Below are 56,988 nucleotides of genomic sequence, written 5' to 3'. Positions count from 1 at the left end.
ATCGTCGATCGATGCCCCCCAGAGCGCCAGCTCCAGCGCGAGACCCGCAAGGTCGGCCGAGGCGATTTCGGGTGGGGGAAAGGCGGCAAGCGCGCCTTCCTCTCCCTTGCTCCAGAGGCGATAGCAGACCCCTTCGCTGACGCGCCCGGCACGGCCCTGCCGCTGGGTGGCCTCGGCGCGGGTGACGCGGTCTGTCACCAGCCGCGACATGCCGGAGCCGGGATCGAAGCGAGCACGGCGCGATTGGCCCATGTCCACCACCACGCGCACGCCTTCAATGGTCAGCGAGGTTTCCGCGATGGAGGTAGCCAGAACCACCTTGCGCCCCGATGCGGCGGGCTGGATGGCAGCACGCTGCTGGGCAAAGGGCAGGGCGCCGAACAAGGGGTGGACCGAACAGTCACTGGGCAGGCGGCTGTCCAGCGCGGCGGCAGCGCGGCGAATTTCGCCCTCACCCGGCAGGAAGACGAGGATGCCGCCGCCCTGCTTGCGCGTTTCCGCCTCGGCCTGAACCACCAGATCGACCAGCGCATTAATGCGCCGTGCATTCGCGGGCAGGGGGCGCTCCAGCCAGCGGGTTTCCACCGGGTAGCTGCGCCCCTCGGAAGTGACGAGCGGTGCAGCAATCAGGGTGCTGACCGGTTCTGCGTCCAGCGTTGCCGACATCGCCAGCAGGAGCAGATCGTCGCGCAGCGCGCCTGCGACCTCGAGGCACAGCGCAAGGCCAAGGTCGGCATTCAATGATCGTTCGTGGAATTCGTCGAAGATCACCGCGCCCACGCCGGGCAGGTCCGGGTCCGATTGCAGCATTCGCGTCAGGATGCCTTCGGTCACCACCTCGATCCGGGTTGCCTTGCCGACCTTGGCCTCACCGCGAATGCGGTAGCCGACCGTCTCACCGACCCGTTCGCCCAGGGTCTCGGCCATGCGCTCAGCGGCGGCGCGCGCGGCAAGGCGGCGCGGCTCCAGCATGATGATGCGGCCTTCGCACAGCTCGGCCTTCAGAATCGCAAGCGGCACCTTGGTGGTCTTGCCTGCACCCGGCGGCGCCTGCAGCACGGCGCGGCGATGCCCCCGCAGGGCGGTGATCAGCTCGGGCAGGGCGTCATCAATGGGCAGGCGTGTCATGGCAGCCTTATCGCCAATGCCATGGGGCGGGTCCAGAGGGCGCAGGTCCCGAGGCAACAAAACTGCGGCGGCCTGGGCACTGGACAATCCGGCCCTGCCTGCGTCATTTAGGCGGGATCTGAAAAAAGCCGGGGCAGAACAGGGGGCAAGCCATGGATATCGCTGAGATGGAGGAGAGGATCCTGAAAGGCGACCGGCGCGCGCTGGCGCGGGCGATTACCCTTGTCGAGAGCGGTCGCGCTGACCACCGCGAGCAGGCGCTTGCACTGCTTGAGCGACTGGCGAAATCCGGCCGGCAATCCCTGCGCGTCGGCCTGTCAGGCACGCCGGGGGTGGGCAAATCCACCTTTATCGAGAGCTTTGGCATGATGCTGGTGGAGCGGGGCCTGCGCGTTGCGGTGCTCGCTGTGGATCCCAGCTCGGCGCGCTCGGGCGGGTCCATTCTGGGCGACAAGACGCGGATGGAGCATCTCAGCCGCCAGAAGAGTGCCTTTATCCGCCCCTCCCCGAGTCAGACGACGCTGGGCGGCGTGGCGCGGCGTACACGCGAGGCGGTTTCCTTGTGCGAGGCGGCGGGTTTCGACGTGGTCTTGATCGAAACCGTCGGGGTGGGTCAGTCCGAAACCGTGGTGGCGCAGATGTCGGATCTGTTCCTGCTGCTGCTGGCGCCTGCCGGGGGGGATGAATTGCAGGGGGTCAAGCGGGGCATCATGGAAATGGCCGATATGATTCTTGTGAACAAGGCCGATGGCGATCTGAAACCGGCGGCGACGCGCACCTGCGCAGACTATGCCGGTGCGCTGCGCCTGCTTCGCAAGCGCCCGCAGGATCCCGATGGGTTCCCCAAGGCGATGATGGTTTCGGCCCTGGCGCGCGAGGGGCTTGAGACCGCTTGGAAAGATATCGAGGAGTTGGCATCCTGGCGGCGCGAGAGCGGCAACTGGGAGCGCACCCGGGCCGAGCAGGCCCGCTACTGGTTCGCCGAAGACGTGCGCCAGGCTCTGCTGGCGCGCCTTGAAACACCATGGGCGAAGGGGCGCATGGCAGAGCTGTCCGAGGAGGTTGCCGCGGGGGCGCAGACACCTGCAGCGGCGGCGCGTGATATGCTGAAGGGGCTTGGGCTGGAGTAGGGAGGCACTTTCCTGAGAAGGGTGGAGATAAAACCCTGCCATATGTCTTGACCCTGCCCGTGATTCCTCCTAAACGCATCCAACCAGTTTTCGGGCGCAGCCAATGGCAGCGCCCCTTGTGATTTGGCGGCAGATTCGGGTGGTTTCCCGTTGTGTCGCCCCAGATACGAAGGAAGAACCCATGTCGCGCCGTTGCGAACTGACCGGAAAAGGCCCGATGACTGGCAACAATGTCAGCCACGCCAACAACAAAACCAAGCGTCGTTTTCTGCCGAACCTGAACGACGTCACCCTGCAGTCCGAGACTCTGGGCCGTGGCATCAAGCTGCGCATCTCCGCAGCTGCTCTGCGCTCGGTCGATCACCGCGGTGGTCTGGACGCCTTCCTTGCCAAAGCCAAGGACGAAGATCTGTCCACTGCTGCGCTGAAAGTGAAGAAAGAGATTGCCAAGGCGCAGGCTGCCGAGGCCTGATCCGCTGCACTGATCCAATTCTTGAAGCGCCGCGCTGGACCTCCCAGCGCGGCGTTTTGCCGTTGTGGCCGCGTGTGATCTGGGTTGAAGTTGCTGCCGGGCGTGGGCATATCTGCAACTGATGATGCAAAGACTTCGCATATTCGTCGGGATTTTCCTGTCCCTGGCCGTGCTGCTGACCGCCCATAGTGCGGCGGCTGCGCGCGGGACGCAGGATGCCACGGGGCAGATGGTGATCTGCACGGGCACAGGGCCGGTGACGATCTATGTCGACAGCGAGGGGCAGCCGACCCGGCCGCCGCACTATTGTCCGGACTGCATCATGCATCTTTTGGATGCGTCTGCCCCTGTTGCCCTTGGTCTGCCAACGTTTGCGGATGTCGCAAGCAGCGCGCTCCGTCCCATGTTCGCGGCAGAGTGGCATGCGTCCTTTGTGTCCGGCGCCTTTGCGCGTGGGCCTCCTGTGTCTGTCTGACCCTACTTCACGACACCTTCCGGTCCGACGGGCCGGGCACTTAGACAGACTATGTTAACAGGAGACCTCAGATGTCTTTCAAATCTTTCGTTTTCGCCGCATCCAGCGTAGCCGCACTGACCCTGGCCGGGGCCGCAATGGCCGGTGGCATGATGGTGCATGACGCCTATGCGCGCGTGTCCACCAAGATGTCCGCAAGCGGCGCTGCCTTCATGCAGATCATGAACCATACCGGCGCGGATGACCGGCTGATCAATGCGCGTTCGGACGTGGCAGAACGCGTTGAGCTGCACACGCACCTGAGCGACGCCAACGGCGTGATGAAGATGGTGCATGTGGAGGAGGGCTTTGCCATCCCGGCAGGCGAGACCCACATGCTGATGCGTGGCGGCGATCACGTGATGTTCCTCGGCCTCAAGGAAACTCTGCATCACGGTGACATGGTGCCACTGACCCTTGTGTTCGAGAAGGCAGGCGAAGTCAGCGTCGATGTGCCCGTCGATCTGGAGCGCAAGCCGGGTCATGGCGGCATGATGCACGGCAAGCATTCGAACTAAGTCCCCGGACAATACAGCGGCGCGGTCTGCCGCGCTGCCGATCTGGCCAGCCCCTTGGGGCTGGCCATTTGCGTCTAATGAGCCGCGCCAAGGGGTTGATCAGAGCTGCGCCAGCAACTCATCCGTCCAGGCCGGGATAATTTCCGTGGCGGGGCCCAGGCGGCTCTCGGCAAAACTGGAGGCTCCGGCGGAGGGTTCAAGGTTCAGCTCAATCGTATGAGCGCCTGCCCTCCGGGCTTCCTGAACAAAAGCGGCGGCGGGGTAGACCTGGCCGGAGGTGCCGATCGATGCAAAGATATCCGCATTTCCGAGGTGATCGTAGATCTCCTCCATGTCGTAGGGCATCTCTCCGAACCAGACGATGTCGGGGCGGGTGCTGGGGGCGCGGCAGGCCGGGCATGTGTCAGATGGGAACATTTCCGCCGGAGCAGGCCATCGGTGATCGCAGTCGGCACAGAGCGCGCCGTCCAGAACGCCATGCATGTGCAGAACCTTCGAAGCGCCCCCTTTTTCGTGCAGCCCGTCCACGTTCTGTGTGATGATGATCACCTCACCGGGCCATTTGCGTTGGAGGTTGGCAAGGGCGATATGAGCCGCGTTCGGGGTCGCGGTGGCCGCCTGCGCCCGGCGGGCATTGTAGAACCGGTGCACCAGGTCTGGATCGCGGGCAAAGCCTTCGGGCGTGGCGACATCCTCGATCCGGTGCTGTGCCCATAGGCCGTTCTCGTCCCGGAAAGTGCCCAGGCCGCTTTCGGCGGATATCCCGGCTCCGGTCAGGATGATGATCTTGCCATCACTCATTCCCATTGCAGCAAAACCTCTCTCTTTTGGCCTCTCGAACAGGAGCATTAAGGATTCGTAAACGGATTCTGTGCGTCTGCCTAGGCTCAGGACACACAAGCCCCAAGCAACGATTGCAGCCTGAGCGATTGCCTTCAAAATGACCTTCGGGCATGTGTCACATCTGGTTGCAACGTGCCGCCAGTCTTTGATCCCGACAAACATGATATCGATCACGGCCCGGCGGCCCGGCGGCCCGATGCGCTGCACTGTCACGAGAGGGGCGGCTGAGGCCCTTTGTCGCCTGAAACCGCAACGGCATTTCCCGGCGGCGGAAGGATCAGCCAAAGTCCAGCAAGAAACACTGTCTGGACGTGCTGGCGCAGTTCAAGAATTGAGAGATGCATGGGGCCACCATTGCCTTTGGGAAGGTGCCGATCAAGCGCCGAATAGGGGCGTTTGGCGTTGTCGAAGGTCATCCAGCTCTTGATGACGCTTCGGTCCTTTAAACCATCGTGATTTCTTCGAGATAACCCGCTTCCTGCTTCAGTCATCGCCAGAGACGCTCGTTGAAGATGTTGTTCAGACAACGTCTGCGCCCGTCCATCGAGATGCGCCTGCCCGTCTCGGTCAACGTGGTGATCCAGGTCGAACGGGAGGCTGTCTGCCTTGATCCGTATTCGTGATTTTTTTGGGGGGGCGTGTCGTGCGATTGCCTCGTTCAGGGCCTGGGCGCAGACGTCGTCGCAAGGTATTCGGTAGCCGCCATTGCATCAATGGTCTGCCGCTTTCATATGCTCACATGGTTCGAGTGAAGCTGATCCTTCGCCCCAATCTCCTGCACGGGCTGTCACCGCGCAGCGCTTATAACGGGACCTTTGCCTTAAACCGATCTGCAAAGGCTCTGCGCTTCGCCATTCTCGTAGCCCTTCAAAGGTTAGGGACACGCCTTGGCTGGCTATTCAGTTTTCTGGGTGCACTTCTCCTGAAGGCCCTTCGGGTTTGTGGTGCAGACCGTGCCTGCGTCCGCGATCGGATTCTCCCGCACCTTATCTATTGCGGCGTGCCTTGCGGTGACGGCGTTGCTCGGACACAAGGGCGCCAAGGATACCGAGAGGACGTCGCCACCCCTGGCGACACAGCGCCCCGGCGCCACCGGTAACATAGGTATGCCGGAGTTCTCTATCCACAAGGCGCCGTTCTATGGTTCGCATAATCGGATCATCTGCCCGTAACCCGAAGAGGCGGCCGTCATCGCGCCTTTGACGGAGGACCGAGATCTCGCGCTGGATATCGCGTGCACGCTTTGCCTGGTAGGCCTCGGGCGTCGTGTATCGGGACGCAGAACTGGTCAGACCGGCTCCAAGCCGATAGCTGACCAGATCTTCATCTATGAAGGCGATGCGTTTCTCCAGCGCAGCGCGGAAACCGAAGATAAGATCTTCATAGCAGTTGTCATAGGCAATCGGACCGTATTTCCTGAACAGATCCTTGTGCCAGGCGCATGTTGCGCCGAGGTAGAGCTGCATCGACACCGCAGCGGACAGGGCATCCTGGCGCGAGTAGAGCGTCGCCTTTTGATAGTTGCGCGGCATTTCCTGGCCGTCGAAGGTTTCAACACGCGCTTGTGAAAAGGCCAATAGTGGCGCTTGGGTTTCGAAGACCTCAATCGTACGCGCCGCGCGATTGGGGTAGCAGATGTCATCGCCAGAGGTCGCGATGATCACCTCACCCGTGCTGAGATCGTAGCATTTCTTGATGTGACGGTTTACGCCGAGGTTCTTTGGATTCCTGTTCAAGACAATACGGTGCGGTCCTTCATAGCCTCGCACCGCGTCCTGCACGATGTCGAAGGTGTCATCGGTCGAGCAGTCATCAGAGATCAGGATCTCGAGCGGTGCACAGTCCTGTGCCAAAAGGGCGTGCACGGCATCGGCGACGTAGTCCGCCTGATTGTAGGTCATCAATACGATGGAATAGCTGCACTTGAGATCGGTCGTGCCGCTCATAGCATCCACCTGTATTGCTGGTAGACGGTTGTCCGTGCCCCGAACATCTCCTTCTGGCGGGCGAGCCCCTCGTTCAGGGCCATGCCCTGGTCCGTCGTGGAGATCCCGAAATCGAACCAGCGGCGGTCGGCGTAGATTTCGTCGATCAGGGTTTTCACGATCAGATCGACCCCGCCGTGGGTGCGGCCATAATCGGATGAGGCAATGTACTGCACATGCACAGTCGGGCCGCAGTCGAATATCACCAGTGCCGAGCGCATAGCTTCATCGTCAAACGCGCCGAACAGTCGGATGTTATCCGGGAACCGTCCGGCCAGAAGGCGGATTTCATCCAGGCTGTGCACAGGGCGTGCATCGTGCCGATCCGCAAGAACCCGGGTCAGCAAATCCCAGCAGGCCTCCCAATCCTGGCTCTCCCGCACGACAAGGCCGGCCTTTCGGGCCTTGCGCACACCATCCTTCTTGCCGCTGCCAAAAGCCAGTTTCCGCGGCAGGGCGATGGTCGCCGAGGCATCGACCCGGACAAGCTCTGCGCCGTTGCGAAAGAGGGCATAGAGATCCTCTTCGGCGGGTTGGTCATGGTAGATCTGCGGGATTGCCTTGTAGTGAACGGTTCGCACGCCCTCGGCAACAAGGTGGGCTTTCACGGCGTCGAACACGGCCAGCATCCGGGCCGCGCTCATCTTTGCGCCCGAGATCACGCCCCCATAAGTCAGTCCGCCGTGCGAGGCCAGCTCTTCCCCGCTCCGGCTGGCGGGCAGCAGGGCCAGCAGCTTGCCGGTTTCGTAGATCATCAGGGAATGATCCTCGAAACGGTCGGCATGGTAGTCCATGAAACCGCGTTGAAAGAGGAAGGTGCCATTCTTTGAGGACCGCACGAAGCTGTCCCATTCGGCGGCATCTGCGGGCCGATAGCGGCGCAGGTCCAGTGTGCTCATGTCTCGCCGTCCAGAATGGCGACGCCGACACCGGTTTCACCCATGTTGTTGCCGTTGTAGAAGAGGTAGCTTTGCCCCTGGACCGTATCCAGACGCGCGGGGTAGCAGGTCATCTGATCGTCCCACTCTCCCGGCTTGCCGCGGGGCAGTTCCACATCATCGGTGCGATGCCAGGTGATACCGTCGGGAGAGGTCGCCCGATAGCAGGCGTATTGCTTGGCCAGGGTGTCAGAGGTCACCCGCATCTCATAGCTGCCACCCGGCAGGCGATTGGCGCGTGGGCGCCCGATCCGGTACTCGTCCTGTTGCACATCCAGGGTTGGAGTTGCGGTTTCCATGTCGAAATGCAGCCCGTCTTTGCTGAAGAGGGTCCAGCAATTGTACTGGGGGAAGATCCTGTCTTCGATCATCTGCCAGCGCTGCCCACAGGAAATCCAGGCCCTGAAACCGCCCTCGACCGGCGCGATCGAGTGCAATGCATTGATGAACGGCGCTTGCGGCGCGCGATCCAGCACCGGCGTTGGCTGCAACCGCTCAAAGCGCATCCCGTCGTCGGTACTGACCGCGGCACCGGTATAGGCGAGAAACTTGGCCTTCTGCACCAGTTGAAAGCCCACGTAGTACATGCGCAGGGTCCCGTCCTGCATCGCGATGACGTCCCCAAGAATGACGCCGTTGTCATCGAACATGCCGGGCGCGCCGAGATCGAGAGCCGGGGCCTTGCAAACGTCAAGAACCTTGGTGGGGTCGGTGCTGCTCACATCGATCCACCCGATGCGGCTGATCCCCGCGTCATCGCGCATACCGCCCCAGATCCTGATGACATCGCGGCTGATCTGCAGCGGAACCGGTGTCATGAAGCTGTGCCTGGCCCAATCGGAGGTGCCATCAGGGCAGAAGACCTGCCCGAGTTTCTGCCACGCCATGACTTATGCCTTGATCTTGAAATAGCGATAGGCCGACACGCGCGAGGGTTCGGCATGATGTCCCGACAGGATCAGCCCCGGATCCGGGAAATTCTTGTTCACGACGGCGGCCAGCGCCACGAAACAGTCTTCTCCGAGTGTGATGTTGTCGGCGAGGCTGGCGTTCACGCCAATGAAACTGCGCCGCCCGATTGTGCAGTAGCCCGATACCACCACATGTGAGGACAGGAAGCAGAAATCTCCTATCGTGCTTTGGTGACCGATGTGATTGCCACTCCACAGGACAACCCCGTCGCCGAGCCTGACACCGTGCTGGACAACGTTGTTTTCGAAGATAAAGACGTTCTCGCCCAAGGATGCCGTTCGCCAGACAAAGGCCCGGGAGCTGATGTAATTGGCAAGTCGGTAGCCCTTGTTGCGGGCCATGCCCACCAGCCGCTCGCGCACCTGGTTGAGCTTTGTTGAGGTCACGGCGACATGCGCCTCGACCTCATCCGGTGCGAATTGGTTTTCTGCTTCTTCCAATGCGACAACTGGCAAGCCGAATTTCTCGGTTTCCGTCAAAAAGGCGGCTTCCACCGCGAAACCGACCACCTCATAGTCGGAATCATGGGTGAAATACTCAAAGGCGATATCGGCAAATTCACCAGCCCCGATCAGCAATAGCTTCTTGTTCTTGGCCATCTACGCCTTCCTGTCAGTGGTTGTTCGGACCTTGTTTCGCCCGGTCAATTCGATTGATCGGAACCTACAATATGGTAGACAGCTTCGCAAAGGGACAAAGCCCTTACCCTGCGGATCCCATGTCAGCCGCGCAGCGCTGACACCAAAGAAAAACACAGTCAATTCTCGGAGACCCAAACGTGCCCCTTAGCGACTGCAAGTTCATTGACCTGCCCAAAATCGAAGACGCGCGCGGGAATCTCACCTTTATCGAGGGCATGAATCACATCCCCTTCGATATCAAGCGGGTCTATTATCTTTATGATGTTCCCGGTGGCTCTGATCGTGGAGAGCATGCCCACAAGGGCCTGCATCAGTTCATGGTCGCGATGTCCGGCAGTTTTGACGTTGTTCTCGATGATGGGACAGAAAAGAAGCGCTTTCACCTGAACCGGTCATATTACGGCATCTATATCTGTCCGATGATGTGGCGGTATCTGGACAATTTTTCGTCCGGGGCTGTCTGTATGGTGCTTGCTTCGGCGCCCTATACGGAAACCGACTATATTCGCGATTACGATGAGTTTCTCACGGCTGCCAAGGCGCAACGGCCATGAGCATTCCCTTTCTGGATCTCAAGGCTGCCTATGACGAACTGTCCGAACGCGCGGAGCCAGCCATGCTGCGCAGCTTGCGGTCCGGCTGGTACATTCTGGGGCCCGAAGTCGAAGCCTTCGAAGCCGCTTTTGCCAGGTACTGCGGGGTCGAACACGCTATTGGGGTTGCGAACGGGTTGGATGCGCTGAGGCTCTCGCTGATGGCTCTGGAAATCGGACCCGGTGACAGGGTTCTCGTGCCTTCGAACACCTATGTGGCGACCTGGCTAGCGGTCAGCCAATGCGGCGCCACCCCGGTGCCGGTGGAGCCCGACCCCGATACGCACAACATCACTGCGGAAGGCATCCGCGCTGCCATGCAGCCGGGCGTAACGGCTGTGATCCCCGTTCACCTGTATGGTCAGCCCGCAAACATGGCCGAGATGATCGCAACAGCAAGGGAGCTGGGGCTTGCCGTGATCGAGGACGCGGCGCAGGCCCATGGGGCGACCTGGGATGGAACCCGGATCGGCGGCCATGGGGATCTGGTCTGCTGGAGCTTCTATCCCGGCAAGAACCTTGGCGCTGTCGGAGACGGCGGGGGGATTACGACCAATGATCCGGCCCTTGCCGACCGGTTGCGCATGTTGCGCAACTATGGCTCGCGTGAAAAATATCAAAACGAATATCCGGGTCTCAATAGTCGTCTGGATCCTGTTCAGGCGGCTTTCCTCAAGGTTAAACTCGAGGTTCTGGACGAATGGAATGCCCGTCGCGCCAAGGTGGCCGACGCCTACCTCGATGGGCTGCGGGGGCGAGATCTTGTCCTTCCGAAAATCGCCCATGGCGCCTGCTCGGCATGGCATCTGTTTGTCATTCGCCATCCTCGGCGTGATGCTCTGGCCCATGCGCTTGCCGACGCCGGTGTGCAGACTCTGATACACTACCCGATCCCGCCACATGCCCAAAAGGCATATGCGGATCTGGGGTTGACGGACCACCAGCTTCCCCTGGCCGCTCAGCTCGCAAGCGAAGTTCTGAGCCTTCCGATCGGCCCTCATTTGGAGGCCAGTCAGGTCGCGCAGGTGATCGATGTCGTGAACGACTGCGTTAAGGCGCTTTGACGGCATCCGATCTGCCTGTTCGTGCCAGATCTGAAGTCTGTGCCGCAGTGCCTGTCATTTCGCAGGCGATCAAGGGGGCAAGGGGCTGAGACCGCGCAACACCCGCAGCCGCGCGATAAGCCCTCTTTCGCCGTTTTCCAAGGTCACGTCGCCCGCGTGCAGTTCGGCAATCTCCTGGGCGATGGCCAAGCCAAGTCCGACACCGGCGCCGCGCGTGTGGCCGCGCGAGAACGGGCGCATCATGGCGGCGATGCGGTCTGGCGGAATGCCTGGGCCATCGTCTGCGATCACGACCTCCAGCGCATCCGAGCCACTGCTCCTGATTGAGACCGTGACCCGGCTGCCATGCGCCAACCCGTTGTCGATCAGGTTGCCAAGGGCGCGCCGCAGCTTGTCCGGCTGCCCGCGCATCATGCTTTGTCCCTCGGTTTCGACGCGGACGGGCGCGCTGAGACCGAATAGGGTCGGCACACCCGGCAGGCGCATGGGGCGCTGGCCCAGAAACGCAACGTTGCGCCCGGTGTCACGGTAGTCGTCCACCAGGCTTTCCACGAGACTTGCCAGGGCAAACAGGTGGCTCTGTTCGCTTTGATGGCGGATGCTGAGCAGATCCAGGGCGCCGTCGATGATGCGCGAGATTTCGTCAAGATCGGCGCTGAACTTGCCGTGCAGGTGAGGGTCGTCCAGAAATTCGCTGCGCAGCCTGAGACGGGTCACTGGCGTGCGCAGGTCGTGAGAGATCGCGGCCAATCCTTGCGCCTTCAGGTCCTGTTCCTCGGCAAAGCGTTCCTTCAGGTGGTCTATGCGGTCGCGCACCTGCACCGCCTCCAGCGAGGCCAGCGGAGGCAGCTGCGCTGTGCCGCGCCGCGCGAGCAGCCGGAACGGGGCTGCCAGGTTGATGGCCAACGGGATAATTGCGGCCATCCCCAGAAGGAAGGCCGCCAGCCCGATCAGCGCGACCTTGGTCTCTTCGAGCCGGTTGCGCCACAGTTCCGGGGCTGCGATCGACAGAACGGTTCCGTCTGGTTGGAACACCGACAACACCGCCTCGCTGTCCTGCCGGGCAATTGCGCGCGACAGATCGCCGAGTCGCCGGTCCGGGGATTGCGGTCTGTCCGAGGCGCGCAGGGCATCGGGTCGTTTGGGCGGAGCATCAAATACGGCTGCAGCGCGTACGCGTTGACCATCGAGGATCAGGATCAGGGGAACGGTATGGGCGGCCTCTGCCGTGAAACCGCTGGGAGCGATTTGCCAGTCATAAGGGGGCAAGCTGCCCGATGGAGACGCCTTGCTTGAGCGCGTACCTCTTATGATCTGCAACAGGGCGGGGCCCGAGGTCTCTGCGATCAAGAGCGCAGAGCGGCGGTCGAAGATACGGTGCAGGGTCCAGCCGGCGACCAGGCTACCGGCGAGAAAGGACAGAACCACCAGCAAAGGCAGGCGCTGCGCCAGCGATCCGGGCAGATGCCGAAGCACGCGGATCACAAGGGCATAGAGGCCCACGGTCTAGTCCCCGATAGGGGCGCAGAACTGATACCCCCGGTTGCGCACGGTCTTGATGAAATCGGCCTCTGCGTCGGCTGCGAACAACTTTTTGCGCAACCGGCTGACAAGGATGTCCACCCGGCGATCCTCGGGGCCTAGCTCCACGCCAAAAATCTCGCGGGCAATCACCTCCCGCGACAGTGGCTCCGGTAGGGCGCTGACAAGCGCGGTGATCAGGCGGTACTCGGTCGAGCTGAGCGGTACGAGCAGCCCTGCGGGGCTATGAAGCTTCTGGCGTGTGTAATCGAGGCCCCATCCGGAAAAGCGGATTTGTCCTGTCGGCGCCTTGCGCTCGGGTTGCCCCTTGGTGCGCCGCAACAGCGCATTCATACGCGCCAGCAGTTCGCGTGGGTTGAAGGGCTTTTCCAGGTAATCATCGGCGCCAAGTTCAAGGCCGATGATGCGCTCGGTATCACCCTTGACCGCAGACAGTATGATGATCTGCACTTGCGATCTCTCGCGCAGCCAGCGGCATAAGGACAATCCGTCCTCTCCGGGCAGCATGACATCTACAACGAAGACATCAAATTCCGAAGGCGCACGGGCCTTCGCGACCTCGCTAGAGGCGGAGACCCTGCAGTCGAACCCCCGGCCCGACAGGTAGGTGGACAGCAGATCCGAAATCTCGCTGTCGTCTTCGACGATATGCACCAAGGGCACGGAAACGCCTTATCCTTTGTCTGTGTATTGGCCTGCCATGATGGCAAGGAGGGGTAGGGTAGTGTAGCAATTTGTTTCGCTTGACGCCCGACCTTGGCGCAGAACGCAACAAATCGCAACAAATTGACTGGACCGCGCGGGTGCAATTCCCGGTAGAGTGACTCCTCAAGCGCCCGCAGATACGGGCGCAATCTGGGAGGATATCATGAACAAAGTTGCAAAGGCGCTGCTTGGCGCCGCTTCGATGCTGGCCGTGACCGTTGCGGCCCCTGCCTTGGCTGAGCCGAAGGCAGAAGTGCTGCACTACTGGACCTCGGGCGGAGAGGCCAAGGCGGTTCAAGCGCTGCAGGAGGCCTTCAAGGCCCGTGGCGGCATGTGGGTCGATGCACCGGTCGCGGGCGGTGGCGGCGATGCCCAGGCGGCGGTTCTGCGCGCGCGGGTGCTGGCAGGCGATCCGCCTGCCGCGGTGCAGATCAAGGGGCCGAACATTCAGGAGTGGGCCGAGGCAGGCGCGCTTGGCGATCTGAGCGAGGTGGCCGCCGCGCAGAACTGGGACAAGGTGCTGCCCGAAACCATTCAGAACATCGTCAAACATGACGGCCAGTACGTTGCCGTGCCGGTCAACGTGCACCGGGTCGACTGGATCTGGGCCAACCCCGCAGTGCTGGCCAAGGTCGGCGCCGATGTGCCCACCACCTGGGAGGAGTTTAACGCCACGGCAGAAAAGCTGAAGGCCGCGGGCATCATCCCGCTCGCGCATGGCGGTCAGCCCTGGCAGGACGCAACCGTGTTTGAAACCGTGGTGCTGGGTGTGGGCGGGATCGATTTCTACCAGAAGGCGCTGGTCGATCTCGACATGGACGCGCTGGGGTCCGACACGATGGTCGCGGTCTTTGACCAGATGCGCAAGATGCGCGGCTATGTGGATCCGGATTTCCCTGGCCGCGACTGGAACCTTGCCACCGCCATGGTGATGCGCGGCGAGGCGGCGATGCAGATCATGGGCGACTGGGCCAAGGGCGAATTTGCCGCTGCAGGCCTTGAGCCGGGCAAGGATTACATCTGCGCCGCGACGCCCTCGGACGGGGGCTATATCCTCAACTCCGACAGCTTTGCCATGTTCAACGTAAAAGGCGATGACAATGTGCAGGGGCAGGCGCTGCTGGCAGAGCTGATCCTCGGCACCGAGTTCCAGGAAACCTTCAACCTGTTCAAGGGCTCCATTCCGGCGCGCACCGATGTGCCGCGCGGCGATTTTGACGCCTGCGCGGTCAAATCCATGGACGATATGGTTTCGGCGGCCGAAGGGGGCACCTTGATGGGATCGATGGCCCATGAGATCGCCCAGGCCGGCGCGGTCCGCGGGGCCTTCATCGACGTGGTGACGGCGCATTTCAACTCGGACATGTCCTCTACAGAGGCAACCGAGAAGCTGGTCAAGGCTATCAAGCTGGCCATGTAAGCTCGTCCGGGACTTCATAGCGGCGCGGTCCCTGTTCGCGGGGACTGCGCACACCCATTCACCCCACCGAAAGCAGATCCGCCGTGACCCGCCCCCCTGTCACCCTGATGGACCGTCTGGCCCGCCTCTTGCCGCAGATCGTCGTGGCGCCGGGCTTTGCCGCGATCCTGTTCTTCGTCTACGGCTTCATCCTCTGGACCGGCTATATGTCGCTGACCAAGTCCAAGATGCTGCCGAATTACACCCTGACCGGATTTCGCCAGTACGAGCGCCTCTTTCAGATGGACCGCTGGTCGGTGGCGATCGACAACCTCTTTGTCTTCGGAGTGCTGTTCATCGCGGTTGCCATCGTGATCGGCTGCCTTCTGGCAGTACTCCTGGATCAGAAGATCCGCGCCGAAGGCTTCATCCGCACCATCTACCTCTATCCGATGGCGATTTCCTTCATCATCACCGGTACCGCCTGGAAATGGATCATGAACCCCTCGCTGGGCTTGGAAACCGTGGTGCGCAGCTGGGGCTGGGAGACATTCCGCTTTGGCTGGACAGTGGATGAGAATCTCGCCGTCTATGCGCTGGTGATGGCCGCCGTCTGGCAAAGCGCCGGGTTCGTGATGGCGCTGTTCCTGTCGGCCCTGCGCAGCGTCGATCAGGACATCATAAAGGCGGCGAGCCTTGATGGCGCCTCGCCCTGGCAGATCTACCTGCGGATCATCCTGCCTTCCATGCGCCCCGTTTTCATGAGTGCGGTGGTGATCCTTGCGCATCTAGCGATCAAGAGCTTCGATCTGGTGGTTTCCCTGACCGGCGGCGGGCCTGGATATGCCTCAACCCTGCCGGCCAATTTCATGTACGAGATGACCTTCCGCCGCAACGAGATCGGCGTCGGTGCGGCATCGGCGATGGTGATGCTGGCCACGGTGGCCGCGATCATGGTGCCCTATCTCTATTCCGAGCTGCGAGGCAAGAAACATGTCTGATAGCTTGCACATCTCGGGCGCGCGTCCCGGCAGCCAGATCCTCCTGCGCCTTCTGCTCTGGGCCGTGCTGATCGTCTTTGCGGTCTGGTTCCTGCTGCCGGCCTATGTGGTGGTGGGCACCTCCATGAAGGATCTGGAGGAGATCCGCGGCGGATCCCTGCTGGCCTTGCCGCACGAATTGAACTTTGCCGCCTGGCGCCACGCCTGGAGCGAGGCCTGTATCGGGGTCGAGTGCACGGGGCTTGAGCCATACTTCTGGAACTCGGTGCGCATGGCGCTGCCTGCAGTGGTGATCTCGACCATGCTGGGGGCGCTGACCGGCTTTGCCCTGACGAAGTTCCGCTTTCGCGGGGCGAACCTTGTGTTTGCGCTGATCCTTTTTGGCTGTTTTGTGCCGTTTCAGGTGGTGATCCTGCCGATGGCGCAGACGCTGGGAAAGCTTGGCATCACCAATACGGTTTACGGGCTGATCCTGGTGCATTCGGTTTATGGGCTGGCCTTCACCACGCTGTTCTTCCGCAATTACTACGTCACCATCCCGGATGAGCTGGTGCGCGCCGCCACCATCGATGGCGCGGGGTTCTTCACCATTTTCTGGCGGATCATCCTGCCGCTGTCGCCGCCGATCATCGTTGTCTCGGTGATCTGGCAGTTCACCCAGATCTGGAATGACTTCCTGTTCGGCGCCAGCTTTACCACCGGCGGGGCGCAGCCCGTGACCGTGGCGCTGAACAACCTGGTGAACACCACCACCGGGGTCAAACACTACAATGTGGACATGGCGGCGGCGCTGATCACTGCGGCCCCCACGCTTTTCGTTTACATCGTCGCGGGCCGCTACTTCGTGCGCGGGCTTACCGCTGGCTCGGTCAAGGGATGAGGACAGGCAGATGGCATCTTTGACAATCAACAACGCAGTAAAACGCTACGGGCAGGTCGAGGTCCTGAAAGGCGTCTCTATCGACCTTCGCGATGGCGAGTTCCTGGTACTGCTGGGTGCCTCCGGCTGCGGGAAATCCACGCTGCTGAATATGATCGCGGGTCTGGAAAGCGTGACCGAGGGCGAAATCAGCATCGGAGGGCGCGTGGTCAATGACGTGCATCCGAAGGACCGCGACATCGCCATGGTGTTTCAATCCTATGCGCTTTACCCGACCATGACGGTGGCGCAGAACATTGCCTTTGGTCTTGAGATGCGCGGCATGCCCAAGGCCGAACGGCAGAAGCGGGTGCTTGAGGTCGCCAAGATGCTGCAGATGGATCACCTTCTCGATCGCAAGCCCAGCCAGCTGTCGGGCGGCCAGCGCCAGCGGGTCGCCATGGGGCGCGCGCTGGTGCGCGATCCCGAGGTCTTCCTGTTTGACGAGCCGCTCAGTAACCTGGATGCCAAGCTGCGCCTTGAGATGCGCACTGAGATCAAGCGCCTTCACAAGCGGCTCAATGCCACCATGGTCTATGTCACCCATGACCAGATCGAGGCGCTGACCCTGGCGGACCGGATTGCCATCCTCAAGGACGGGGAGGTGCAGCAATTGGCCAGCCCGGCCGAAATCTACGAGCAGCCCGCCAATATGTTCGTTGCGGGCCTTGTTGGATCGCCGCCGATGAACTTCGTCCACATTGTGCCACAGCCGTCCGACCGGGGGCCCGTAGCTGAAATCACCGTCCGTGCCGATGGTGCGGAACGGCCGCTGCTCCTTGACCTTGCCGCCCATGCCGCAAGGCTCGAGGGGCGGATGGGGGAGAAACTGGTTCTTGGCCTTCGCCCCGAGATGATCAGCCAGGGCGTCAGCGGGACAGGGCAGGTGGTCGCCGCCGAGATTGACGTGACCGAGGCGACCGGGGCCGATACGCTGTGTGTGCTGACCTGGAACGGCAAGGAAGTCCTCGCGCGGGGGACATCGGGTTACGCCAAGCTGCTGGAAGGCACCATGGAGTTCAGCATCAATACGGATCGGGCGGTGCTGTTTGACGGAAAAACAGGCGTACGTCTGGGCTAGGGCGCACCAAGCCTCCATCCGGCTTGCCCCGCTTGGCATGGTGTTAACAGACTAAGGCAGATAAGTGCCGTGGCATCGCGACTGCGGGGACGTCATGCACGGTTTCCCGGGCCAAGATTCGCCACATTCCCCCAAAAGCTGCCGCGATTGGCCCGAATATTGATGAAAGGTTTCAGCCAGAGCGCTTTTTTTCGGGTTTCTGAGCGGCAAATTCCCTAATGTTTTTCAGGCATTTGTGAAAAAGTTAACGAAAACTGGCAGGCTTTGTTAGGCTTTCCCTAAGGATTGGGCCATTCTGGGGCGGGAATAACCGGGGGGTTAGAAGATTGTTAACTACGTCACATTCTGTCCATCAATTCGTCCATTCGCAGCAACATTGAGCCCCATTCCAGCCGCAGCCCTCACCGAGGGTGGTGATGTGGAAAGTGGAGTGGATGACGATGAAACTACGAGCTGCAATTGTGGCAGTATGCCTGTCATTGGGCCTGCCTGTTGGTGCCTCGGCGGAAGATAACCGCCATAGTGTCAACTCGATGCCCGGATGGGAGGCTGTTGGCCGCCTGAATATCGCTGGGCGCAATATGTGCACCGGTTCGTTGATTGCACAGAACCTGGTTCTGACGGCAGCCCATTGTCTGTTCGATCCCGCAACCGGGCGCAGGGTCGATCCCGCGCGGATCAAGTTCGAAGCCGGTCTGTACGGAGGCTCCGCCAAAGCGTCGCGCACGGTGAGCAAGGCCGTCCTGCACCCGGGCTATCGGTTCGGCAATGGTGGTATTTCCCAGATCGGCACGGATATTGCGGTTCTTCGTTTGTCCACGCCAATCGACAGCAACCAAATTCGCCCCCTGAGCCTGTCATGGCAGGCGGCACGCGGCGACTTTGTGGATGTCGTGTCCTACTCCCACGACCGGGCCACAACCCCAAGCCTGCAGCGCGGCTGCCAGGTTCTGGCCAAGCAGAACCATACGCTGGTGACCTCCTGCCAGGTGGATTACGGCGCGTCCGGCTCTCCGGTGATTGAAGCGACAGCGGGTCATGCCCCCCGCCTTGTATCGGTCATTTCCTCGAAAGCCGCAATTGGGGCGCGGCGTGTGTCACTGGGCAGTGTTCTGGATGGAACCCTGAGGGCCCTGATGCAAAGCGCGGGATAACGCGCGCTTTGCCAATCGCCCTGAAACAGCTTTTTCGCACGCCGTCTGACGGACCCGTCAGTGGCGTGCGGTTCTTGTGGTACTTTGGCGATCAGATCTTGAGTGCCTGTCCGAACCACGCCAATTCTGACCACACAGCCCATCATTGAACTGCATGCCCGGCCCCTAGGGCTCGCGGAATGCTTCGCGCGACTTGTAAAGCGGCTTGAGTAGGTAGTTGAGGACGGTTTTCGACCCGGTCTTCAACTCTGCCGTAGCACGCATGCCGGGGCGGATTTCGATCGATTGCTGGCGCTCGGTGAAGCCCGAGCGGTCCACACGCACGGTCACGCGGTAAAATGGCTCAGCTCTCGGGTTGCGTTCGTCTTCAAAGGTATCTGCCGAAACGAAATCCACCGTGCCCTTGAGGGCGCCGTAAATGGTGTAGTCGTAGGCGGACAGCTTGATCGTGGCGTCCTGGCCGGGCTCCACGCTGGCAATGTCCTTGGGGTTGACGCGGGCCTCGACAAACAATTCTTCACCCAGTGGGATGATTTCGAAGATCTCCTCACCGGGGCGCACGACACCGCCGATGGTGGTGACGGCAAGGCTGTTGACGATCCCGCTCATGGGGGCGGTGATGATCGTGCGGTTGAGCTGATCCTGGGCGAGACGCAGCTCCTGTCGCAGTGAGGCCAGTTCGCGCAGGGCTTTCGAGTATTCCTCTGCCAGATCCAGTTCGTTCTGGGTGCCAAGAGCGGTGTATTTCGCGGCGGCATCGGTCGCGGCCTTTTGCGCCTTGTTTACCTCGGTCAGCGCCACGATGTTGGTCTTGTGGAGCTTTTGCAGGTTCTCCAGCTCGTCATTGAGCTGTGTCATGATGATACGGGCGCTGTCCCGGCGGCTGTGGAAATCGGTTTGCCGTGCTTTCAGCAGGGTGCGCTCGGAGGCCAGGATCTCGGCAGATCGCTGTGCCAGCAGGGCAGGGACCTCGAATTCGAAAGCGCCGCTCATTTCCGCCTCGAGCCGGTATTGCTTGATCTCGAGGGCGTCGATCTGTTCCTGCAGCTCATCCGAAGCCGCGCGGAACTTGGTGTCCTGCAGGCGGCCCAGAACCTGACCGGCCTGTACCGTGTCGCCCTGCCGGACGAACAGTTCTGCCAGGATGCCGCCTTCAAGGTTCTGTACGATCTGCGCGCGGGACGAGGAGACGACCTCGCCATCGCCGCGCACGATTTCGTCGACCGATGCAAAGGCGGCCCAGGTCAGAAAGATCACGACAGAGGCCGCGACCAGATAGATGATCCGCCCCGATCCGCGCGTCTCGTCCGTAAAGTCGAACTCCGTGATCGCGGTCATTTCTTCTCTCCCGCTGCAAGATGGGCCAGAACCTGATCGCGTGGCCCGTCAACAACCATGCGGCCCGCCTGCAGGATCAGGGTGCGGTTGGTGAGGGACAGAATCGGCATCCGGTGCGTGGCGATGACTGCCGTGCGCCCCTCAAGCCAGCTTTCAAGACGGCTGACCATGGTGCGCTCCAGCGTCTGATCAAGCGCCGCGGTGGGTTCGTCCAGCAGCACGATGGAGGGGTTTTGCAGCCAGAGCCGCGCCCAGCCGATGGACTGGCGCTGGCCTATCGAAAGGCCGCTGCCGCCATCGGCGATCTCAAGATCCAGACCCCTGTGGTGGCCGCGCACAAAGGCGCCGAGGCCCGCAAACTCAAGGGCCTCCATCAGGCGAGTGTCGTTGCGTTCCAGCTGGCCGAGGTTGAGGTTGTCGCGCAGGGTCCCCGTCATCAGGCGCACGTCCTGGCTGAGATAGCCGATATGGCGACGCAGGTCGCGCGGATCGATTTGGGCAATGTCGGTGCCATCCAGCATCACACGGCCCTTTTCAGGGGCATAGAGGCCGGAGAGGAGTTTCAGCAGCGTTGATTTTCCGGATCCGTTGACGCCGAGCACGGCGACCTTCTGACCGGGCAGAATGGCAATGGCGGGCACGTCCAGTGTCGGTGCGGCGTCGGCATCGTAACGGAACACCACGTCACGCAGATCGAACCGTCCGGTCAGGCTCTCGCGGCGCAGGTAGCTGCGGGTCGCATCCTTGTCCTGAGGGGCTTCGGCAATGGCGTCGAGACCTTCCAGCGCCGCTTTGACGTTGCTCCAGCGGGCCAGGGTGCCGGCGAACTGGGTCAGGGGCGCCAGTGTACGGCTGGTCAGGATGCCGGTTGCAATGATGGTGCCGACGGTGAACTCGCCGACAAAGACCATCAGTGTGCCCAGAACCACTGCGCAGATATAGGTGGCCTGCTGCACCCCTTGCGACCAGTAGGTGAGGGCGCTGGAGAGGCGCCGCTGCTCGGTCGAGGAATGGGATGCAAGGATGTTCAGCTCATCCCACAGCCGCAACACGCGATCCTCGCCGCGTTGGGTCTTGACGGTGTCCAGTTCGCTCAGCGTTTCGTGCAGAAGGCGGCCCGCCTTGGCGTTGGCGCCTTGGGTCTGACGTGTCAGGGCGATCATGCGTTTTTGCAGGAAATAGGCCGGCAGCAGCATCAAAACGCCGCCTGCAACCAGAACCCAGACGATTGGCCCCGCGATCGAGGCCACCAGCAGCAGGAACACGGCGATAAAGGGAATATCGGCCAGCGTGGACAGGGTGGACGAGGTAAAGAACTCGCGAACCGAGCCGAAATCACGCATTGCCGCAAAAAGCCCCGAGGGCGGCAGCGGCTTCTTGTCCGACCGCATGCCGATCAGGCGGCGCATCAGGCTGTGCTGCACGGTCAGCTCGATCTGCCGACCGGCGCTGTCGGTCAGACGGGCGCGGGCCACCTTGAGGCAGGCCTCCAGCGTGATGGCAAGGAAGGCGCCGATGGCCAGCACCCACAGGGTTGCGTGGGACTGATGCGGAACCACCCGGTCATAGACCTGAAGCGAAAACAGCGCGACGGCAACCGCAAGAACATTGGCCACCAGAGAGCCGAGCATGATCTCGCCCACCTGGCGGCGATACTTTGGAAACTCTCCCCAGAACCAATGCGCCTTGTCCAGTTGCGGTGTGTGGCGGGCTGACATTTGCGACAGCGCCGCCCGTGCCCCAAGGGTCAACCCTTTGAAATAGGGCTGAAACTCTGCCAGCGGAACCTCGGCGCGGTTGTCGGGGCAGGTGGTGTCATAGATGAACAGCGTGTGGTCATTCTGTTCAAGCACGAGGACGCATTGACCGCCCTGCATCATGGCAAGGGCAGGCCAGATCTCGGGGCTGAGTGTCCGGACCTTGCGCAGCTTGGCCTTCAGACCGGTCGAACGCAGCGCCTTGGCGAGACTTCGGGGGGAGGTGTCGCCCTTGGCCCCTTGCCAGAGGAATGTGGCGATGTCGCTGGTCTGGCATTGCGTGCCTTTCAGCGCTGCGAGCGTTGCGATCAGCTCTGCGCGATGCTGTACGCGGTCCTCGCTGGCCCTGGCAAGGGTGGCCTCGTCCACTTCGGGCTGTTGACGGGCCGGTTCGTTCGTCTCCGATGCGGTGCTCAAGGGCAGGCCTTCGGTCTCGACCGCTTCTGCCACCGCACTGTCTTGCGCAGCCGTGTGCTCTGGCTGCAGTGCGGTGTCCTGATGTTGCGCGTAGGTGGAGATATCAACGACGGGCTCCTGAAACGGGGCCTGGTCCTCTGGCTGGGATGCGGCTTCGAACGGGCCGGGGGCTGCAAGAGGGTCCGATACGGGCTCAAAGGCAGCCGGGCTGAACGGGGGAGGGGGCGCGAAGGACGCAACAGTGTTCGGGGCCTCGGCGATCGGCACCGCATGTGCTGTTTGCGCGCCGTCCTGGGTCTTGCCGGGCTTCCTGAATTTTCCGGGGAACCTGATCATATCTTATTCCCATCTGCCAACAGGCCCATATCCCGCGACAGCTCAAGCTGGATCAGGATGACCTCGTATTTTGCGTCGATATGCGCCTGTTCGCGGCGGATCAGCTCTTCGTAGATGGAAACCACTTCCATCACAGGGCGCTGACCGGCCTCGTACTGTGACTTGAACAGATTGTAGGTTTCGCGGCTGGCGCGAGCGAGGGCTGCCGTCTCGCTTTCCTGTCGGATGTATGAGGCCAGGCGCTGCATCTGGCGCGAATAGGTGCGGCGGGCATCTTCTTCGGCCTCGCCAATGGTGCGGCGGGCGGCTTCCTGGGTTGCCTCAAGCGCCTTGAGCGCAGCCGGTGTGCCAAGGCCGAGGGGCGTCGCCAGATCCAGGGTCAGCCCCGCGCCGGATCCATCGCTTGTTACATTGCCCGCTGCGGCCACCTGCGGCAGCAGGCCCGCGCGACCGGCCTTGGCCTCTGCGATGGTGCGCTCGGCCTCGGCCTGTGCTTTCATCACCTCCAGAAAGGATGTCTGCTGCGGCGGCGTGCCAAGATCCATCCGCCGTGGCTTGTCCGGAAAGGTCTGGCCGGTCATCGCCTGCAATTCGGCGCGCGCCGTGGCGGCAGAGTCTGCGGCGGTCGCCTTGGCGGTGCGTAGGCCGGAGATCTTGCTGTCGACCACATTGAGGTCCGACTGATCGTTGAGGCCACCCTCGACGCGCCCGCTGACGATGCGTCGAAACTCGCTCATCTGGCTGATGGCGCGGCCAAGATAGGCGGCCTTTTCATCGCCACGCAGCCCTGCAGAATAGAGACCGACGGCAGTCTGCACTCGCGTGTTCATGTCGATCGAAAGGTTCACGGCAGCCACCTCCACGTCGGCAGCGGCAAACTCGCGTTCGGCCTTGCGTCGACCATTGTCGAACAGGATCTGCTCGACCAGGATCCCTGCCACCAGATCGCCAAGATCCGTCAGGCTCACCGAGGGGCCGATGGTGGGCAGCCAGTTCTTTGATTTCGCCTCGGCGCGCAGCTTTGCGCTGATCAACTCGGCCTCGGAGGCGCGGGCAGAGGCCGAAATGGCGGCTTCTCCAACCTGGCGATAGATGCTTCCGTCCTCAAGCAGCGATCGGCGCTGCAGGAGCGCCGAAATGATAGGGGAGGCCGCCTCACTGTCATTTTGCTCAAAACTGCTCGCGGTGCGCGAGACAGATCCATCGCTGTTCTTGATCAGAAACGGCGATTTGTCTGCACAGGCGGACAGGCCAGCCAGCAGCGTCATCACCATAGCGGATCGTCCCAAGTGCATACTGCCCCGTGCCCTTCTTGTCGCGCGCTTTTGCGGCTTTTTGTTTTGGGGTCCGGCGGGCCTGCCTGAAGGGTCGCGCCGGAACAGTCTTTAGATGAGAACGTTGACGTCCTGATCCACCAGCAGCGTCGTGCCATCCGTGCCGATGGTGTAGACATTGTAGATCTGCCCATCCACAAGCTGCGTGCCTGCGGCGGCGGCCCCCGCCACGGTCAGGGTGTCATCCGCGCCGCCATGCACCGTCAGCGTGTCAGAATTGCCCGACAACGCCTTTATGTTGGCTTCGGTCAGGTTGAGAGACACATCAGACGCATAGTCGAGGTTCAGGGCATCGACGTTGAACTGAGACAGGCCGGCGTGGTCCATTGTACCGCCGTTGACGGCATTGTCCTCCAGGACCACCAGGGTGCTTGAGGCATTGCCTGCCGTATCTTCGCTGGTCACAACAAGGTGGGTGCCGTCCGGCACCGGGGTCGAGAACGTGAACTCTGTGCCAAAGACGGGGTCTTGGGCAACCGCCGCCGCCGGAGAGCTGACCGCACCGCCGGTTTCGAGGGCGCTCACGGAATAGCTGTCGGTAACCCCTTCGGCGCTGATCCGGCGCACGTCGCCGCTTGAGAAGGTGACCGAGTCCACATCCGGTGTCGTGTACTCGGTGTCCACGGTGAAGCTTTCCGAAATGGAGCGGGTGTTTCCAGCGGCATCCGTCGCAACGATCGTTGCGTTGGTCACGTATTCGCCGCTCGGGATATCTGCCTCGGCAAAGGTCACACTCCAGTTGCCCGAGGCATCGACGCTGGCACTGCGCGTGACACTGCCGATGGACACCTCGACGCCAGAGCCCTGTTCCACGGTGCCGGTGAGGGTCACACCGGCCTTGCGCTCAGCCAGGTTGACCACATCGTCTGCGGTCTGGCTGGTCGCAACGCTCAGGGGGGTGACTTGCGTGTCAATGGTCAGAGTGTGAGATGTGCTTGCCGTGTTGCCCACTGCATCTGTCGCCTGCACGGTCACTGCGGCGTCATAACTGCCTGTGGGGATGTCCGAGGCGGCAAAGTTTGCGGTCCAGTTGCCCGAAGCATCAACAGATGCGGTTTTTGTGACGGACCCCAGTTGCACCAGAACGGCCGACCCCGGTTCCACGGTTCCGGTCAGGTCTATTCCGCCGCTGCGCTCGGCGGCGTTGACCGTATCGTCCCCGCCGACCTGTCCAGTGTCGACACTGACGGTGGTTTCAGTATCGATACGGACCGTGTGGTTGTGGGAGGAGCTGTTGCCTGCCGCATCTGTCGAGGTGATGGCAATCGTACTGTCGTAGGAGCCGCCGGTGATCTGACCTGCGCTGTAGTTGATCGACCAGGTGCCGTCATTTGCAACGGTGGTTGATCGTGTATGACCCTGAAACTGAACGATTATCGAAGCCCCGGCTTCCCCGGTGCCAGACAGCTGCACGCCGTCTGCCGCTTCGACTAGATTGACGATATCGTCTCCCTCGACGGTGTCGAGGGCGATCGGAGGCGCAATCGTGTCGACCTCCAGAACGTCATTGTAGCTTCTGCTGTTGCCTGCCGCATCGGTGGTCGTGATCACGATCGGAGTATCGTATTCGCCGGTCGGGATGTCGGCGGGATCGAAGGTGACGGACCATGTGCCATTGGCATCTACGGCCGTGCTTTGCGTGACACCGTTGACAAGCACATCCAGGCTGGCTCCGGGCTCGCCCGTGCCGGTGATGACCGGGCCGGCAGAGTGGTCTGCTGCATTGACAATGTCGCCTGTGGACTGGGTCCCGCTGGTGACATCGGCGACGGGTGCGGTGGTGTCCGGTGTCGAAGATGATCCACCGTTTTCGTCGTCATTCAGCACCACGGCTGTGCCGACCACCCCGGCTGCGGCGGCACCTGCGGCGCCAAACCCGCCAAAAAGCGGCGCAGCAAGCGGCGCGACCACGGGCTCGATCCGCTCCACATCCAGGAAGGCCAGATCGTCATAGGCGCTCCATTTGCCGGTGAGATCCAGGGTCTCGTAGCTGGCAAAGAGCATCCCGTCCGCTTTGTCTTCCAGAACGACTTCGATGAAGTCACCATTGGCGCTGAGGAAAAGGTTCTTTGCGCCGGTCGTCGAGAAGGCGTAGTAGTTTTCCAGAACAAGCGTCTCGCCATTGGCCAGCACGATGTGTAGATCCGCGCCGCGCTTGGCGTAGCTCTCGATCTCGGCCCGCTCCAGGTTGAGGGAGATGTCTTTGGCTCGACTAACGTCGAGATGAGCTGGAGATCCCTCAGGGAAGATTCCCTGAAACGTGGTTCCCGTCATGTCACGGGAAATATATCCGACAGTACTCATTTTCTGCTCGCCTATACGCATGGTGTCGCCGCTTCCGGGCGTTCACCTGGTTCATTGCCTGTATTCTTGCCTCAAGCGACCGTCTGAAGCGGCCTTAATTTATCATATATTGTGACTACTTTGGGGCTTGTGTCCAGTGAATGCATAGCGGGAAAACTCCCAAAACGCCCTGAATAGAGACCATCTTTCGTCAAAAATTATAATTTTAGACAAACTTGTAGCGTTTTGGTGTCAGTTCTTACCAAAAGGTTAACGACACCTGTCGCGCATACGGGGCTGCACGGCAGTCACGAATTGCGGTTGGCTTTCGGCCAGATTTCCTGTGACAGTAGCGGCCAGGGATGGCAGAGCAAATGGGGGAAAACGATGTCAGATGCACTCGTTGAGTATCAACGTCTGGCCGAAAATCTGAAGGTGGATGCGCTTGCGCTGGTGCCTGGGCCGAACTTCACGCGGGCGATAGGGCACAGCTTCATGAGCCACGAACGCCCCTTTGTCCTGATCATCCCCGCCGAAGGTGCGCCTGCGGCCATTGTTCCAAACCTGGAGCTTGGCTCGTGGGAAATGGTTGGATTTGAAGGCGCCGTTTTTGACTGGCGCGACCAGGACGGTTACGCGGCGGCCTTTGAAGCGCTTGCCTCTCATCGTCCAATGCGGCGTTTGGCCGTCGAAGGCCAAGTGATGCGCGTCTTTGTGCACCATGCCCTGAAACGGGCTATCCCGGATCTTGAGATCCTCGACGCAGAGCGTGAGATTTCAGGCCTGCGCATGATCAAGAGTGTGGGGGATATCGCGGCGCTTGAGGCGGCAATCCGGATCTCCGAAAGGGCGCTGGATCGCGTTCTGCGGGACGTGCGGATCGGTCAGACGGAAAAAGAGGTGGAGGGGGCGCTGATCCAGGCGCTCTTTGCCGAAGGGGCAGAGAGCCTCGCCTTTGGTCCCATCGTGGCCGCCGCAGACAACTCTGCCCGCCCGCACGCCCATGCGCGCAACGACTACCGCATCCGGCCGGGGGATGCGTTGCTGTTCGATTTCGGTGCGCGGAAGGATGGGTTCTGCGCCGATATCACCCGGACGGTTTTCGTCGGAGAGGTCAGCGATGAGGGACGCGCTGTTTACGATACGGTCTTGCGCGCCAACCTGGCCGGGCTTGAGGTGACCCGTGCAGGGGTGACGGCCCACGAGATCGACGACGTTGTGACGGGCGTGCTGGAAGCCTCGCCGTTTGCCGACCGCATTCGCACCAAGACAGGGCACGGGCTGGGCCGGGACGTGCACGAGGCTCCCTATATAATGCGCGGAAATCATCAGGTTCTGCCTGTGGGCACCGTCTACACAAACGAACCCGGCCTTTACGGAGACGGGAAATTCGGTGTGCGGATCGAGGATGACGTTCTGATCACGGAAGATGGCTGTCGAACTCTGACCACATTCCCCAAAGAGCTGATGATCGTCGGTTAGGCCGGGTGTTCAGGTGGCAGCCTTCAGCTGTCGCTGCAGCGAGGCCTTGGCATCCTGGATATGGGCATATGTCAGGCGCGCGGCTTCTTCGGCATCTCCGGATGCACAGGCGGCGAGGATGGCGCGGTGTTCATCGGTGCTGCGCGCCACGCCGCCGCTCATGACGAGTTGAGCGCGGATGTAGCGGTCGATCCGGTCAATGGCATTCTCGATGACCTGAATATGATAGGGCATGTCGCTGGCACTGTAGAGAATGCCGTGAAACTTGCGGTTCAATCCTCCCCAGTGCATGGGGTCATCTGTGGCGGCAAACCGATCCAGATACTCCTGTGCCTTGGTCAGGACTTCGGTGGACATATTGGGCACTGCTGCCCGGATCACGTCGGCCTCCAGTCGGGAGCGAAGGTCAAAGACCTCTCCGGCTTCCTGCATGGAGAGCGTGGCAACCACGGCCCCCTTGTAGCGCTGCGTCCTGACGAGGCCCTGTTGTTCAAGACGGTTCAGGGCTTCGCGGACGGGAAAGCGGGAGGTGTTGAAGGACTTGGCAATGTCTTCCTGCCGAAGCGGCTCGCCATCCTGCAAATCGCCTTCAATGATGGCCTTGCGCAGGGCCTCGAAGATAATCGTCGCTGCGCTGTCCCGCTTGGAAATGTCAGTGGTCGCGTATTTCACACCTGTGCCTCGTGAACCAGTCAGTCGCTGAACCGGCGTTTCCTATACAGAGCTTCTGCGTATCGGGCAAAGGGTCATGCTGCGGAAAAAAGGCACCACAGGCAAGATGCCTGCGGTGCCGGTCCTTTCAAATGAAAGGCTGCGGGGATCAGAACTCCACGACGGCGCGGATGGATTTACCTTCGTGCATCAGATCAAAGCCTTCGTTGATCTGGTCGAGCGACAGCTTGTGCGTGATCATCGGATCAATCTCGATCTTGCCGTCCATGTACCAGTCCACGATCTTGGGCACGTCGGTGCGGCCCGATGCGCCGCCAAAGGCCGTGCCGCGCCAGCTGCGCCCGGTGACGAGCTGGAACGGGCGCGTGGAAATTTCCGCCCCAGCGGGGGCCACACCGATGATGATGCTTTCGCCCCAGCCTTTGTGCGCGGCCTCAAGAGCGGTGCGCATGACCTGCACGTTACCGGTCGCATCGAAGGTGTAATCGGCGCCGCCACCGGTCAGCTCGACCAGATGCGCCACAAGATCGCCCTCGACCTCGGCCGGGTTTACAAAGTCGGTCATGCCAAAATGCTCGGCCATCTCCACCTTGCCGGGGTTGAGGTCGACGCCGACGATCTGGTCTGCACCCGCCAGTCGCAGGCCCTGGATCACATTGAGCCCGATGCCACCAAGGCCGAACACGATGGCGGTTGAGCCGATTTCGACCTTGGCGGTGTTGATTACCGCGCCGATGCCGGTGGTTACGCCGCAGCCGATGTAGCAGATCTTGTCGAATGGCGCGTCCTTGCGCACCTTGGCCAGCGCGATTTCAGGTACAACGGTGTGGTTGGCGAAAGTGGAGCAGCCCATGTAGTGGTGGATCGGGGTGCCATCCAGCATCGAAAACCGCGTGGTGCCGTCGGGCAAAAGGCCCTGACCTTGGGTCGCGCGGATCGACTGGCAGAGGTTGGTCTTGGGGTTGAGGCAGTATTCGCACTCACGGCACTCGGGCGTGTAAAGCGGGATCACGTGATCGCCGACCTCAAGGCTGGTGACGCCTTCGCCGACCTCGACCACGACGCCTGCGCCCTCGTGGCCAAGGATCGCGGGGAAGATCCCTTCGGGATCGTCGCCCGAGCGGGTGAATTCATCGGTGTGGCACAGGCCGGTCGCCTTGATCTCCACCAGAACCTCGCCAGCCTTCGGGCCTTCAAGGTTCACCTCCATGATTTCAAGCGGTTTGCCGGGGGCAAGGGCAACGGCGGCACGGGTACGGATCATTTTTGATTTCCTCGCTCTTGTTTGTGGGCCGAAACGCTGGCGGTGGTCCCTCGGTTCGCTCCTCGGTGACGGGCTCGTTCCAGTTGGACCGGCCCCCTCGGCTCCTCTTGACGATTAGCGTTACATTTCCCGCCCCAGCGGCGCAACCATCCCGCCTTCACGATTATCAGGGCGGGCGCACAGCTATTGTGCACAACCGCCTTATCGGGCCTCTTTTGCGTCATGGGTCGCCCTGGCTGGAGGGGGTAAAAAAATTCCGAGGCGCTCTTGACCTTCCCTTGACTGGAAGGTCCATATCCTGAGTCATACTCGAGAAGGCTGGAGGCCGACATGTCGAATGACAGATCGCATGACAGGGAAATCGCGCTTCAGATCACCGGGCTGAATTGCGCCGGATGCGCGGGGCGGGCCGAGCGCGCGCTGGCCGGTGTCGACGGTGTGCGCGCGGCATCGGTGAACCTGGCCACGGCAAAAGGGCAGGTCACGGCGGCGGCGGATGTGCCGATATCTGCTTTGACGGAGGTTCTGGAGTACGCAGGCTACCCTGCGGCCAAAAGCGCGGTGTCACTTCAGATCGAAGGTCTGAACTGCGCGTCTTGCGTGGGGCGCGTCGAGGCTGCGCTTGCCGCCGTGCCCGGGGTGCTCAGCGCGGATGTGAACCTCGCATCAGAGCGCGCCGAGGTCACCTATCTGACCGGTGCGGCCCGTGCTGCGGATCTGGCCCGTGCGGCGACCGATGCAGGATATCCGGCGCGCCTTCGCGGCGACGAGGTAGACGAGGCCGCGCAGGAGGCGGTGCGCAAGGCCGATGAAATCCGCGCGCTTGGCCTGCAGGTGCTGATTGCAGCGGTACTGGCTCTGCCGGTTTTTGCGATCGAGATGGGCGGGCATATGATCCCGGCTGTCCACCTTTGGGTGATGCAGGTGATCGGTCATCAAAACAGCTACTATCTGCAATTCGCGTTGACCACGCTGGTTCTGATCGGTCCCGGCCTGCAGTTCTATCGCAAGGGGTTTCCGGCCCTCCTGCGCGGCGCGCCCGACATGAATTCTCTGGTCGCGCTGGGGACATCGGCAGCCTATGTCTTTTCACTGATTTCGACCTTTGCGCCGCAGATCCTGCCCCACGGCACCGCCAACGTCTATTTTGAGGCGGCAGCCGTGATCGTGGTCTTGATCCTGACAGGCCGGTACCTTGAGGCGCGCGCAAAGGGGCGTACCGGCGCGGCTATCAAGGCGCTGATCGGCTTGCAGCCGAAAACCGCCCTGGTGGTCAGCGGCGATGACGCGATTGAAACCAAGGTCGATGAGATTGCCGTCGGCGACCTCATCCGGGTGCGCCCCGGTGAGCGGATCGCCGTCGATGGCGAGGTGGTTTCCGGCAGTTCCTATGTGGATGAAAGCATGATCACCGGCGAGCCGGTTCCGGTGCAGAAATCCGGTGGCGATGCGGTGACGGCGGGCACGATCAATGGCAACAGCCTGCTGGAATTCCGCGCTGTTAAGGTCGGCGGCGAGACCGTGCTGGCGCAGATCATCCGTATGGTGGAACAGGCGCAGGGCGCCAAGCTGCCGGTGCAGGGCATGGTCGATCGTATCACGCTGTGGTTCGTACCAGCGGTCATGGTTGCGGCGGCGCTGACCGTTCTGGTCTGGGCCTTTTTCGGCCCGTCGCCTGCCTTGCCCTTTGCGCTGGTGGCCGGGGTATCCGTTCTCATCATTGCCTGTCCCTGCGCCATGGGGCTGGCGACGCCGACCTCCATCATGGTGGGCATTGGCCGTGCGGCGCAGATGGGCGTTCTGTTCCGCAAAGGCGATGCGCTGCAGCGGCTCGAAGAGGTGCGCGTGGTGGCGCTCGACAAGACCGGCACCCTGACCGAAGGCCGCCCGGCCTTGCGCGATGTGATCTGCGCAGATGGGTTCGACCGTGATCAGGTACTGCGTCTTGTCGGTTCTGCCGAAACCGCCTCGGAACATCCCATCGCCCGCGCACTGGTTGCGGCGGCGGGCAAGGGGCTGCCTGCGGCCGACAGCGTCGAGGCGATCCCCGGCTTTGGTCTGCGCGCACGCGTAGAGGGACGCGAGGTCCTGATCGGTGCCGCCCGCCTGATGGAGCGTGAAGGCATCGCGATTGGAGATCTTGCAGGTCAGGCCAAAGCCCTGGCTGCGCGCGGGGAAACCGTGTTCTTTGCCGCCATTGACGGGCAGGCGGCGGCTTTGCTCTCGGTCGCGGACCCGGTGAAATCCGGCAGCGCCGACGCGATCCGGGCGCTCCACGCTCAAGGAATGAAGGTTGCAATGATCAGCGGCGATGGCGCGGCGACGGCGCAGGCGGTGGCAGAGGATCTGGGCATAGACCTCGTCGTGGCGGATTGCCTGCCGGGGGACAAGGTTGCGGCTCTGGAGACGCTGCGTGCGGACCATGGCGCGCTGGCTTTCGTGGGAGACGGGATCAATGATGCGCCTGCGCTGGCCGCGGCCGATGTGGGCTTGGCGATCGGCACCGGCACGGATGTTGCGATCGAGGCGGCGGATGTGGTGCTGGTCTCGGGCGATCTGCGGGGCGTGGTGAACGCCCTGACCGCCAGCCGGGCAACTTTGCGCAATATCCGCCAGAACCTGTTCTGGGCCTTTGGCTATAACGTCTTGCTCATTCCGGTTGCCTCGGGTGTTCTCTATCCCTTTGGCGGGCCGATGCTGTCGCCGGTGCTGGCGGCGGGGGCCATGGCCTTGTCCAGTGTCTTTGTGCTCAGCAATGCGTTGCGCTTGTACCGGCTGAAACCGGCCATACATGAAAAGGGTGCAACGAGCAGTGCAAGCGCACGCACCGGGATGAAGGAGGCGCAGGCATGAATATCGGAGATGTAGCAAACCGCTCGGGACTGCCCGCCAAGACCATTCGCTACTACGAGGATATCGGGCTCATCAAACCTCACCGCAGCGCAAACGGCTATCGCTGCTTTGAGGAGACGGATCTGCACAAGCTGGCGTTTCTTGGCCGTGCCCGCGCGCTGGGCTTCAGCATCGAGGATTGCCGCATGCTGATGGCGCTGTACGAGGACGAAAGCCGCGCCAGCGCGGATGTGAAACAACTGGCGCTGGAGCATCTGTCCAAGATTGAAGCCAAGATCGCCGATCTGCAGGCGATGCGCGATACCTTGACCGAACTGGTTCACTGCTGCGCAGGCGACAATAGGCCGGATTGCCCGATCCTGAAGGATCTGTCTGGGGAATTCTGTGCCGATCAGGGTGAAAAGGGATAGCCTCGGCACCGAACGGAAGGCCAGCCGGGACTGTCTGGGAGAAGCGGAAGATCGCGCGCGGCCGTGGCATGCTCTTGTCTGAAGCTCAGACAGCGCCGAGGGAGGAGCGGCTCGAAGCCCTGCCGCGCGCACGGTCTAAGTAGGTGCACTCAGGAAGATCGCAAGGGCAGAACGGTCAAAATGACGCAACGGCCCGCCACGAACTTCGGGCGGGCCGTTCAGGACTTGGTCGTGCTGGTTGATCAGGCCGGGCGCAGGTCAAGGATCTTGCGCGCTTCCTGCCAGGTCGCGACGGGACGCTCGTATTTCTCGCAGAGCTCCACCGCGCGTTTGACCAGCGCGGCATTGGACGGGGCCTTGGTGTTGCGATCCAGGCGCAGGTTGTCCTCAAGGCCCGTACGGGTGTGACCACCGGCGGCAATGGCCCACTCGTTGAGAACTATCTGGCCCGGGCCAATCCCTGCGCCGCACCATTCAGCATCGGGCGCGAGGCGTTTCACGGTCTGGACGTAGAAATCGAAGGTGTCCTTGTCCACCGGCATCGCGTTCTTCACGCCCATCACGAACTGCACGTAGAGCTTGCCGGGAATAGCGCCTTCGCGGCTCATCTTCACCGCCTGGTGGATATGGCTGAGGTCGAAGGCCTCGATCTCGGGCTTGACCTCATAGGTGCGCATTTCCGAGGCGAGCCAGTCCACCAGATCCGGCGGGTTCTCGTAGACGCGGGTGGGGAAGTTGTTGGACCCCACCGAAAGCGACGCCATGTCGGGGCGCAGGGACAGCATGCCACCACGCTCCTTGCCAGCGCCGGAACGGCCGCCCGTGGACAGCTGCACGATCATGCCGGGGCAGTGCTTGTTCAGCCCTTCCAGCAGGCGGCCGAATTTCTCGGGGTCCGAGGTCGGCGTCTGATCGTCGTTGCGCACGTGGCAATGGGCGATGGTCGCGCCCGCCTCAAAGGCTTCCTGAGTGCTTTCGATCTGCTCTTCGATGGTGATCGGCACCGCCGGGTTGTGTTCCTTGCGCGGCACCGAGCCGGTGATGGCCACGCAGATGATGCAGGGTTTGCTCAACTCTGTCTCTCCTCAGATGTCGAAGAATACGGTTTCATCTTCACCTTGCAGGCAAATGTCAAAACGATAAACCGTCTGGCCGTCCCGTTCGCTGCGCTTGGCGATCAAGGTTTTGCGACGTTTTTCCCATTCGATCAGGTTGATGATCGGATCGGCGGCGTTGGCTGCGGCTTCATCTTCGAAATAAAGGCGGGTGTTCAGGCCCACGTTGATGCCGCGTGCCACGATCCAGAGGTTGATGTGCGGGGCCATCATCTGGCCATTTCGCCCCATCACCGGGCCGGGCTTCACGGTTTCAAACGCCCATTCACCGGTTTCGAAATCGGTGATCACGCGGCCCCAGCCGCGGAAACCTTCCTCGACCTCACCGGCGTGTTCGGGGTGAGCGTAAACACCGGCGGCATTGGCCTGCCAGGCCTCTAGCAGAACGTCCTTCACCGGAGACCCGATACCGTCGATCACAAGGCCCTCGACCCGGATCCGCTCACCGGCGGCATTGGGGCCTGCGATGTCCTGGCCCAATTCCTGATCGTAGATCTGGAAGCCTGCAGCGCCCGGTGCCAGGCCGATATGGACGTAGGGACCAGCGGTTTGCGAAGGGGTTTCCTTCAGGTAGTCAAGCTGTTGTGGCATCAGTTCCCCTCCAGACGGTTTTCGAACAGGGTCGAGCGGCGACCGCGCAGCACGATGTCGAACTTGTAGGCGATGGTGTCCAGCGGAATGGTGGCGTTCATATCAAGGTGCGCAATCAGCTGTTCGATGGCGTCGGGATCGGGAATGGTTGCCACGATCGGGCAGGTCTTGATCAGCGGATCGCCCTCGAAATAAAGCTGGGTGATCAGGCGCTGGGCAAAGGCGGAGCCGAAGACCGACACGTGGATATGCGCCGGGCGCCAGTCGTTGACCCAGTTGCGCCAGGGATAGGCGCCGGGTTTCACGGTGCGGAAGTAGTAGTATCCGTTCTCATCCGTGATGGTGCGTCCGCAGCCGCCGAAATTGGGATCGATCGGCGCCAGGTAAGTGTCCTTCTTGTGGCGATAGCGGCCACCGGCATTTGCCTGCCAGATTTCCACCAGCGTATTGGGCACCGGGCGGGCGTTTTCGTCCAGAACCCGGCCGTGCACGATGATGCGCTCGCCAATCGGGCTTTCGCCGGGCTGGGCATAGTTCGAGATCAGATCGTTGTCTGTCGGCGCGATATCATTGTGGCCAAAACGCGGGCCGGTGATTTCGCTCGGCGTGTTCTCGAGGCTGATCAGCGAGAACTTGGGAGAGCGCGCCACCGAGGTCTTGTAGTCCTTGGCATAGGCGGGCGGATGCCAGCGACGGTCGCGCTGGTAATATTCCGCCATGGTCTGATTGGGTTTGGTCATGGTGGTTGTCCTCCTCAGGCCTTGGGCGCTTGGGCAGCGGCTTCGGCGTCCATTTCGGCGTAGGTTTGCTTGGCCAGTTTCAGGGCGTGATTGGCGCGGGGCACGCCCGCGTAGATCGCCACGTGTTGAAAGGCCTCGATCACATCCTGGCGGCTGGCGCCGGTACGGGCGGTGGCGCGGATGTGCATCGGGATTTCTTCGAAATTGCCCATCGCCGCCAGAAGGGCCAGCGTCAGCATCGAGCGTTCGCGGCGGCTGATGCCGTCTGACGCCCAGACAGTGCCCCAGGCGCCTTCCGTGATCAGGGTCTGAAAGGCCTCGTCCAGATCGGTTTTACCCGCCTCGGCGCGGTCCACATGGGCATCGCCCAGCACGGATCGGCGCACGGTCATCCCTTGGTCAAAGCGGCTCTCGCTCATCCCGTCCTCCTCAATCATGATGGAAGCCACTGTCGCATACCAAAAAAGATCTGTATAATGCTATGAATTGAATGTATTCATGCCGGATGTGATATGCGTTTATCTGCTGAGCTAAAGCTGCGTCATCTGGAGGTCTTTGTCGAAGTGGCCCGCCAGGAAAGCGTCACCCAGGCCGCCGAGGCGCTGGGCATGACCCAGCCGGCGGTGACCCGTACCCTGCGAGAGCTGGAGGGGGTAGTCGGCAAGCCGCTGGTGGAGCGGCACGGGCGCGGCATCCGCCTGTCCGCCTATGGCGAGATGTTCCGCGATCATGCCGGCCGTAGCCTTGCGCTGGCCCGTGACGGGGTTGCCATGCTGCGCGGGCTGGATGAGGCCGAGGGACCACGTGTTGCCATTGGTGCCTTGCCGACAGTTTCTGCCACGGTGGTGCCGGATGCGCTGGCGCAGCTTCGCGACGAGGGCAGCCACAGTCGGTTTTCCGTGGTTTCTGGCGACAACCGTTACCTGCTGGACCAGCTGCGCCGGGGCAATCTTGATGTGGTGGTGGGCCGTCTGCCCGCGCCGGATCATATGGTGGGCCTCGATTTCGACCCGTTGTTTCGTGAACGCGTGGTGGCTGTAGTGGCCGAGGGGCATCCTCTGGCCGGTGTTCCGCATTTGCCATCCGAGGCATTTGAGGACTATCCGGTGCTGATGCCCTCGGAGGGTTCGATCATCCGCCCGATGGTGGACCGCATGTTCCTTGAGCAGGGGCTCACCTTGCCGCGTTTTCCGATCGAGACGGTTTCGGCCACCTTCGGGCGCCGCTTCACGCTGCGCCACAGGGCGATCTGGATCATCAGTCACGGGGTGGTGCGCGCCGATCTGGAGGACGGCGTGCTCAGGCTTCTGCCGCTTAACACGGACAGCACGCTTGGTCCGGTTGGCCTCTGCATCCGCAGCGAACATCAGCTCTCGGCCGCGGCGGCCCGGTTCTGTTCTGCGCTGCGGGACGTCTGCGGGGCTTAGGCGCGTAGGCTGGCAAGGGCCATATCGGCCAGATCGTCCGCCACGGTCTTGCGAAAGTTCCGCTCGTCGCCGCGCCCCGGCTGATACCAGAAGACCGGAGAGTTCAGCGTCAGCATCAACCCTGCGACAGTGACCCTCAGCGTTCTGGGGGCAAAGGTGCCGTTTGCCATCCCGCGCGAGACCTGGGCGGCGAACAGCTGGGTGTATTGTCGCTGCTCGGCGCGCACCTGTGCCAGCAGGCCCTGTTCGGCGGCCTTGGAGGGCGTTTTGCCGCGGGCACCGGTGAAGGTCTGGAGAATCACCTTGTGGTAGGGGAGGGAGCGCAGCACCTCGTACACATGTGCCTGTGCCATACGATGCAGGCAAATCTCAGGGGCAAGTGAGTCGTCGATCACTGCATGGACTGCCCCATAGGTAAAACGCGCGGCCCGCAGTTGAACGGCCGCCAGCAGGGCGCCCTTGGAGGGAAAGTGATGGTATATCCTCCCCTTGGTCGATCCCAGGCTGCCCGCGATATCGTCGATCGAGGCGGCGTCTGCCCCTAACGTCATGAAACTATGGGCCGCCGCGTCCAGGATTTCGCTTTTCGAAGCACTGATTTGCTCTAACATCGTCGCAAGCCTGTCGTCTTATTCTTTCGGAGCACAGCGACCGGACGTGCCTGCCCTCCGTATGGTATCCGTACCGGCCAGCCAACAGAGCGGTCGCGCACAATAGGGGGGCATAGGCTCAAAATATAGCCGCTTTTTGCCATATTGACGCTGGGTCTTACCAATTGACAGAGGAAAAACATACTCAGTAGTCTGTTTTTAGACGCCAAGGGTTGTGCCGCTTGAGGAGGCATGGCGCAGCCCAGCAAAAAAAGGCGCTTTCGCTCGGCAATGACCGGGTCAGAAGCCGCTCATTTCGGGCGGAGGGAGGAAAATTTGGAAGTATTGCAGCTCCTGGTCAGCGGGCTTGCGAATGGCTGTGTCTACGGCCTGATCGCGCTCGGCTTCGTGCTGATCTACAAGGCCACCGAGGCGGTCAATTTCGCTCAGGGCGATTTCATGATGCTGGGGGCCTTTGTGACCCTTGGCCTCACCAACGCAGAATACATGGACCTGCCGTTCTGGATCGCGGCCCCGCTGGCGATTTCGATCATGGCGGTGCTTGGCTACCTGCTCGACTTTTTCATCTTGCGGCATCTGTTCGGTCAAAGTCAGACCGCCGTGGTCATCCTGACCATCGCGCTGGGCTTTGTGCTGCGCTTTGTCGCCGGTCTGATCTGGGGCCATGAGCCACAGACACTGGAAAGCCCGCTGGCACTGGGGGATGTGCAGCTGGGCGGCGTGGTGCTGGGCATGGCGGATGTCGCCGTGATCGTGGTGACCTTCCTGCTCACATGGTCGCTTTATCAGTTCTTCCAGCGCACCAAGCTGGGTCTTGCCATGCAGGCGGCAAGTCAGAACCAGATGGCGGCCTATTTCATGGGTATTCCGGTGCGCCGGGTGCAGGGTCTGATCTGGGGCCTGGCCGGGGCAACGGCGGCTGTGGCCGGGATCCTCTTTGCCTCCAAGGGCGCGATCGATCCCAATGCGGGCCTTCTGGGGATCAAGGCCTTTGCGGCGGCAGTCATCGGCGGGTTCGGCTCGCTTCCCGGAGCGCTCGCTGGTGGTCTGATCGTCGGCGTGATCGAACCCTTTGCGGCGCGCTACCTCGCGGCGGGCTATTCGCAGATCGCACCCTATGCGCTGCTTCTTGCGGTGCTGGTGTTCCGCCCGCACGGGCTGTTCAGCCAGGTCCGAGTGAAGAAGGTCTGATCTCATGCGCATTCATTTCAAAACCACCTACGAGCAGGACATCCGCCTGTTTCCCGATCTGTGGACGGCCTGCGTCTATGGCGCGCTGATCCTGCTGGCCTTTGCGCTGCCCTACCTGATCAACGAATTCTATATCGGTGAGGTCACCAACGTTCTGATCTGGGCCATTGCAGGGCTGGGTCTGATGCTGCTGACGGGGCAGACCGGGCAGGCCAGCCTTGGTCATGCGGCTTTTCTCGCAATCGGCTGCTATACGAACACAATCCTGATCGAGCAGGGCCTGCCCTTCATCATCGCCTTCCCGCTGGCGGGGATCATTACGGGCGTGGTCGGCGCAATCATCGCCATTCCCGCCCTGCGGCTGCATGGCATTTACCTTGCGATCGCTACAATCGCGCTGTCGATCCTGGCCGATGACATCATCGTTCTGCTCGAACCCTGGACCGGCGGCGTGTCGGGCAAGTTCCCCGAGATGATCACGATCTTCGGCTTCGAGATTGAACGCTGGACCATGCCAACCCGGTTCTACTACCTGGTTCTGGTCGTCACCATCATCTGCACGCTGTTCTATCGCAACCTGCTGCGCTCCCCCCTGGGCCGTGCCTTTGCGGCGGTGCGCGACAGTGAGGTTTCGGCCACCGCAATGGGCGTCCATATCGCCCGCACCAAGGCCACCGCCTTTGGCCTGTCCTGCATGATCACCGGCTGGGCCGGGGCCTTGATGGGCTACTACGCGGGCACCTTCAACAACGAGACCTTCTCGATCGTGATCTCCATCACGCTGTTGATGATGATCGTGATTGGCGGCCTCGGCTCTATCCACGGCGCGTTTTTCGGCGCGGTCGTGGTGGCCTTCCTGCCTCAGGGCCTGTCGATCCTGAAGGACAGCGTGGTCGGAGGCGGTGTTGCCATTCCGGGTCTTGAAACGGGCGTCTTCGGGATGATCCTGATCCTCTTCATCCTGTTCGAACCCATGGGCATCTATGGGCGCTGGCTGAAGATCCGCATCTGGTTCGAACTGTTCCCCTTTGCGCGCAAGGACATGTTCCGCCGCCAGAAATCCTACCTGAAGACGGAGCGTCTGAGATGAGCCTTCTGGAAATCAAGAACGCAACGCTGAAATTCGGCGGCGTGGTGGCCGTGAACGATCTGTCCTTCTCCGTCGAGGAAGGCGAGGTCTACGCCATCGTCGGGCCGAACGGGGCGGGCAAATCCACCGTCTTCAACCTGATCTCGCGGTTTTACGAGCCCTTCGCGGGGGAGTTCACCTTTGACGGGCAGAACCTGCTGGAGTGCAAACCGGACGAGGTTGCCGACCTTGGCATCGCGCGCACCTTTCAGAACATCGAACTGTTCGATCATGCAACGGTGCTGCAGAACCTGCTGGTGGGGCGGCATCGTCACCGCAAGAGCACCCTCATCGAAGAGCTGTTCTTTGCCCCGCGCGTGCGCGCCGAAGAGCACCGCCACCGCGAGGCGGTGGAAGAGGTGATCGATTTCCTAGATCTGCAGCCCTACCGTAACAAGATGATCGCGGGTCTGCCTTATGGCGTGCGCAAGGTGGTGGAGCTGGGGCGGGCGCTGGCCTCGGGACCACGGCTCCTCCTCTTGGACGAGCCGGCCTCGGGCCTGTCGGTCGAAGAGACGCAGGACATGCGCTGGTGGATCGATGACATCCGCAAACAGATGGGGATCACGGTGTTGATGGTCGAACATGACATGGGGCTGGTCTCGGGCGTGTCCGACCGGGTTCTGGCGCTGGCCGATGGCGCGAAACTGGCCGAGGGTACCCCGGCAGAGGTACAATCCAACCCGGCCGTGATCGAGGCCTATCTTGGCGCGGGAGCGGTCTGATGGGTGAGCCTTTGCTTGAAATCAAGAACCTCGAAAGCTTCTACGGGCCGATCATGGCGATCCGGGGCGTGTCGCTGAAGGTGGACAAAGGGCAGATCGTGACGGTCCTCGGGGCCAATGGCGCCGGGAAATCCACGCTTCTGAAGACGATCTCGGGAATCATGGACCCCGAAAAGGGCGAGGTCCTGTTCGCCGGCAGGCCCATTCAGGGCGAAGAGCCGCACAAGATCGTCAGCCGCGGCATCGTGCATGTGCCCGAGGGGCGCGAGGTTTTCCCGCTGCTGACGGTGAACGAAAATCTCAGCCTGGGTGCCTATACGCGCTCGGACAAGGCCGAGATCGAGCGCGACCGGGAAATGGTGTTCGACTACTTCCCGATCCTCGCCGAGCGGCGCGATCAGGAGGCGGGAACGCTTTCGGGCGGTCAGCAGCAGATGCTGGCGATCGGACGCGGGCTGATGCTGCGGCCCAAGATCATGCTGCTGGACGAACCCAGCCTTGGGCTGTCACCGCTGCTGGTGCAGGAGATCTTTGCGATCCTGCGCAGACTCAACGCCGAGGAACATGTGACCATGATGCTGGTGGAGCAGAACGCCCGCATCGCGCTGGAGCTGGCCGATGTCGGCTATGTGATGGAGATCGGCCGCATCGTGATGGACGGCACAGCCGACCGGCTGATGCAGTCAGAGGATATCCAGTCCTTCTACCTGGGCCATCAGGAAGAAGGCCAGCGCGGCGAGAAGCGCTGGAAGCGCAAGAAGACGTGGCGTTAAGGGGGGAAGGGATGAACATGCAAAACCTTGGACAGACCGCACACCCGCAGGTTCTCATCAATGGCGTGTCGTTCAATGCCGAGCCGGGCCAGCGCCCGGTCATGGTGGACGGCTGCACCACGATAACCCAGTTGTTCCAGCAGCGCTGCGCGGCGCTGGGAGGGCGAACCGCACATCGCGAAAAGGATATGGGCATCTGGAAAGCCTATTCCTGGAGCGACTACTGGAACCATGCCAAGTGGATCGGCCTTGGCCTGATGTCACTGGGCCTCAAAAGGGGCGAGGTGGTCTCGATCCTCAGCGAGGACCGGCGCGAATGGCTGTACTCCGACATGGGCATTCAGGGGGTCGGGGGCATCGCTTCGGGCGTTTACACGACCGACTCCGCCTCGCAACTGGCCTATCTGGTCAATGACAGCGACAGCCGGTTCCTGTTCGTGGAAAACGACGAACAGCTCGACAAATATCTGGAAATTGCCGATCAGGTGCCGGGTCTGGCAAAAGTCATCATTTACGAGCGCGAAGGGCTGCATGATCTCGATCATGAAAAGTGCCTGTTCATCGATGAGCTTTACGAGATGGGCAAAGCCTATGAGGCGCAGCATCCCGGTGCCTATGAGGCCGAAATCGCTAATACCCGGCCCGAGGATACCGCGCTGTTGATCTATACCTCCGGCACCACCGGCATGCCCAAGGGCGCGATGCTGAGCAACGAGAACATCCTGGCCTCAATCGAAGCCGGGGCGCGGGCGCTGGAATTCACGGGCAATGACGAACAGCTGTGTTTCCTGCCGCTCTGTCACATTCTGGAACGCAACGTGTCGGTCTACTTCCCGCTGGCGGCAACCAGCACGGTGAACTTTGCCGAAAGCCCTGAAACCGTGTTCGACAACATGCAGGAGGTGTCTCCCGCGACCTTCTTTGCGGTGCCGCGGGTCTGGGAAAAGATCTACTCCCGCGTTCTGGTGCTGGCGCAGGAGGCGACGCCCATTGGCCGCATGGCGTTTCATCAGGCGGTGAAGGCGGGGCGCAAGCGGGCCGAATACGTGATGCATGGCAAGCCCGTGCCCTCGGGCGTTGCGGCCAATTATGCGATCTGGGATTTTCTGGTCCTGCGCAACCTGCGCCGGATGCTGGGTATGGACAAGATGCGCCGGGGTGGCACCGGGGCGGCGCCAATCTCGCCCGAACTGCTGACCTGGTACTGGTCCATCGGCGTGCCGCTGATCGAAGGCTACGGGATGACCGAAAACGCGGGCCTGTCCACGACCAATACGTTCGATAGCAACGCCCCCGGCACGGTTGGCCCCGCGGTTCCGGGCGTGAAGCTGCGCATCGCAGAGGACGGCGAGATCCAGACCCTGGGGCTCAACAACTTTCAGGGCTACTGGCGCAACAACGAAAAGACCGCCGAAACCTTTACCGAGGATGGCTGGCTGCGCACGGGCGACGTCGGGAGGCTGGATGATCGGGGGAACCTGACCATCACCGGGCGGATCAAGGACATCATCATCACCGCAGGGGGCAAGAACATCACCCCGGCGGAAATCGAGAGCCGACTGAAGTTCAGCCACTATATCTCGGACGCGGTGGTGATCGGGGATGCGCGCAAATATCTCACCTGTCTGATCATGATCGATCAGGAAAATGTTGAGAAATTCGCACAGGACCGCAAGATACCATTCAGCGACTTTGCGTCGCTCTGCGCTGCGGAGGAGGTGGTGCAGCAGATCGGGGCAGAGGTCGAAGCGGTCAACAAGGAGTTCGCGCGGGTCGAACAGATCAAGGATTTCCGCCTGATCAACGTTCTGCTCACGGCCGAGGACGACGAGCTGACGGCGACAATGAAGCTGAAACGCAGCTTCGTGGAGAAGAAACACAAGGCACTGATCGACGACATGTACTGACGGCGCACATGGAAACAGACGCCGAACGCATATCCAGGGAGGAAGCGAAAATGAAGAAACTGACATCTGCGCTGACGGTATCGGCGATGGCCCTTGCGGGTGCAACCGCCGTCCAGGCCGAAACCCAGGGGGTTTCCGATACGGAAATCGTCATCGGCTCGGTCAACGATCTGAGCGGGATCTTTGCTGCGGTCGGGGTACCGGCCGTCAATGGCGCCAACATGCGTTTTGACGAACTCAACGCGGCGGGCGGCGTTCATGGGCGCCAGATCAAGTTCGTTGTGGAGGACAACGGCTATCAGATCCCGCGCGCGATGCAGGGCTACAACAAGTTGCTGAACCGCGACAAGGCCTTTGCCATGCTGCTGTCGCTGGGCACGCCGATGAATGTGGCGGGCTTCAAACTGATGGATCCCAAGGGTATTCCGAACCTTGGCCCGCTCTCCGCAGCGCGCCAGATGCTTCAGGATCCCATGGACAACAAGTTCATCGGTTTTTCCAGCTACTATGACCAGGTGCAGGTTGGCGTGAAGTACCTTGCTGGTGAGTTCGACTCCAAGGAAATCTGCTCGATGTATATTCCTTCCGACTTTGGCAAGGAAATCCAGGAAAGCACCCAGGATGTTGTCGGGGAACTGGGCCTGACCTATGCGGCAGAGACCTCGCACAAGCCCGACGAGCTGGACTTTGTCGGCTCGCTGACCAAGCTCAAATCGGCCGGGTGTGACGTTGTCACCATGGGGCTGGGTGTGCGTCAGGCCATCACGGTGGTCGGAACGGCCAAGAAGCTGGGTTGGACCGACGTGAAGTTCCTCAACACGTCTGCCGGTTTCCTTGATGTGGTTGCGGCGGTTCCGGGCGGCGTGACCGACGGCCTGTATGCGGCCTCCGGTTGGGTGAGCCTTCTGGCGCGCGCGGATCAGCCGGTGCCGGCAGCCTTTATCAAGGCCTATGAAGAGAAGTTCGGCCAGCCCGCCGGTGGCTTTGCGATGCTCGGCTATTCCGCCGCAGACACGGTCATCCGCGCACTTGAAGTCGCGGGCAGGGATCTCACGCACGAGAGCTTTCTCAAAGGGATGGAAAGCCTCACCTACTATGATGAGCTGACCGATGCGCAGATCAGCTACGGGGCCGACGATCACCGGGGCGCCGACGATATCGTGATTTCGATCGTCGAGAACGGCAAATGGAAAGAACTGAGCCGTCAATAAACTGATCTCAATCTGAGGTTCTGTGACCGGTGCGGTGTTCCGCGCCGGTCGTTTTTTTTCGAGTGGTGCCGTTTTGAAAAGATGCCGTCTCGGTTCTTCTTTACATAGTCGAACATTGCCCTATATAAATTCAGGTATGTGAATGTTAAGTGTGTCAGCGCTATTGGCTTATTTGCCGACCTGAAACACTTTTATAATCCACAAAAGCAAACGGTGCAGGGTGGGATCAACAGGATGAAACGGCGGGAATTTTTGCATGGTATTGCGGCGGGAGCTCTGGCGGCTGGAGGGCTTCCTTCGCTGACAAGGGCCAGCACGACGGCGAGTGGGGCTCTGACGGTCGGCGATATGACCATCCAGACTTTGTCGGATGGCAACCTTCTTCTGCCGAAGGGATTTCTGTTTCCGGATTTGTCGGATGAACAGCTCGATCCGATCCTGTCTCGCCACGGGATAACACAAGACCCACTGGAACCACCGCTGAACATTACGCTGTTGCGCCACGGCGATCGGGTCGTGCTGTTTGATGCAGGGTCGGGTCCTGCGTTTCAGGACAGCGCCGGACGGCTGCCCCTCGCGCTGGAACAGGCGGGAGTTACGCCGGACGAGATCACCCACGTCGTGTTCACGCATGCGCATCCGGACCATCTTTGGGGTGTTTTGGACGATTTCGATGATCCCCTGTTTGCCAACGCCGAACATATGATGGGTCAAAAGGAATGGGACTACTGGTTCGACCCGGAAACCATCGACACAATCGGGGACGAACGGGCCACCATGGCTGCCGGCGCCTACCGTCGCATGGAAATCCTTGAGGATCAGATCACACGCTTCAACGACGGTGAGGAGATCCTGCCGGGCGTGGCCGCGCGTGCGACCCATGGGCACACACCTGGTCACATGTCGTTTGAGCTGAGGTCCGGCAGTGAGAGCGTAATGGTCCTGGGCGACGCGATCGGCAACCATCACGTCAGCTTTGCACAGCCTTCATGGCATGTAGGAACCGACCATGATCCGGATATGGCCGCAGGAACGCGCGTCGGGCTCCTGGATCAGCTTGCGCATGATCAAATTCGAGTCATTGGCTACCATCTGCCCGACGGAGGGCTGGGGCAGGTTGTGCGCGCCAGCGATGGCTACAGTTTTATTCCGATTTGATTTTCAGAAAAGCAAAACTAATTGCTTAGAAGGGCTGCGCGGCAAGGTCTCCCGGATTGATGGAACGGGGGGATTTCTGAGCGAGAAACACTGGCTGCGCTGCAGGCAGTGGCATCCATCTTTGCATTTTGCACCCTTTAATTGTAAAAAATATCTGGTTGGGGTATTCGGTTGGTGCATTAATCCATTCAATTTTTGAAAAATATGCTTTTTCGCTACATGTTTGCGCCGAATTGCTGTAATTTCATCATTGTGTCACGGTTAATTGGGTGTGCGTATGAGTATTTTGATCAGGTTGAACCAATTTGGCGCCTTTGGCGTGTTTCGCGCCGATGGAAGCAGCGTTCCTCTGGGGGCAAAGCATCAGGCGCTTCTTGCGCTGCTTTCGACCTCTGCATCGGGAATTCGAACACGCGCCTTTCTGGAACATACGTTGTGGAGCCTTGCGCAACCAGAGCAGGCAAAAGCCAGTTTGCGAACGGCGTTGTCGACGCTGAAACGGCACCTTGGTCCCGAGGCCGCGAAGGCCATCAGTGCCAATCGGGAAAGGGTCACATTGGATCTCCAGCGTGTCCAGTTCATCGAACCCGAAGGAAACGCGGAATTCATGGAAGGGTTCGAGCTACCGCATGAAGCTCAGTTCGAAAGCTGGCTGGCGCAGATGCGCGCGGATTTTGATGCGAAAAACTCGGAGCAGCTGGAGGGCCAAAGGGGGGTGTCGGGGCGGATGCTCTACGACGATCTCCTGCCGCCGATTGCGGTCCTTCCGTTTGTGCAGCACACACCCGGAGAAGATACATCGCCTCTGGGATCTCTGTTGTCCGAAGAGCTGTCCCGTTGCCTGGCGCGCAGCCAGGCCTTCACGGTGACCTCCTACCTGGCTTCCCGTCAGTTCGACCCGACCCGTGTGCGCCCTTCCGAGGTGTCTTCCGTCGCTGGTGTGACTTACCTGGTGTCCGGGGTCGTCCATGTGCGCGGCCAGAAGATGGTGCTGGATGTCGAACTGCATGAGGCGGTGCGGGAAAAGGTCATCTGGTCCCGCAGTTTCGAAGGCCCTCTTGCGGACCTGATGACCGGACAGAGCGAAGCCTTGCGGGATGTGACCCGCCAGATCGGTCAGACGCTGATAGGTGAGGCGGTGCGACTGGTCAGCTTCAGGCCGCTGAGCAGTCTGGAGGGGCATACTCTTCTTATGGCGGCAATTTCCCTGATGCAGGAAATGAAACCGTCGTCCTTTGAGAAATCCCGTGAGATCCTGAATGTGCTGCTGGCACGGGAGCCGCGGCATCCGTTGCCGCTGACCTGGTTGGGCTTCTGGCATGTCATGCGGGTGCAGAAGGGGTATTCCAGCGACCGGCAGCTTGATACGCATCTGGCCAGTCAGATGGCGACATCTGCTCTGGAAGCGGACCCGGCTTTCTCCCTTGCGCATACATTGCGGGGCGCGATCTCGAGCCATTTGCTGTTCCATTTCGATCTGGCGCAGAATGAGTACGATCTTGCCCTGAAGGACAATCCCAACGAAGCTCTGGCGGTTCTGCTGAAGGGTACGACCCGTGCTTATCAAAATCGTCCCGAGGAGGCCGTGAAGCTCACCGATGCGGCCCGGCGGCTGTCGCCGCTTGGTCCGCAGCGGTACTACTTCGACGCGGAATCCGCTCTGGCGAACCTGACGGCAGGCGATTACGGTAGGGCGATTGAACTGGCCGACCGCTCGCTGCAGTCCAATGCATTCTATCCCGGAAGCCTGAGCACCAAGGCTATCGCTCTGCAGATGTCAGGGCGCCCGCAAGAGGCCCGGGATACGGTTCAGAACCTGCTGGATGCGATCCCGACCTTCAGCCTGTCGCGGTATCGTCAGGAAAGCCCGGGCGCGATCGGGCGCACGGGTGAGCGATGGACCAATGCTTTGCGGGAGGCGGGCGTTCCGGAGTAGGGGAGCGTCCACCGGACCTGCGGACATTTGTCGGCTCTGGTCGGAAACCGCTTGCGCTGAGGCCACGCTTTCGGCTTCCTTGACCCCGAATGGTCGGCCCCGGACAGGCCGACCAGAGGTTTGAGTTGGAGCGAAATCATGCAGGCAGTTACCTACCGGGCATTCGGCCCCGCCAGGGACGTCTTGTCCCTTGAGACCCTTGAGAGGCCCGATCTGGCCGCTGGTGAGGTGCGGGTCGCCTTGTCCTTCTCGGGAGTGAACCCGTCCGACGTCAAGGCGCGGGCCGGCGCAAGGGCCGGGGTGAGCGAGTTGCCTTTCCCTACAATCATTCCGCACAGCGACGGCGCCGGGGTCATCTGCGAGGTGGCAGAGGGCGTGGACCCGGCGCGGCTTGGACAGCGGGTCTGGATCTGGAACGGGCAGTGGCAGCGTGCCTTTGGCACCGCAGCGACCGAGATTTGCCTGCCGCAGGAACAGGCGGTCATGCTGCCGGATGAGGCCAGCCTGGAAACCGGAGCGGTTTTGGGTATTCCGGGTCTGACGGCCTGCCACACGGTGTTTGCCGGTGGGGATGTGACCGGAAAGACGGTTCTGGTTCAGGGCGGGGCCGGAACGGTGGGCTACCTGGCTGTGCAGCTCGCCAAATGGGGAGGCGCGCATGTGATCGCGACCTGTTCCCCCGCGGCACGCGAGCGGGTCCTGGCGGCCGGCGCAGATGCCGTCCTGGACTATCGCGCCGCGGATCTTGTCGATCAGATCCTGTCTGCAAACAGCGGCCGCCCGGTCGATCGCATTGTTGAAGTGGAATTCGGCCTCAACGCGGCAGTGGATGCCGAAGTCATTGCACCCAACGGGCGGATCACGGCCTATGGGTCCGCAAAAATGATGCAGCCCACCCTGCCATTCTATCCCTTGATGTTCAAAGCGGTGACCCTCGAGATGGCGCTGGTGTATCTTCTGACCGCGCAGCAAAGGCAGGCCGCAATCTCCCGTCTGCACCGCGCCCTGGAGGAGGGCGGGCTGACCGTTCCGATTGCACAGGTCTTTGCGATGGAGCAGGCGGCACAGGCTCATGAGGCCGTTGAAAAGGGCGATCGCAGCGGAGCGATTTTGCTGCAAACCTCATAGAACTCAAGGAATTAAGGGCATTGGGTGAGGGGCTGGAGAGATGTGAAAAAAACCTCTCCAGATTTTTTCAAAAACCCCTTGCGCAGCCTCCGAACTCCCTTTAGAAGGCCGGACACCGATGGGGTGTAGCCAAGTGGTAAGGCAGCGGTTTTTGGTACCGTGTATCGTAGGTTCGAATCCTACCACCCCAGCCATTTTCCTTTGAAAGACCAGTTAGCCTTGTTGGTCCGGCCTTTTTCCGGGCCGCTCGATGTAAGGATGTTCCGGCAGCAGGGTGCAAGGCGGGACAAGGCCACCAGTTGCGGCAACCGGTGCCTCGCACAACGGCGCAGCCGTTCGGCCCCTGATCAAGGTGCCATGGCCGCCTCTTTTCTTTCGTGATGTTCCGCCTCTGGCAAGACATGTCGCCGCGCACGCGCGTGAGCCTTTGCGGCCATGGATTCGGGGGAGATTGGCGATCCCTGAAGGACTCGAACCCTCAACCTGCTGATTAGAAGTCAGCTGCTCTATCCAGTTGAGCTAAGGGACCGCTGCGCTCCAGTTACGACACCGATACCAGAGGGGTCAAGGCACGCTGCGCAGATCGAGGTGCATAAAGGTGGACCAGGGGTCCTCGGCGTAGTCGCCGAAAGGACCGCATTCCGTAAAGCCATAAGACTCGTAGAGTTTTCGGGCAGGCTGGAAATCCGGTGTCGATCCGGTTTCAAGGTAAATCCCGGCCGCGTTTTCGCCGCGCGCCAGGTCCAGAAGATACTCCAGCATTGCACGGCCGGCGCCGCTGCCGCGCGCTTCGGCCAGGGTATGCATGGATTTCAGCTCGAATGCGTCTTCTGCGAGGCGTTTGAGTGCCCCCATGCCAAGCGCCATTCCCTCGCGGCGCAACAGAAAGAACGCGACCGAAGGATTGTCCAGACCACTGCCATCCAGCGCATGGCAGCTTTCTTCGGGGGACTGGGACGCCATTTGATCCAGATGCCTCCGAATAAGAAGCTCAGCCTCACGATCATTGGGGCTGGCCGGAGAAATCTGGAAATCGATCATTGCGCGGCTCAGTGGGTCCAGGGACCGCGGCGGTTGGTGGCGAAGTTGTCACCATATCCACCGGGGCGAATATTGGCCTTGCGCTGCTTGGGCTCGATCACCTCGGCCTCGATGCCGTGATCCTTGGCATACTCCAGCGCCTCTTCCTTGCTGTCGAAACGCAGACGGACCTGGCTTTGAGTGTCAGCAGAAGAGGTCCAGCCCATCAGGGGATCTACTTCGCGCGCGCTGGCCTGTGCAAATTCCAGAACCCACTTGCGGGTCTTGGCCATACCCGAGGTCATGGCGTTTCTTGCGGGCCGATAAATACGCGCTTGCATTTCAGTCTCCTACTTATCCGTTACAGTGTATATGCGATGATCCGCGCGCTGCGGCAAGATCGATTTGCCGGTGAATTGCTACAAGGCAACAGGAAAGCTCTGCCATCACTCATTGTCGCGCCGGATGGAAACGCTTTTGTGATCTTGCCCCCTTGATCTGGAACAAAAAGAGATCAAGTGTGAGGCCGCACCAGACAGGACCCACGATGCCCTACGCCCACTCCGACAAAACAGAGCCGAAGATGACCGAGCGCGCAGCCCAGCAACGCCCCAAGCTGGAAGGCGGAAAACGCTTCGTCATGAACACCGAGTTCGACCCGGCCGGTGATCAGCCCACGGCCATTGCCGAACTCAGCCAGGGCGTGCGGGAAGGAGAGCGCAACCAGGTACTGCTTGGCGCGACGGGCACCGGCAAGACCTTTACAATGGCCAAGGTGATCGAGGAGACCCAGCGCCCCGCCATCATTCTGGCCCCGAACAAGACGCTGGCGGCGCAGCTTTACGGCGAATTCAAGGGCTTCTTCCCGGAGAACTCGGTCGAGTATTTCGTGTCCTTCTACGACTACTACCAGCCCGAGGCCTATGTGCCGCGCTCGGATACCTATATCGAGAAGGAGAGCCAGATCAACGAGCAGATCGACCGCATGCGCCACTCGGCCACGCGGGCACTGCTGGAACGCGACGATGTGATCATCGTTGCCTCGGTCTCCTGCATCTACGGTATCGGTTCGGTCGAGACCTATTCGGCGATGACCCAGGATCTGAAAGTCGGGGAGATGTATGACCAGCGGCAGGTCATGGCAGACCTCGTCGCCCAACAGTACAAACGCAACGATCAGGCGTTTCAACGCGGCTCGTTCCGAGTGCGGGGCGACACTCTGGAAGTCTTCCCGGCCCACCTTGAGGACCGTGCCTGGAAGCTGTCGTTCTTTGGCGAAGAGCTGGAGGCAATCACCGAGTTCGACCCGCTGACCGGCGAGCGCACGGGATCCTTCGATCAGATCCGCGTCTATGCGAACTCCCACTATGTGACGCCCAAGCCGACGCTCAATCAGGCGGTCATCGAGATCAAGAAAGAGCTGCGGATGCGGCTGGATCAGCTGGTGGGCGAGGGCAAGTTGCTGGAGGCGCAGCGGCTGGAGCAACGCACCAATTTCGACATCGAAATGCTGGAGGCGACGGGCCACTGCAACGGGATCGAGAACTACTCGCGCTATCTGACCGGCCGCGCACCGGGCGAGCCGCCGCCGACCCTGTTTGAATTCATCCCCGACAACGCGATCGTCTTTGCCGATGAAAGCCATGTCTCGGTGCCGCAGATCGGCGCCATGTACAAGGGCGACCACCGGCGCAAGTTCACCCTCGCCGAACATGGCTTCCGGCTGCCGTCGTGCATGGACAACCGTCCGCTGAAGTTCGAGGAATGGGACGCCATGCGCCCGCAATCGGTCTTTGTTTCGGCCACCCCGGCGGCCTGGGAGCTGGAGCAATCGGGCGGGGTCTTTGCCGAACAGGTGATCCGGCCAACAGGCCTGTTGGATCCACAGGTTGAAATCCGCCCCGTCGAGATGCAGGTGGACGATCTGCTGGATGAGATCCGCAAGGTTTCTGCCGATGGCTTCCGCACGCTCTGTACGGTGCTGACCAAACGCATGGCCGAGGATCTGACAGAATACCTGCACGAGCAGGGCATCAAGGTGCGCTACATGCACAGCGACATCGACACGTTGGAGCGGATCGAGATCCTGCGCGATCTGCGCCTCGGGGCCTTCGATGTGCTGATCGGCATCAACCTTTTGCGCGAAGGTCTCGACATCCCCGAATGCGGGCTGGTGGCCATTCTGGATGCCGACAAGGAAGGCTTCCTGCGCTCGGAAACCTCGCTGGTCCAGACCATCGGCCGCGCCGCGCGCAACGCTGAGGGCCGCGTGATCATGTACGCTGATCGCATCACCGGATCGATGGAGCGCGCCATCGGCGAGACCGAGCGCCGCCGCGCCAAGCAGATCGCCTATAACGAGGAACACGGGATCACGCCCGCGACGGTCAAAAAGAACGTCGAGGATGTGCTCGCTGGCCTCTACCAGGGCGATGTGGACATGAACCGCGTCACCGCCAATATCGACAAGCCGATGCATGGCGCCAACCTTGAGGCGCATCTGAATGGCCTGCGCGAGGACATGCGCAAGGCGGCGGAAAACCTCGAGTTCGAAGAGGCCGCCCGCCTGCGCGACGAGATCAAGCGGCTGGAAGCGGTGGATCTGGCCATCTCGGACGATCCCCTGGCCCGCCAATCGGCGGTGGAGGCAGCCTCCGAAGCGGCCGTGAAATCGCGGGGCCGGTCGACGGCTGGCAAGGCCGGAACCCGCACGTACCGGGGGAAATCCCAGAAAAAGTACTCCTGAGGGTGTGCTCCGGTTCCGTCGCGCCGGTCAGATGCGGGCGGATTTGCAATAAAGTGGCGTGATGGCCGGGCAGGGCGGGGAGACGGGGGCACAAGACGTACAGGCCCGCAAACTGGCCCTCCTGCGACACCGCTCTTGTGCAACGCGGATGTGTGCCCGCAGACGTCGATCGCGTAGCCGCAGGAGCGATGTGCGGCACGGTGGAAGGTCTCAGGGCGTCCCTGACCTTTGAGGACGCAGATACGTCACCACAGCCTCCGACAGCGTCAGAACATCGGATGTGACAGAGGTGTGTTCTTCTGTGAGAGGAGCCTGTCTGGTCATCCCCTGCCGAAGAAGGTGTTTGCCGGGGAGTTCCGCATCCTGAATGCGAAGGTGAAACCAGTATTCGTCCAGCTTGCAGGCAGCCCTCTTCGCCCGTGAGAGAGCGATGGCACCGGATCTGGTTCGCAGAGAGTAGGAGATTCTGGCCGAAGTGTAATGCTGTCGCAGATCCACCGGGATACGGCGGGTGAAGTAGTAGGTGCCTTCCTTCACGAAGACATAGCTGCGCGAAATGTTCTCCAATCTGTTCCACGCCTCGCTTTGATCAGGTCAAAAGCTGATGCAGGGCAATGCCTTAGATGGAGAAATGGTGCCCCCACACGGACTCGAACCGCGGACCTACTGATTACAAATCAGTTGCTCTACCAGCTGAGCTATAGGGGCATGCCTTTGAAAACACTTGGCTTTTAAGGCTGTGATGCACTGGCGTGTCAGCTCCTCCAAAATGCGGGGGGTGACGTGCTCATCACAGAAACGGCGTTTAACCGATCGGCGAAGGAAGCGCAATCCGTATGTCAGCCATTTTCGTGCTGAATTTCAGTCCGCGCTCCGGGAAGGGCCTTGGCTGCCGTTTTCGCCTGCTCTCATGCAGAAGAATGCGACAGGAATTGACGCCTACAGCCGTGAAACCCGGAAAGGATCTGTCCGCGGCTGTGTTTGACGCGCGCGGGCTGCCAGAGTAAGCCTTGCTAAGACTTATCATCTGAAGGCATAGGCCCATTCATGCAGGTCATCATTCATGCGGGCGCACATGAGACGGAAGGGGACCGTCTGCTCAAGGCCTTGTTGCTCAATAGGGATGGGGCCGGCAAGCGTGGCACTGTGGTGCCTGGTCCCGGCAAATACCGCTATCTTCTGAGCGATTGTGTGGATGCCATAGTGGAGGGGCGCACCCCCATGCAAGGCAGCGGTGTCCTGTGGGATGCGATCCTCGATGAGGAAGAGGCCGAGCGTGTGGTTCTGTCCAATCCGCATTTCCTTGGCCCGCCGCGCCATGCGATCGACAGTCACGGGTTTTATCCGGAGGCCGAAATGCGCATCGGGGCGCTCAGGCAGCTCCTTGAGGACGAGGAACTGGAAATCCAGATCGGTTTGCGCGATCCGGCCAGTTTCCTTCCCGCCCTGTTGCGGGGGATGCAGCCGCAGCGCGCCGCCCAGATCCTGAGCGAGTGCGACCTGCTGTCGTTGCGATGGTCCAATCTGGTGCTGCGTCTCAGGACGGCTGTTCCCGACGTTCCGATCACGGTTTGGGCCTATGAGGAAATGCCGCTGATCTGGGCGGACATACTGCGCTCCCTGCTGGGGTTCGAAGCGGGGGAGCGGCTGACCGGGGGGATGGACCTGCTCTCTGCAATCATGTCCAGCGAGGGCATGAAACGCCTGCGGGCCTACCTGCATGAACACAAGGACTTGACCGAACCACAGAAACACAGGGTCATTGCCGCATTTCTTGACAAATACGCGATTGCTGATGAGATCGAGGAAGAGGTCGACCTGCCGGGATGGACCGAAGCGCTGATCGAAGAGCTGTCGATCCGCTATGATGCGGATCTGGAAGCGATTGCAGCCATCCCAGGCGTCAAGGTGCTGTCGGCTTGATCGTGGCGCCTTCTGTCTTGACACCGACATTGGACGCCACAGCCGATCGCAAGGGGCAGTGATGGCAGGGCAGCCCTTCAACATTGTCATCATCGGCCAGGCGGGCAGGCTGCAATATGAGGCCGCGCTTTTTGCAGCCTCGTTGCGGCACAGCGCGCCGGGTTTCCGGGGGCGTCTGTTCGTGGCCACGCCGCGCGCGGGGCCTTTGTGGGAAAAAGACCCCGAGGTCCGCAATCGGGGCGTTCTGGAACTCCTTGACCGGCTGGGGGCCGAGGTGCTGCCCTTTGACAGCCGGTATTTTGGCGAAAGCTATCCCCACGGCAACAAGATCGAGGCCCTGATGGCCCTGCCCGAGGGGGAGCCCTTCGTGTTTTTTGACAGCGATACGCTGATCACGGATGAGCTGTCAGAGGTGCCCTTCGACTTTGACCGCCCGTCGGCCTCTCTCAGGTGCGAGGGGACCTGGCCGAAGCCGACGCTTTACGGGCCGGGAACCGCAGAGATCTGGGCCGCGCTTTATGATCGGTTCGGTCTCGATTTCGCCAGCAGTCAGGACCCCGGTCAGCCGGAGGGTCACTGGCGGCGCTATCTCTATTTCAATGCCGGATTCTTCTACGGGGCCTGTCCGCATCGCTTTGGGGTGCGGTTCGCCGAATACGCCACCTCGATCCGGGATGATCTGCCGGTGGAGCTGGTCGGGCAGGCGCTGGATCCCTGGCTTGACCAGATCGCCCTGCCGCTTGTGATCCACTCGTTCGGCGGCGGACGCGACGCCTTGGAGCCGGGGTATCTTGATGGCAGGACCAGTTGCCACTACCGGCTGTTTCCACTGCTTTATGCACGGGAAGATGACCGGGTCATCAAGGTGCTGGAAGAGGTCGCAGCGCCCAACTGGATCAAGAAGGTGCTGAAAGGTTACGAGCCGATCAAGCGCATGGTTTACCAGGGACGCGGGGCCAAGGTGCGTGCGCTGTTCGATCAGGACAACCTGCCACGGCGCGAGCAGGTGATCCGCAACCGGATCAAGTCAAACGGTCTGTGGATGCGCTGACCCCTGCGCCTGCTTCTGGCAGGTCTGCCCCCTAAGCCGGCCTGTCCCTTACGCGTGCCTTTGGCAGGCCTGGGCGATCTGGTCGCGTAGCCAGATGTGCATTGGCGAATGATGGGTGCGGGAGGTCCAGGTCAGGTCGATCTCGAATTCTCCGCGAAACGGGCAGGGTGCGGTTTGCACCCGCTCAGCAAAATGCGCGGCAAGGCGGCTGGGCAGGGTCGCCACCAGATCTGTACCCTCCAGCAGTTCTGGCAGGGCAGCCGGGCTTGGAATGGACATCACCTGGTTCAGCGTTCTGCCTGCCGCTGCAATTTCGACCAGAAAGCGCGAGCGCCAGGAATCGCCATAGGTCACCACCACCTGCGGAGCCGCCAGAAAGGCGGCTTCGGTGCCCGGCATCCGATCGGCGGGCGTGCCGCGGGCCATCACCATGACCGAGTGCTCCCGTAGCAGGGTCCGGCGGAAATAGCTGCTGCCCTCGATGCGCACGGGGCCAATCACCAGATCGCTCTCGCCGCGGTCAAGGTGCTGTTTGCCTTCCACCGTCGAGGTGCGCACCGTCAGCCGCAACCCTGGCGCAACCTGCCGCAGCCTGCGCATCAGCCGGGGCAGGATGGTGGCCCGTTCATAGTAATTGCAGGAAATGATCACCTCGGCCTCGGCGCGGCCGGGGTCAAAGGCGCGCGGCTCGGCCAGTTGCAGCATTTCGTCCAGCATGCGGCTGGTGCTGGCGACGATCTCTTCGCAGCGTTCGGTCGCGACCATGCGTCCGCCTTGCCGCACGAACAGGGGATCTCCAAAGGCGCGGCGCAGCCGGTCGATCGTGTAGCTGACCGTGGATTGGTTGACGGTCAGCGTCTCTGCCGCCCGCGAGAAGGATCGGTAGCCATGTACGAGGCGCAGGGTCCGCAGGGCGGCAAAATCAAGGTTCAATGGGTCAGGCGTCTCGCTCATGCATGTAGTCTAACCCATATGAAACGATATGCATGCAATAATTCGATTGAGAAAATCAGTTTGATCGGATTGCCTCATTTTCACTTCGCCTTTTAGGCTTTCCCTCCAAGGTGAAAACGGGGGGAGAAGATGAGCGTTTCCACGGTGAGCAAACCGCCACAGGACGAGCAGATCACCATTCAGGATCTGACCCTGGATCCTTATCCCATTTACCAGCGCCTGCGCCGCGAGGCGCCTGTGGTGCGGGTATCTTCGCTTGGGCGCACATTGCTGACCAAGGCCGAGGACACGAAATACGTGAAGGACAACCCGGCTCTGTTCAGCTCGAATGATCCCAAGACCCCGATGACACGGGCGTTTCGCGCCCATACCCTGATGCGCAAGGACGGGGCCGAGCACGCGCGCGAGCGCGAGGCCATGGCGCCGACCTTCACGGGCCGCAACATCAAGGGCTGCTGGGAGGGGATTTACACGAAGATCGCCGAGGATTTCGTCGCGGGCCTGCCGCGCGGACAGACGGTGGACCTGTTTCCCGCACTGGCCGGGCCGTTTGCGGCGCATTGCCTCAAGCACCTTCTGGGCATTCCCGAAGCCAGCGATGACGACATGCAGCGCTGGAGCCAGATCCTGATCGACGGGGCCGGCAATTTCGCCTTCACGGACGCGCTTTTTGCCGATTGCGATGCCGCCAACGATGAAATGGACGCGCTGTTCCGGGCCGCCATTCCGCGCCATCTGGCGGATCCCAACCCCAGTGCCCTGTCGGTGATGGTCAATGCGGAGGATCCGATCCCCGAAAGCCAGATCTTTTCCAACATCAAGATCGCCATCGGCGGCGGCATCAACGAGCCGCGCGATGCGCTTCTGACCATTCTCTACGGGCTCTTCACCAACCCGGATCAACTGG

General features: G+C 61.4%; 52 protein-coding genes and 3 tRNA genes (2 of these 55 cut by a window edge). 29 read left to right on the top strand and 26 right to left on the bottom strand.

From position 1 onward, the window contains the following. A protein-coding gene (gene hrpB, locus AADA15_RS10580; RefSeq protein WP_341641525.1) for an ATP-dependent helicase HrpB crosses the window boundary here: on the bottom strand, positions 1-1,128 show its 5' end (the start). Its footprint begins 1,347 nt before the window's first position; the window shows 1,128 of its 2,475 coding nt (coding positions 1-1,128); it begins with the start codon at positions 1,126-1,128; its stop codon lies beyond the left edge, outside the window. Between the two features lie 152 nt (positions 1,129-1,280). Here hrpB and meaB point away from each other — a divergent pair, with 152 nt between their 5' ends. The 4 genes from meaB (at position 1,281) to AADA15_RS10560 (ending at position 3,762) form a co-directional block, all read left to right on the top strand. Beyond that, positions 1,281-2,258, top strand: coding sequence for a methylmalonyl Co-A mutase-associated GTPase MeaB (gene meaB / locus AADA15_RS10575; protein ID WP_341641524.1), 978 nt, complete (start codon positions 1,281-1,283; stop codon positions 2,256-2,258). Positions 2,259-2,439: 181 nt separating this feature from the next. Beyond that, on the top strand, positions 2,440-2,730 hold the full coding sequence (rpmB, locus tag AADA15_RS10570) for a 50S ribosomal protein L28 (protein ID WP_341641523.1): 291 nt from the start codon (positions 2,440-2,442) through the stop codon (positions 2,728-2,730). Positions 2,731-2,854: 124 nt separating this feature from the next. Further along, positions 2,855-3,205, top strand: coding sequence for a hypothetical protein (locus AADA15_RS10565; RefSeq protein ID WP_341641522.1), 351 nt, complete (start codon positions 2,855-2,857; stop codon positions 3,203-3,205). Between the two features lie 71 nt (positions 3,206-3,276). Further along, positions 3,277-3,762, top strand: coding sequence for a copper chaperone PCu(A)C (locus AADA15_RS10560; RefSeq protein WP_341641521.1), 486 nt, complete (start codon positions 3,277-3,279; stop codon positions 3,760-3,762). A gap of 99 nt (positions 3,763-3,861) precedes the next feature. Here the strand turns inward: AADA15_RS10560 and AADA15_RS10555 are convergent, their stop codons facing one another. The 6 genes from AADA15_RS10555 to AADA15_RS10525 form a co-directional block, all read right to left on the bottom strand. Further along, the gene (locus tag AADA15_RS10555; RefSeq protein ID WP_437343189.1) at positions 3,862-4,569 is read right to left on the bottom strand and encodes an NAD-dependent deacylase; all 708 of its coding nucleotides are present in this window, start codon (positions 4,567-4,569) and stop codon (positions 3,862-3,864) included. A 245-nt stretch (positions 4,570-4,814) separates the two neighbouring features. Continuing rightward, complete coding sequence (locus AADA15_RS10545) at positions 4,815-5,096, bottom strand: hypothetical protein (protein ID WP_341641520.1); 282 nt, start codon at positions 5,094-5,096, stop codon at positions 4,815-4,817. 495 nt (positions 5,097-5,591) lie between these two features. Then, complete coding sequence (locus AADA15_RS10540; RefSeq protein ID WP_341641519.1) at positions 5,592-6,551, bottom strand: glycosyltransferase; 960 nt, start codon at positions 6,549-6,551, stop codon at positions 5,592-5,594. Then, positions 6,548-7,489, bottom strand: coding sequence for a GNAT family N-acetyltransferase (locus tag AADA15_RS10535; protein WP_341641518.1), 942 nt, complete (start codon positions 7,487-7,489; stop codon positions 6,548-6,550). The genes AADA15_RS10540 and AADA15_RS10535 overlap by 4 nt, the downstream gene beginning before the upstream one ends. Then, complete coding sequence (locus tag AADA15_RS10530) at positions 7,486-8,415, bottom strand: glycoside hydrolase family protein (RefSeq protein ID WP_341641517.1); 930 nt, start codon at positions 8,413-8,415, stop codon at positions 7,486-7,488. The genes AADA15_RS10535 and AADA15_RS10530 overlap by 4 nt, the downstream gene beginning before the upstream one ends. Before the next feature lie 3 nt (positions 8,416-8,418). Beyond that, positions 8,419-9,099 carry an acetyltransferase gene (locus tag AADA15_RS10525; protein WP_341641516.1) on the bottom strand — a complete coding sequence of 227 codons (681 nt, stop codon included), beginning with the start codon at positions 9,097-9,099 and terminating at the stop codon, positions 8,419-8,421. Positions 9,100-9,278: 179 nt separating this feature from the next. Here AADA15_RS10525 and AADA15_RS10520 point away from each other — a divergent pair, with 179 nt between their 5' ends. Continuing rightward, a complete protein-coding gene (locus AADA15_RS10520; protein WP_341641515.1) occupies positions 9,279-9,695 on the top strand; it encodes a sugar 3,4-ketoisomerase in 417 nt (138 codons plus the stop codon). Continuing rightward, a complete protein-coding gene (locus AADA15_RS10515) occupies positions 9,692-10,798 on the top strand; it encodes a DegT/DnrJ/EryC1/StrS family aminotransferase (protein WP_341641514.1) in 1,107 nt (368 codons plus the stop codon). The genes AADA15_RS10520 and AADA15_RS10515 overlap by 4 nt, the downstream gene beginning before the upstream one ends. 69 nt (positions 10,799-10,867) lie before the next feature. Here AADA15_RS10515 and AADA15_RS10510 read toward each other — a convergent pair whose 3' ends face one another. Together AADA15_RS10510 and AADA15_RS10505 are read right to left on the bottom strand one after the other, a co-directional pair. Continuing rightward, a complete protein-coding gene (locus AADA15_RS10510; protein WP_341641513.1) occupies positions 10,868-12,301 on the bottom strand; it encodes a sensor histidine kinase in 1,434 nt (477 codons plus the stop codon). A 3-nt stretch (positions 12,302-12,304) separates the two neighbouring features. After that, on the bottom strand, positions 12,305-13,003 hold the full coding sequence (locus AADA15_RS10505) for a response regulator (protein ID WP_341641512.1): 699 nt from the start codon (positions 13,001-13,003) through the stop codon (positions 12,305-12,307). A 205-nt stretch (positions 13,004-13,208) separates the two neighbouring features. Between AADA15_RS10505 and AADA15_RS10500 the strand changes: the two genes are divergently transcribed. The 5 genes from AADA15_RS10500 (at position 13,209) to AADA15_RS10480 (ending at position 18,599) form a co-directional block, all read left to right on the top strand. Continuing rightward, positions 13,209-14,465 carry an ABC transporter substrate-binding protein gene (locus AADA15_RS10500; RefSeq protein ID WP_341641511.1) on the top strand — a complete coding sequence of 419 codons (1,257 nt, stop codon included), beginning with the start codon at positions 13,209-13,211 and terminating at the stop codon, positions 14,463-14,465. A gap of 107 nt (positions 14,466-14,572) precedes the next feature. Beyond that, complete coding sequence (locus AADA15_RS10495) at positions 14,573-15,445, top strand: carbohydrate ABC transporter permease (RefSeq protein ID WP_341641676.1); 873 nt, start codon at positions 14,573-14,575, stop codon at positions 15,443-15,445. Further along, the gene (locus AADA15_RS10490; RefSeq protein WP_341641510.1) at positions 15,438-16,325 is read left to right on the top strand and encodes a carbohydrate ABC transporter permease; all 888 of its coding nucleotides are present in this window, start codon (positions 15,438-15,440) and stop codon (positions 16,323-16,325) included. Before AADA15_RS10495 ends, AADA15_RS10490 begins: the two co-directional genes overlap by 8 nt. 10 nt (positions 16,326-16,335) lie before the next feature. After that, positions 16,336-17,445 (top strand): ABC transporter ATP-binding protein, encoded by a 1,110-nt coding sequence (locus AADA15_RS10485; RefSeq protein ID WP_341641509.1) that lies wholly within the window; start codon positions 16,336-16,338, stop codon positions 17,443-17,445. A 434-nt stretch (positions 17,446-17,879) separates the two neighbouring features. Next, the gene (locus AADA15_RS10480) at positions 17,880-18,599 is read left to right on the top strand and encodes a trypsin-like serine peptidase (protein ID WP_341641508.1); all 720 of its coding nucleotides are present in this window, start codon (positions 17,880-17,882) and stop codon (positions 18,597-18,599) included. Positions 18,600-18,764: 165 nt separating this feature from the next. Here the strand turns inward: AADA15_RS10480 and AADA15_RS10475 are convergent, their stop codons facing one another. The 4 genes from AADA15_RS10475 to AADA15_RS10460 form a co-directional block, all read right to left on the bottom strand. After that, the gene (locus AADA15_RS10475) at positions 18,765-19,937 is read right to left on the bottom strand and encodes an HlyD family type I secretion periplasmic adaptor subunit (protein ID WP_341641507.1); all 1,173 of its coding nucleotides are present in this window, start codon (positions 19,935-19,937) and stop codon (positions 18,765-18,767) included. After that, entirely contained in the window at positions 19,934-22,447 is a 2,514-nt protein-coding gene (locus tag AADA15_RS10470) for a type I secretion system permease/ATPase (RefSeq protein ID WP_341641506.1), read from the bottom strand. The genes AADA15_RS10475 and AADA15_RS10470 overlap by 4 nt, the downstream gene beginning before the upstream one ends. Next, positions 22,444-23,742, bottom strand: coding sequence for a TolC family protein (locus tag AADA15_RS10465; protein ID WP_437343188.1), 1,299 nt, complete (start codon positions 23,740-23,742; stop codon positions 22,444-22,446). Before AADA15_RS10465 ends, AADA15_RS10470 begins: the two co-directional genes overlap by 4 nt. Before the next feature lie 90 nt (positions 23,743-23,832). Continuing rightward, positions 23,833-26,085: an Ig-like domain-containing protein gene (locus AADA15_RS10460; RefSeq protein ID WP_341641505.1), complete on the bottom strand. Its 2,253-nt coding sequence runs from the start codon at positions 26,083-26,085 to the stop codon at positions 23,833-23,835. 366 nt (positions 26,086-26,451) lie between these two features. Between AADA15_RS10460 and AADA15_RS10455 the strand changes: the two genes are divergently transcribed. Continuing rightward, positions 26,452-27,546, top strand: a complete 1,095-nt coding sequence (locus tag AADA15_RS10455) for a M24 family metallopeptidase (RefSeq protein WP_341641504.1) — start codon at positions 26,452-26,454, stop codon at positions 27,544-27,546. A gap of 9 nt (positions 27,547-27,555) precedes the next feature. Here the strand turns inward: AADA15_RS10455 and AADA15_RS10450 are convergent, their stop codons facing one another. Together AADA15_RS10450 and AADA15_RS10445 are read right to left on the bottom strand one after the other, a co-directional pair. Next, positions 27,556-28,218, bottom strand: a complete 663-nt coding sequence (locus AADA15_RS10450; RefSeq protein WP_341641503.1) for a GntR family transcriptional regulator — start codon at positions 28,216-28,218, stop codon at positions 27,556-27,558. A 148-nt stretch (positions 28,219-28,366) separates the two neighbouring features. Further along, entirely contained in the window at positions 28,367-29,482 is a 1,116-nt protein-coding gene (locus tag AADA15_RS10445) for an S-(hydroxymethyl)glutathione dehydrogenase/class III alcohol dehydrogenase (protein WP_341641502.1), read from the bottom strand. Positions 29,483-29,812: 330 nt separating this feature from the next. Between AADA15_RS10445 and AADA15_RS10440 the strand changes: the two genes are divergently transcribed. Together AADA15_RS10440 and cueR are read left to right on the top strand one after the other, a co-directional pair. Beyond that, a complete protein-coding gene (locus AADA15_RS10440; protein ID WP_341641501.1) occupies positions 29,813-32,335 on the top strand; it encodes a heavy metal translocating P-type ATPase in 2,523 nt (840 codons plus the stop codon). Further along, on the top strand, positions 32,332-32,745 hold the full coding sequence (gene cueR, locus AADA15_RS10435; protein ID WP_341641500.1) for a Cu(I)-responsive transcriptional regulator: 414 nt from the start codon (positions 32,332-32,334) through the stop codon (positions 32,743-32,745). Before AADA15_RS10440 ends, cueR begins: the two co-directional genes overlap by 4 nt. 242 nt (positions 32,746-32,987) lie before the next feature. Here cueR and AADA15_RS10430 read toward each other — a convergent pair whose 3' ends face one another. Genes AADA15_RS10430 through pcaC form a run of 4 tightly spaced genes read right to left on the bottom strand, consistent with a single transcriptional unit; the run spans position 32,988 to position 35,610 of the window. Beyond that, positions 32,988-33,818: a 3-oxoadipate:acetyl-CoA acetyltransferase gene (locus AADA15_RS10430; RefSeq protein WP_341641499.1), complete on the bottom strand. Its 831-nt coding sequence runs from the start codon at positions 33,816-33,818 to the stop codon at positions 32,988-32,990. Between the two features lie 12 nt (positions 33,819-33,830). After that, positions 33,831-34,451 carry a protocatechuate 3,4-dioxygenase subunit alpha gene (gene pcaG / locus AADA15_RS10425; RefSeq protein ID WP_341641498.1) on the bottom strand — a complete coding sequence of 207 codons (621 nt, stop codon included), beginning with the start codon at positions 34,449-34,451 and terminating at the stop codon, positions 33,831-33,833. Next, positions 34,451-35,191 (bottom strand): protocatechuate 3,4-dioxygenase subunit beta, encoded by a 741-nt coding sequence (gene pcaH / locus AADA15_RS10420; protein ID WP_341641497.1) that lies wholly within the window; start codon positions 35,189-35,191, stop codon positions 34,451-34,453. The genes pcaG and pcaH overlap by 1 nt, the downstream gene beginning before the upstream one ends. Before the next feature lie 14 nt (positions 35,192-35,205). After that, a complete protein-coding gene (gene pcaC, locus AADA15_RS10415) occupies positions 35,206-35,610 on the bottom strand; it encodes a 4-carboxymuconolactone decarboxylase (protein WP_341641496.1) in 405 nt (134 codons plus the stop codon). Between the two features lie 93 nt (positions 35,611-35,703). Here pcaC and pcaQ point away from each other — a divergent pair, with 93 nt between their 5' ends. Continuing rightward, on the top strand, positions 35,704-36,618 hold the full coding sequence (gene pcaQ / locus AADA15_RS10410) for a pca operon transcription factor PcaQ (RefSeq protein WP_341641495.1): 915 nt from the start codon (positions 35,704-35,706) through the stop codon (positions 36,616-36,618). Here pcaQ and AADA15_RS10405 read toward each other — a convergent pair. Continuing rightward, entirely contained in the window at positions 36,615-37,229 is a 615-nt protein-coding gene (locus tag AADA15_RS10405; RefSeq protein WP_341641494.1) for a TetR/AcrR family transcriptional regulator, read from the bottom strand. The two genes, pcaQ and AADA15_RS10405, sit on opposite strands and share 4 nt — an antisense overlap. A 315-nt stretch (positions 37,230-37,544) precedes the next feature. Between AADA15_RS10405 and AADA15_RS10400 the strand changes: the two genes are divergently transcribed. The 10 genes from AADA15_RS10400 to AADA15_RS10355 all read left to right on the top strand — a co-directional run bounded on the left by AADA15_RS10400 (position 37,545) and on the right by AADA15_RS10355 (position 48,581). Further along, the gene (locus tag AADA15_RS10400; protein WP_341641493.1) at positions 37,545-38,420 is read left to right on the top strand and encodes a branched-chain amino acid ABC transporter permease; all 876 of its coding nucleotides are present in this window, start codon (positions 37,545-37,547) and stop codon (positions 38,418-38,420) included. A gap of 4 nt (positions 38,421-38,424) precedes the next feature. After that, positions 38,425-39,510 (top strand): branched-chain amino acid ABC transporter permease, encoded by a 1,086-nt coding sequence (locus AADA15_RS10395; RefSeq protein WP_341641492.1) that lies wholly within the window; start codon positions 38,425-38,427, stop codon positions 39,508-39,510. Next, the gene (locus AADA15_RS10390; RefSeq protein ID WP_192965887.1) at positions 39,507-40,274 is read left to right on the top strand and encodes an ABC transporter ATP-binding protein; all 768 of its coding nucleotides are present in this window, start codon (positions 39,507-39,509) and stop codon (positions 40,272-40,274) included. The genes AADA15_RS10395 and AADA15_RS10390 overlap by 4 nt, the downstream gene beginning before the upstream one ends. Further along, positions 40,274-41,047 (top strand): ABC transporter ATP-binding protein, encoded by a 774-nt coding sequence (locus AADA15_RS10385; RefSeq protein WP_341641491.1) that lies wholly within the window; start codon positions 40,274-40,276, stop codon positions 41,045-41,047. The genes AADA15_RS10390 and AADA15_RS10385 overlap by 1 nt, the downstream gene beginning before the upstream one ends. An 11-nt stretch (positions 41,048-41,058) precedes the next feature. Continuing rightward, positions 41,059-42,954: an AMP-dependent synthetase/ligase gene (locus AADA15_RS10380; protein ID WP_341641490.1), complete on the top strand. Its 1,896-nt coding sequence runs from the start codon at positions 41,059-41,061 to the stop codon at positions 42,952-42,954. A 50-nt stretch (positions 42,955-43,004) separates the two neighbouring features. Next, the gene (locus AADA15_RS10375) at positions 43,005-44,165 is read left to right on the top strand and encodes an ABC transporter substrate-binding protein (protein WP_341641489.1); all 1,161 of its coding nucleotides are present in this window, start codon (positions 43,005-43,007) and stop codon (positions 44,163-44,165) included. Between the two features lie 348 nt (positions 44,166-44,513). Next, complete coding sequence (locus AADA15_RS10370) at positions 44,514-45,323, top strand: MBL fold metallo-hydrolase (RefSeq protein WP_341641488.1); 810 nt, start codon at positions 44,514-44,516, stop codon at positions 45,321-45,323. A gap of 277 nt (positions 45,324-45,600) precedes the next feature. Next, positions 45,601-47,259: a transcriptional regulator gene (locus tag AADA15_RS10365; protein WP_341641487.1), complete on the top strand. Its 1,659-nt coding sequence runs from the start codon at positions 45,601-45,603 to the stop codon at positions 47,257-47,259. Positions 47,260-47,397: 138 nt separating this feature from the next. Beyond that, entirely contained in the window at positions 47,398-48,387 is a 990-nt protein-coding gene (locus tag AADA15_RS10360) for an NADPH:quinone reductase (RefSeq protein WP_341641486.1), read from the top strand. A 119-nt stretch (positions 48,388-48,506) separates the two neighbouring features. Continuing rightward, positions 48,507-48,581: transfer RNA gene (locus AADA15_RS10355), tRNA-Gln, on the top strand. Between the two features lie 258 nt (positions 48,582-48,839). Here AADA15_RS10355 and AADA15_RS10350 read toward each other — a convergent pair. The 3 genes from AADA15_RS10350 to AADA15_RS10340 all read right to left on the bottom strand — a co-directional run bounded on the left by AADA15_RS10350 (position 48,840) and on the right by AADA15_RS10340 (position 49,748). After that, positions 48,840-48,916, bottom strand: a tRNA-Arg gene (locus AADA15_RS10350). A 35-nt stretch (positions 48,917-48,951) separates the two neighbouring features. Next, a complete protein-coding gene (locus tag AADA15_RS10345; RefSeq protein WP_341641485.1) occupies positions 48,952-49,428 on the bottom strand; it encodes a GNAT family N-acetyltransferase in 477 nt (158 codons plus the stop codon). 8 nt (positions 49,429-49,436) lie between these two features. Then, a complete protein-coding gene (locus tag AADA15_RS10340; protein WP_341641484.1) occupies positions 49,437-49,748 on the bottom strand; it encodes an ETC complex I subunit in 312 nt (103 codons plus the stop codon). Between the two features lie 206 nt (positions 49,749-49,954). Between AADA15_RS10340 and uvrB the strand changes: the two genes are divergently transcribed. Beyond that, positions 49,955-52,153: an excinuclease ABC subunit UvrB gene (uvrB, locus tag AADA15_RS10335; RefSeq protein WP_341641483.1), complete on the top strand. Its 2,199-nt coding sequence runs from the start codon at positions 49,955-49,957 to the stop codon at positions 52,151-52,153. A gap of 210 nt (positions 52,154-52,363) precedes the next feature. Here the strand turns inward: uvrB and AADA15_RS10330 are convergent, their stop codons facing one another. After that, complete coding sequence (locus AADA15_RS10330) at positions 52,364-52,720, bottom strand: DUF6538 domain-containing protein (RefSeq protein WP_341641482.1); 357 nt, start codon at positions 52,718-52,720, stop codon at positions 52,364-52,366. Between the two features lie 65 nt (positions 52,721-52,785). After that, a tRNA-Thr gene (locus tag AADA15_RS10325) sits at positions 52,786-52,861 on the bottom strand. A gap of 339 nt (positions 52,862-53,200) precedes the next feature. Between AADA15_RS10325 and AADA15_RS10320 the strand changes: the two genes are divergently transcribed. Both AADA15_RS10320 and AADA15_RS10315 read left to right on the top strand, forming a co-directional pair. After that, complete coding sequence (locus tag AADA15_RS10320) at positions 53,201-54,076, top strand: hypothetical protein (protein ID WP_341641481.1); 876 nt, start codon at positions 53,201-53,203, stop codon at positions 54,074-54,076. A 61-nt stretch (positions 54,077-54,137) separates the two neighbouring features. Continuing rightward, entirely contained in the window at positions 54,138-55,127 is a 990-nt protein-coding gene (locus AADA15_RS10315; protein ID WP_341641480.1) for a GT-B fold glycosyltransferase domain-containing protein, read from the top strand. A gap of 48 nt (positions 55,128-55,175) precedes the next feature. On the opposite strand, the gene AADA15_RS10310 is transcribed toward AADA15_RS10315, so the two are convergent. Further along, positions 55,176-56,081 (bottom strand): LysR family transcriptional regulator, encoded by a 906-nt coding sequence (locus AADA15_RS10310; protein WP_341641479.1) that lies wholly within the window; start codon positions 56,079-56,081, stop codon positions 55,176-55,178. A 129-nt stretch (positions 56,082-56,210) separates the two neighbouring features. On the opposite strand from AADA15_RS10310, the gene AADA15_RS10305 reads away from it, so the two are divergent. Then, positions 56,211-56,988, top strand: partial view of a cytochrome P450 gene (locus tag AADA15_RS10305; RefSeq protein WP_341641478.1) — the 5' portion only. 416 nt of this gene lie beyond the right edge of the window; only the first 778 of its 1,194 coding nucleotides appear in the window; the start codon lies at positions 56,211-56,213; its stop codon lies off the right edge, out of view.

Origin of the sequence: Phycobacter sedimenti (assembly GCF_038148855.1) — a bacterium.
Taxonomy (GTDB): domain Bacteria; phylum Pseudomonadota; class Alphaproteobacteria; order Rhodobacterales; family Rhodobacteraceae; genus Phycobacter; species Phycobacter sedimenti.
Note: the sequence above shows the minus strand (reverse complement) of the source record. Positions and strands in the feature narration are given on the sequence as shown.

Coding starts and splice junctions, on each gene's coding strand:
- meaB (WP_341641524.1), top strand. CDS start 1,281: ATGGATATCGCTGAGATGGAGGAGAGGATCCTGAAAGGCGACCGGCGC.
- rpmB (WP_341641523.1), top strand. CDS start 2,440: ATGTCGCGCCGTTGCGAACTGACCGGAAAAGGCCCGATGACTGGCAAC.
- AADA15_RS10565 (WP_341641522.1), top strand. CDS start 2,855: ATGCAAAGACTTCGCATATTCGTCGGGATTTTCCTGTCCCTGGCCGTG.
- AADA15_RS10560 (WP_341641521.1), top strand. CDS start 3,277: ATGTCTTTCAAATCTTTCGTTTTCGCCGCATCCAGCGTAGCCGCACTG.
- AADA15_RS10555 (WP_437343189.1), bottom strand. CDS start 4,569: ATGGGAATGAGTGATGGCAAGATCATCATCCTGACCGGAGCCGGGATA.
- AADA15_RS10545 (WP_341641520.1), bottom strand. CDS start 5,096: ATGACTGAAGCAGGAAGCGGGTTATCTCGAAGAAATCACGATGGTTTA.
- AADA15_RS10540 (WP_341641519.1), bottom strand. CDS start 6,551: ATGAGCGGCACGACCGATCTCAAGTGCAGCTATTCCATCGTATTGATG.
- AADA15_RS10535 (WP_341641518.1), bottom strand. CDS start 7,489: ATGAGCACACTGGACCTGCGCCGCTATCGGCCCGCAGATGCCGCCGAA.
- AADA15_RS10530 (WP_341641517.1), bottom strand. CDS start 8,415: ATGGCGTGGCAGAAACTCGGGCAGGTCTTCTGCCCTGATGGCACCTCC.
- AADA15_RS10525 (WP_341641516.1), bottom strand. CDS start 9,099: ATGGCCAAGAACAAGAAGCTATTGCTGATCGGGGCTGGTGAATTTGCC.
- AADA15_RS10515 (WP_341641514.1), top strand. CDS start 9,692: ATGAGCATTCCCTTTCTGGATCTCAAGGCTGCCTATGACGAACTGTCC.
- AADA15_RS10500 (WP_341641511.1), top strand. CDS start 13,209: ATGAACAAAGTTGCAAAGGCGCTGCTTGGCGCCGCTTCGATGCTGGCC.
- AADA15_RS10495 (WP_341641676.1), top strand. CDS start 14,573: ATGGACCGTCTGGCCCGCCTCTTGCCGCAGATCGTCGTGGCGCCGGGC.
- AADA15_RS10490 (WP_341641510.1), top strand. CDS start 15,438: ATGTCTGATAGCTTGCACATCTCGGGCGCGCGTCCCGGCAGCCAGATC.
- AADA15_RS10485 (WP_341641509.1), top strand. CDS start 16,336: ATGGCATCTTTGACAATCAACAACGCAGTAAAACGCTACGGGCAGGTC.
- AADA15_RS10480 (WP_341641508.1), top strand. CDS start 17,880: ATGACGATGAAACTACGAGCTGCAATTGTGGCAGTATGCCTGTCATTG.
- AADA15_RS10475 (WP_341641507.1), bottom strand. CDS start 19,937: ATGACCGCGATCACGGAGTTCGACTTTACGGACGAGACGCGCGGATCG.
- AADA15_RS10470 (WP_341641506.1), bottom strand. CDS start 22,447: ATGATCAGGTTCCCCGGAAAATTCAGGAAGCCCGGCAAGACCCAGGAC.
- AADA15_RS10465 (WP_437343188.1), bottom strand. CDS start 23,742: ATGCACTTGGGACGATCCGCTATGGTGATGACGCTGCTGGCTGGCCTG.
- AADA15_RS10460 (WP_341641505.1), bottom strand. CDS start 26,085: ATGAGTACTGTCGGATATATTTCCCGTGACATGACGGGAACCACGTTT.
- AADA15_RS10455 (WP_341641504.1), top strand. CDS start 26,452: ATGTCAGATGCACTCGTTGAGTATCAACGTCTGGCCGAAAATCTGAAG.
- AADA15_RS10445 (WP_341641502.1), bottom strand. CDS start 29,482: ATGATCCGTACCCGTGCCGCCGTTGCCCTTGCCCCCGGCAAACCGCTT.
- AADA15_RS10440 (WP_341641501.1), top strand. CDS start 29,813: ATGTCGAATGACAGATCGCATGACAGGGAAATCGCGCTTCAGATCACC.
- cueR (WP_341641500.1), top strand. CDS start 32,332: ATGAATATCGGAGATGTAGCAAACCGCTCGGGACTGCCCGCCAAGACC.
- pcaG (WP_341641498.1), bottom strand. CDS start 34,451: ATGCCACAACAGCTTGACTACCTGAAGGAAACCCCTTCGCAAACCGCT.
- pcaH (WP_341641497.1), bottom strand. CDS start 35,191: ATGACCAAACCCAATCAGACCATGGCGGAATATTACCAGCGCGACCGT.
- pcaC (WP_341641496.1), bottom strand. CDS start 35,610: ATGAGCGAGAGCCGCTTTGACCAAGGGATGACCGTGCGCCGATCCGTG.
- pcaQ (WP_341641495.1), top strand. CDS start 35,704: ATGCGTTTATCTGCTGAGCTAAAGCTGCGTCATCTGGAGGTCTTTGTC.
- AADA15_RS10405 (WP_341641494.1), bottom strand. CDS start 37,229: ATGTTAGAGCAAATCAGTGCTTCGAAAAGCGAAATCCTGGACGCGGCG.
- AADA15_RS10395 (WP_341641492.1), top strand. CDS start 38,425: ATGCGCATTCATTTCAAAACCACCTACGAGCAGGACATCCGCCTGTTT.
- AADA15_RS10390 (WP_192965887.1), top strand. CDS start 39,507: ATGAGCCTTCTGGAAATCAAGAACGCAACGCTGAAATTCGGCGGCGTG.
- AADA15_RS10385 (WP_341641491.1), top strand. CDS start 40,274: ATGGGTGAGCCTTTGCTTGAAATCAAGAACCTCGAAAGCTTCTACGGG.
- AADA15_RS10380 (WP_341641490.1), top strand. CDS start 41,059: ATGAACATGCAAAACCTTGGACAGACCGCACACCCGCAGGTTCTCATC.
- AADA15_RS10375 (WP_341641489.1), top strand. CDS start 43,005: ATGAAGAAACTGACATCTGCGCTGACGGTATCGGCGATGGCCCTTGCG.
- AADA15_RS10370 (WP_341641488.1), top strand. CDS start 44,514: ATGACCATCCAGACTTTGTCGGATGGCAACCTTCTTCTGCCGAAGGGA.
- AADA15_RS10365 (WP_341641487.1), top strand. CDS start 45,601: ATGAGTATTTTGATCAGGTTGAACCAATTTGGCGCCTTTGGCGTGTTT.
- AADA15_RS10360 (WP_341641486.1), top strand. CDS start 47,398: ATGCAGGCAGTTACCTACCGGGCATTCGGCCCCGCCAGGGACGTCTTG.
- AADA15_RS10345 (WP_341641485.1), bottom strand. CDS start 49,428: ATGATCGATTTCCAGATTTCTCCGGCCAGCCCCAATGATCGTGAGGCT.
- AADA15_RS10340 (WP_341641484.1), bottom strand. CDS start 49,748: ATGCAAGCGCGTATTTATCGGCCCGCAAGAAACGCCATGACCTCGGGT.
- uvrB (WP_341641483.1), top strand. CDS start 49,955: ATGCCCTACGCCCACTCCGACAAAACAGAGCCGAAGATGACCGAGCGC.
- AADA15_RS10320 (WP_341641481.1), top strand. CDS start 53,201: ATGCAGGTCATCATTCATGCGGGCGCACATGAGACGGAAGGGGACCGT.
- AADA15_RS10315 (WP_341641480.1), top strand. CDS start 54,138: ATGGCAGGGCAGCCCTTCAACATTGTCATCATCGGCCAGGCGGGCAGG.
- AADA15_RS10310 (WP_341641479.1), bottom strand. CDS start 56,081: ATGAGCGAGACGCCTGACCCATTGAACCTTGATTTTGCCGCCCTGCGG.